68 protein-coding genes are annotated in these 51,051 nt (G+C 52.7%); 51 read left to right on the top strand and 17 right to left on the bottom strand.

Going from position 1 to position 51,051, the window contains the following annotated elements:
- Positions 1–33: 33 nt before the first annotated feature.
- The 4 genes from ABD892_RS22745 to ABD892_RS22760 all read right to left on the bottom strand — a co-directional run bounded on the left by ABD892_RS22745 (position 34) and on the right by ABD892_RS22760 (position 4,176).
- Positions 34–591, bottom strand: coding sequence for an ABC transporter substrate-binding protein (locus tag ABD892_RS22745; protein ID WP_345198510.1), 558 nt, complete (start codon positions 589–591; stop codon positions 34–36).
- Positions 592–673: 82 nt separating this feature from the next.
- The gene (locus tag ABD892_RS22750; RefSeq protein ID WP_345198511.1) at positions 674–2,638 is read right to left on the bottom strand and encodes a TonB-dependent receptor domain-containing protein; all 1,965 of its coding nucleotides are present in this window, start codon (positions 2,636–2,638) and stop codon (positions 674–676) included.
- A 386-nt stretch (positions 2,639–3,024) separates the two neighbouring features.
- Positions 3,025–3,606 carry a superoxide dismutase [Fe] gene (gene sodB, locus ABD892_RS22755; protein WP_345198512.1) on the bottom strand — a complete coding sequence of 194 codons (582 nt, stop codon included), beginning with the start codon at positions 3,604–3,606 and terminating at the stop codon, positions 3,025–3,027.
- Between the two features lie 231 nt (positions 3,607–3,837).
- Positions 3,838–4,176 (bottom strand): hypothetical protein, encoded by a 339-nt coding sequence (locus ABD892_RS22760; protein ID WP_345198513.1) that lies wholly within the window; start codon positions 4,174–4,176, stop codon positions 3,838–3,840.
- A gap of 237 nt (positions 4,177–4,413) precedes the next feature.
- Between ABD892_RS22760 and ABD892_RS22765 the strand changes: the two genes are divergently transcribed.
- The gene (locus tag ABD892_RS22765) at positions 4,414–5,265 is read left to right on the top strand and encodes a hypothetical protein (protein WP_345198514.1); all 852 of its coding nucleotides are present in this window, start codon (positions 4,414–4,416) and stop codon (positions 5,263–5,265) included.
- A gap of 54 nt (positions 5,266–5,319) precedes the next feature.
- On the opposite strand, the gene ABD892_RS22770 is transcribed toward ABD892_RS22765, so the two are convergent.
- Positions 5,320–5,595 carry a Lar family restriction alleviation protein gene (locus ABD892_RS22770; RefSeq protein WP_345198516.1) on the bottom strand — a complete coding sequence of 92 codons (276 nt, stop codon included), beginning with the start codon at positions 5,593–5,595 and terminating at the stop codon, positions 5,320–5,322.
- 286 nt (positions 5,596–5,881) lie between these two features.
- Between ABD892_RS22770 and ABD892_RS22775 the strand changes: the two genes are divergently transcribed.
- The 11 genes from ABD892_RS22775 (at position 5,882) to rpoS (ending at position 17,455) form a co-directional block, all read left to right on the top strand.
- Positions 5,882–6,805: a hypothetical protein gene (locus ABD892_RS22775; protein ID WP_345198517.1), complete on the top strand. Its 924-nt coding sequence runs from the start codon at positions 5,882–5,884 to the stop codon at positions 6,803–6,805.
- A gap of 138 nt (positions 6,806–6,943) precedes the next feature.
- Positions 6,944–7,894 (top strand): acetyl-CoA carboxylase carboxyltransferase subunit alpha, encoded by a 951-nt coding sequence (locus tag ABD892_RS22780; protein ID WP_345198588.1) that lies wholly within the window; start codon positions 6,944–6,946, stop codon positions 7,892–7,894.
- A 106-nt stretch (positions 7,895–8,000) separates the two neighbouring features.
- Positions 8,001–9,371, top strand: coding sequence for a tRNA lysidine(34) synthetase TilS (tilS, locus tag ABD892_RS22785; RefSeq protein WP_345198518.1), 1,371 nt, complete (start codon positions 8,001–8,003; stop codon positions 9,369–9,371).
- Positions 9,372–9,485: 114 nt separating this feature from the next.
- Positions 9,486–11,120, top strand: a complete 1,635-nt coding sequence (gene pyrG, locus ABD892_RS22790) for a CTP synthase (RefSeq protein WP_345198520.1) — start codon at positions 9,486–9,488, stop codon at positions 11,118–11,120.
- A gap of 15 nt (positions 11,121–11,135) precedes the next feature.
- Positions 11,136–11,987, top strand: coding sequence for a 3-deoxy-8-phosphooctulonate synthase (gene kdsA / locus ABD892_RS22795; RefSeq protein WP_345198522.1), 852 nt, complete (start codon positions 11,136–11,138; stop codon positions 11,985–11,987).
- A gap of 209 nt (positions 11,988–12,196) precedes the next feature.
- Positions 12,197–12,466, top strand: a complete 270-nt coding sequence (locus ABD892_RS22800; RefSeq protein WP_345198523.1) for a septum formation initiator family protein — start codon at positions 12,197–12,199, stop codon at positions 12,464–12,466.
- Positions 12,467–12,558: 92 nt separating this feature from the next.
- Complete coding sequence (truD, locus tag ABD892_RS22805; RefSeq protein WP_345198524.1) at positions 12,559–13,590, top strand: tRNA pseudouridine(13) synthase TruD; 1,032 nt, start codon at positions 12,559–12,561, stop codon at positions 13,588–13,590.
- Positions 13,591–13,677: 87 nt separating this feature from the next.
- Positions 13,678–14,334, top strand: coding sequence for a protein-L-isoaspartate(D-aspartate) O-methyltransferase (locus tag ABD892_RS22810; RefSeq protein WP_345198525.1), 657 nt, complete (start codon positions 13,678–13,680; stop codon positions 14,332–14,334).
- 48 nt (positions 14,335–14,382) lie between these two features.
- Positions 14,383–15,312, top strand: a complete 930-nt coding sequence (locus tag ABD892_RS22815; protein WP_345198527.1) for a DUF368 domain-containing protein — start codon at positions 14,383–14,385, stop codon at positions 15,310–15,312.
- Positions 15,313–15,530: 218 nt separating this feature from the next.
- On the top strand, positions 15,531–16,316 hold the full coding sequence (locus ABD892_RS22820) for a peptidoglycan DD-metalloendopeptidase family protein (protein ID WP_345198528.1): 786 nt from the start codon (positions 15,531–15,533) through the stop codon (positions 16,314–16,316).
- 119 nt (positions 16,317–16,435) lie between these two features.
- Positions 16,436–17,455 carry an RNA polymerase sigma factor RpoS gene (rpoS, locus tag ABD892_RS22825; RefSeq protein WP_345198529.1) on the top strand — a complete coding sequence of 340 codons (1,020 nt, stop codon included), beginning with the start codon at positions 16,436–16,438 and terminating at the stop codon, positions 17,453–17,455.
- A 63-nt stretch (positions 17,456–17,518) separates the two neighbouring features.
- On the opposite strand, the gene fdxA is transcribed toward rpoS, so the two are convergent.
- From fdxA to ABD892_RS22885, 12 genes are all read right to left on the bottom strand, one after another.
- The gene (fdxA, locus tag ABD892_RS22830; RefSeq protein ID WP_211829138.1) at positions 17,519–17,842 is read right to left on the bottom strand and encodes a ferredoxin FdxA; all 324 of its coding nucleotides are present in this window, start codon (positions 17,840–17,842) and stop codon (positions 17,519–17,521) included.
- Positions 17,843–18,055: 213 nt separating this feature from the next.
- Positions 18,056–20,653, bottom strand: a complete 2,598-nt coding sequence (gene mutS, locus ABD892_RS22835) for a DNA mismatch repair protein MutS (RefSeq protein WP_345198530.1) — start codon at positions 20,651–20,653, stop codon at positions 18,056–18,058.
- A gap of 6 nt (positions 20,654–20,659) precedes the next feature.
- Complete coding sequence (locus tag ABD892_RS22840) at positions 20,660–21,958, bottom strand: Arm DNA-binding domain-containing protein (RefSeq protein WP_345198531.1); 1,299 nt, start codon at positions 21,956–21,958, stop codon at positions 20,660–20,662.
- Positions 21,959–22,299: 341 nt separating this feature from the next.
- Positions 22,300–22,671 (bottom strand): Lar family restriction alleviation protein, encoded by a 372-nt coding sequence (locus ABD892_RS22845; protein WP_345198532.1) that lies wholly within the window; start codon positions 22,669–22,671, stop codon positions 22,300–22,302.
- A gap of 302 nt (positions 22,672–22,973) precedes the next feature.
- On the bottom strand, positions 22,974–23,285 hold the full coding sequence (locus ABD892_RS22850; RefSeq protein WP_345198534.1) for a hypothetical protein: 312 nt from the start codon (positions 23,283–23,285) through the stop codon (positions 22,974–22,976).
- Positions 23,285–24,409, bottom strand: a complete 1,125-nt coding sequence (locus tag ABD892_RS22855) for a hypothetical protein (protein WP_345198535.1) — start codon at positions 24,407–24,409, stop codon at positions 23,285–23,287. Before ABD892_RS22855 ends, ABD892_RS22850 begins: the two co-directional genes overlap by 1 nt.
- 23 nt (positions 24,410–24,432) lie before the next feature.
- Positions 24,433–25,116: an ERF family protein gene (locus ABD892_RS22860; protein ID WP_345198536.1), complete on the bottom strand. Its 684-nt coding sequence runs from the start codon at positions 25,114–25,116 to the stop codon at positions 24,433–24,435.
- Between the two features lie 160 nt (positions 25,117–25,276).
- A complete protein-coding gene (locus ABD892_RS22865) occupies positions 25,277–25,492 on the bottom strand; it encodes a hypothetical protein (RefSeq protein ID WP_345198537.1) in 216 nt (71 codons plus the stop codon).
- The gene (locus tag ABD892_RS22870) at positions 25,489–25,749 is read right to left on the bottom strand and encodes a hypothetical protein (protein WP_345198538.1); all 261 of its coding nucleotides are present in this window, start codon (positions 25,747–25,749) and stop codon (positions 25,489–25,491) included. The genes ABD892_RS22865 and ABD892_RS22870 overlap by 4 nt, the downstream gene beginning before the upstream one ends.
- A complete protein-coding gene (locus tag ABD892_RS22875; protein ID WP_345198540.1) occupies positions 25,746–25,973 on the bottom strand; it encodes a hypothetical protein in 228 nt (75 codons plus the stop codon). Before ABD892_RS22875 ends, ABD892_RS22870 begins: the two co-directional genes overlap by 4 nt.
- Positions 25,974–25,994: 21 nt before the next feature.
- A complete protein-coding gene (locus tag ABD892_RS22880; RefSeq protein WP_345198541.1) occupies positions 25,995–26,228 on the bottom strand; it encodes a hypothetical protein in 234 nt (77 codons plus the stop codon).
- Between the two features lie 619 nt (positions 26,229–26,847).
- Entirely contained in the window at positions 26,848–27,462 is a 615-nt protein-coding gene (locus ABD892_RS22885) for a helix-turn-helix domain-containing protein (RefSeq protein ID WP_345198542.1), read from the bottom strand.
- Positions 27,463–27,754: 292 nt separating this feature from the next.
- Between ABD892_RS22885 and ABD892_RS22890 the strand changes: the two genes are divergently transcribed.
- The 39 genes from ABD892_RS22890 to ABD892_RS23080 all read left to right on the top strand — a co-directional run.
- Positions 27,755–27,970, top strand: a complete 216-nt coding sequence (locus tag ABD892_RS22890) for a helix-turn-helix domain-containing protein (RefSeq protein ID WP_345198543.1) — start codon at positions 27,755–27,757, stop codon at positions 27,968–27,970.
- Between the two features lie 24 nt (positions 27,971–27,994).
- Positions 27,995–28,462: a hypothetical protein gene (locus tag ABD892_RS22895; RefSeq protein WP_345198545.1), complete on the top strand. Its 468-nt coding sequence runs from the start codon at positions 27,995–27,997 to the stop codon at positions 28,460–28,462.
- Positions 28,462–29,547, top strand: coding sequence for a DnaJ domain-containing protein (locus ABD892_RS22900; protein WP_345198546.1), 1,086 nt, complete (start codon positions 28,462–28,464; stop codon positions 29,545–29,547). The genes ABD892_RS22895 and ABD892_RS22900 overlap by 1 nt, the downstream gene beginning before the upstream one ends.
- A 130-nt stretch (positions 29,548–29,677) precedes the next feature.
- Positions 29,678–30,289: a helix-turn-helix domain-containing protein gene (locus tag ABD892_RS22905; protein ID WP_345198547.1), complete on the top strand. Its 612-nt coding sequence runs from the start codon at positions 29,678–29,680 to the stop codon at positions 30,287–30,289.
- A 28-nt stretch (positions 30,290–30,317) separates the two neighbouring features.
- On the top strand, positions 30,318–31,070 hold the full coding sequence (locus ABD892_RS22910) for a replication protein P (RefSeq protein WP_345198548.1): 753 nt from the start codon (positions 30,318–30,320) through the stop codon (positions 31,068–31,070).
- The gene (locus tag ABD892_RS22915; RefSeq protein ID WP_345198549.1) at positions 31,067–31,426 is read left to right on the top strand and encodes a hypothetical protein; all 360 of its coding nucleotides are present in this window, start codon (positions 31,067–31,069) and stop codon (positions 31,424–31,426) included. The genes ABD892_RS22910 and ABD892_RS22915 overlap by 4 nt, the downstream gene beginning before the upstream one ends.
- A 91-nt stretch (positions 31,427–31,517) precedes the next feature.
- A complete protein-coding gene (gene ssb / locus ABD892_RS22920; RefSeq protein WP_345198550.1) occupies positions 31,518–31,997 on the top strand; it encodes a single-stranded DNA-binding protein in 480 nt (159 codons plus the stop codon).
- Between the two features lie 200 nt (positions 31,998–32,197).
- Positions 32,198–32,359 (top strand): hypothetical protein, encoded by a 162-nt coding sequence (locus ABD892_RS22925; protein WP_345198552.1) that lies wholly within the window; start codon positions 32,198–32,200, stop codon positions 32,357–32,359.
- Between the two features lie 20 nt (positions 32,360–32,379).
- Positions 32,380–32,565 carry a hypothetical protein gene (locus tag ABD892_RS22930; RefSeq protein WP_345198553.1) on the top strand — a complete coding sequence of 62 codons (186 nt, stop codon included), beginning with the start codon at positions 32,380–32,382 and terminating at the stop codon, positions 32,563–32,565.
- Positions 32,555–32,983, top strand: a complete 429-nt coding sequence (locus tag ABD892_RS22935; protein WP_345198554.1) for a recombination protein NinB — start codon at positions 32,555–32,557, stop codon at positions 32,981–32,983. Before ABD892_RS22930 ends, ABD892_RS22935 begins: the two co-directional genes overlap by 11 nt.
- Positions 32,980–33,300 carry a Ref family recombination enhancement nuclease gene (locus tag ABD892_RS22940; RefSeq protein WP_345198555.1) on the top strand — a complete coding sequence of 107 codons (321 nt, stop codon included), beginning with the start codon at positions 32,980–32,982 and terminating at the stop codon, positions 33,298–33,300. The genes ABD892_RS22935 and ABD892_RS22940 overlap by 4 nt, the downstream gene beginning before the upstream one ends.
- A 94-nt stretch (positions 33,301–33,394) precedes the next feature.
- On the top strand, positions 33,395–33,592 hold the full coding sequence (locus ABD892_RS22945; RefSeq protein ID WP_345198557.1) for a hypothetical protein: 198 nt from the start codon (positions 33,395–33,397) through the stop codon (positions 33,590–33,592).
- Complete coding sequence (locus tag ABD892_RS22950; protein WP_345198558.1) at positions 33,585–33,974, top strand: RusA family crossover junction endodeoxyribonuclease; 390 nt, start codon at positions 33,585–33,587, stop codon at positions 33,972–33,974. Before ABD892_RS22945 ends, ABD892_RS22950 begins: the two co-directional genes overlap by 8 nt.
- A complete protein-coding gene (locus ABD892_RS22955) occupies positions 33,971–34,300 on the top strand; it encodes a DUF6378 domain-containing protein (protein ID WP_345198559.1) in 330 nt (109 codons plus the stop codon). The genes ABD892_RS22950 and ABD892_RS22955 overlap by 4 nt, the downstream gene beginning before the upstream one ends.
- A gap of 8 nt (positions 34,301–34,308) precedes the next feature.
- The gene (locus tag ABD892_RS22960) at positions 34,309–35,532 is read left to right on the top strand and encodes a hypothetical protein (RefSeq protein ID WP_345198560.1); all 1,224 of its coding nucleotides are present in this window, start codon (positions 34,309–34,311) and stop codon (positions 35,530–35,532) included.
- Positions 35,533–36,168: a bacteriophage antitermination protein Q gene (locus ABD892_RS22965; protein ID WP_345198561.1), complete on the top strand. Its 636-nt coding sequence runs from the start codon at positions 35,533–35,535 to the stop codon at positions 36,166–36,168.
- Between the two features lie 375 nt (positions 36,169–36,543).
- Positions 36,544–36,963 (top strand): glycoside hydrolase family protein, encoded by a 420-nt coding sequence (locus tag ABD892_RS22970; protein WP_345198562.1) that lies wholly within the window; start codon positions 36,544–36,546, stop codon positions 36,961–36,963.
- Positions 36,960–37,244: a hypothetical protein gene (locus ABD892_RS22975; protein WP_345198563.1), complete on the top strand. Its 285-nt coding sequence runs from the start codon at positions 36,960–36,962 to the stop codon at positions 37,242–37,244. Before ABD892_RS22970 ends, ABD892_RS22975 begins: the two co-directional genes overlap by 4 nt.
- A gap of 1 nt (position 37,245) precedes the next feature.
- The gene (locus ABD892_RS22980) at positions 37,246–37,449 is read left to right on the top strand and encodes a hypothetical protein (protein WP_345198564.1); all 204 of its coding nucleotides are present in this window, start codon (positions 37,246–37,248) and stop codon (positions 37,447–37,449) included.
- Positions 37,450–37,452: 3 nt separating this feature from the next.
- Positions 37,453–37,869, top strand: coding sequence for a terminase small subunit (locus ABD892_RS22985; protein ID WP_345198565.1), 417 nt, complete (start codon positions 37,453–37,455; stop codon positions 37,867–37,869).
- The gene (locus ABD892_RS22990; protein WP_345198566.1) at positions 37,841–39,109 is read left to right on the top strand and encodes a terminase large subunit domain-containing protein; all 1,269 of its coding nucleotides are present in this window, start codon (positions 37,841–37,843) and stop codon (positions 39,107–39,109) included. Before ABD892_RS22985 ends, ABD892_RS22990 begins: the two co-directional genes overlap by 29 nt.
- Positions 39,106–40,503, top strand: a complete 1,398-nt coding sequence (locus ABD892_RS22995) for a DUF4055 domain-containing protein (protein WP_345198567.1) — start codon at positions 39,106–39,108, stop codon at positions 40,501–40,503. The genes ABD892_RS22990 and ABD892_RS22995 overlap by 4 nt, the downstream gene beginning before the upstream one ends.
- Before the next feature lie 209 nt (positions 40,504–40,712).
- Positions 40,713–41,774, top strand: coding sequence for a phage head morphogenesis protein (locus tag ABD892_RS23000; RefSeq protein WP_345198568.1), 1,062 nt, complete (start codon positions 40,713–40,715; stop codon positions 41,772–41,774).
- An 84-nt stretch (positions 41,775–41,858) separates the two neighbouring features.
- Positions 41,859–42,128: a hypothetical protein gene (locus tag ABD892_RS23005; protein ID WP_345198569.1), complete on the top strand. Its 270-nt coding sequence runs from the start codon at positions 41,859–41,861 to the stop codon at positions 42,126–42,128.
- Between the two features lies 1 nt (position 42,129).
- The gene (locus tag ABD892_RS23010; protein ID WP_345198571.1) at positions 42,130–42,435 is read left to right on the top strand and encodes a Gp49 family protein; all 306 of its coding nucleotides are present in this window, start codon (positions 42,130–42,132) and stop codon (positions 42,433–42,435) included.
- An 88-nt stretch (positions 42,436–42,523) separates the two neighbouring features.
- On the top strand, positions 42,524–43,198 hold the full coding sequence (locus tag ABD892_RS23015) for a hypothetical protein (protein WP_345198572.1): 675 nt from the start codon (positions 42,524–42,526) through the stop codon (positions 43,196–43,198).
- Positions 43,199–43,204: 6 nt separating this feature from the next.
- Positions 43,205–44,164 carry a major capsid protein gene (locus ABD892_RS23020; protein ID WP_345198573.1) on the top strand — a complete coding sequence of 320 codons (960 nt, stop codon included), beginning with the start codon at positions 43,205–43,207 and terminating at the stop codon, positions 44,162–44,164.
- Positions 44,165–44,199: 35 nt separating this feature from the next.
- Entirely contained in the window at positions 44,200–44,652 is a 453-nt protein-coding gene (locus ABD892_RS23025) for a DnaT-like ssDNA-binding protein (RefSeq protein ID WP_345198574.1), read from the top strand.
- Positions 44,649–45,005, top strand: coding sequence for a hypothetical protein (locus tag ABD892_RS23030; protein ID WP_345198575.1), 357 nt, complete (start codon positions 44,649–44,651; stop codon positions 45,003–45,005). The genes ABD892_RS23025 and ABD892_RS23030 overlap by 4 nt, the downstream gene beginning before the upstream one ends.
- Positions 45,002–45,400, top strand: a complete 399-nt coding sequence (locus ABD892_RS23035; RefSeq protein ID WP_345198576.1) for a hypothetical protein — start codon at positions 45,002–45,004, stop codon at positions 45,398–45,400. The genes ABD892_RS23030 and ABD892_RS23035 overlap by 4 nt, the downstream gene beginning before the upstream one ends.
- Positions 45,400–45,882: a phage tail terminator-like protein gene (locus ABD892_RS23040; RefSeq protein ID WP_345198577.1), complete on the top strand. Its 483-nt coding sequence runs from the start codon at positions 45,400–45,402 to the stop codon at positions 45,880–45,882. The genes ABD892_RS23035 and ABD892_RS23040 overlap by 1 nt, the downstream gene beginning before the upstream one ends.
- Positions 45,883–45,897: 15 nt before the next feature.
- The gene (locus ABD892_RS23045; protein ID WP_345198578.1) at positions 45,898–46,806 is read left to right on the top strand and encodes a phage tail tube protein; all 909 of its coding nucleotides are present in this window, start codon (positions 45,898–45,900) and stop codon (positions 46,804–46,806) included.
- Positions 46,803–47,252 (top strand): hypothetical protein, encoded by a 450-nt coding sequence (locus ABD892_RS23050; RefSeq protein ID WP_345198580.1) that lies wholly within the window; start codon positions 46,803–46,805, stop codon positions 47,250–47,252. Before ABD892_RS23045 ends, ABD892_RS23050 begins: the two co-directional genes overlap by 4 nt.
- An 8-nt stretch (positions 47,253–47,260) precedes the next feature.
- Positions 47,261–47,563: a phage tail assembly chaperone gene (locus ABD892_RS23055; RefSeq protein ID WP_345198581.1), complete on the top strand. Its 303-nt coding sequence runs from the start codon at positions 47,261–47,263 to the stop codon at positions 47,561–47,563.
- Positions 47,564–47,578: 15 nt separating this feature from the next.
- Positions 47,579–47,893: a hypothetical protein gene (locus tag ABD892_RS23060; RefSeq protein ID WP_345198582.1), complete on the top strand. Its 315-nt coding sequence runs from the start codon at positions 47,579–47,581 to the stop codon at positions 47,891–47,893.
- Between the two features lie 56 nt (positions 47,894–47,949).
- The gene (locus ABD892_RS23065) at positions 47,950–49,944 is read left to right on the top strand and encodes a hypothetical protein (protein ID WP_345198583.1); all 1,995 of its coding nucleotides are present in this window, start codon (positions 47,950–47,952) and stop codon (positions 49,942–49,944) included.
- On the top strand, positions 49,944–50,294 hold the full coding sequence (locus tag ABD892_RS23070; RefSeq protein WP_345198584.1) for a hypothetical protein: 351 nt from the start codon (positions 49,944–49,946) through the stop codon (positions 50,292–50,294). The genes ABD892_RS23065 and ABD892_RS23070 overlap by 1 nt, the downstream gene beginning before the upstream one ends.
- On the top strand, positions 50,281–50,742 hold the full coding sequence (locus ABD892_RS23075) for a hypothetical protein (RefSeq protein ID WP_345198586.1): 462 nt from the start codon (positions 50,281–50,283) through the stop codon (positions 50,740–50,742). The genes ABD892_RS23070 and ABD892_RS23075 overlap by 14 nt, the downstream gene beginning before the upstream one ends.
- A gap of 4 nt (positions 50,743–50,746) precedes the next feature.
- Positions 50,747–51,051, top strand: a 305-nt coding sequence (locus tag ABD892_RS23080) for a hypothetical protein (RefSeq protein WP_345198587.1), incomplete at its 3' end; no start/stop codon positions are given.

Below are 51,051 nucleotides of genomic sequence, written 5' to 3' on the forward strand. Positions count from 1 at the left end.
ATTCCGAGACTGGCAAATATTATCGAATACGCCTCATGCTGGCTGCCATGTGGTCTGCACAGGAGTTTTTGAGTACTTACGTTGCTGACCCTCGCTCTTACGATTGACCGCATCACTCATCAGTACCAGGTTTTCACGCAGGGCGCCATTGAATTGATCGGCAAAAACCGTAGGTGCAATGGCGCTCAGCTGCGGATAAATTTGTTCCTGCCGTGACTTGAGGCCAAGAATCAGATCCGGTTTGAGGCCGGCTACGACTTCCAGGTTGACCTGTTTTTCTTCACCTACCACGGTAACGTCCGCCATGGCATCACGGATATGGGCAAACCAGGTATCGGAAGGTACAGCGGTGCTGGAGCGAACGGCGCCCACAGGTGTGATGCCGAGCGCCAGCAGCGTTTCCGTTGCTTCCGTCGAGAGTACGACGATCCGTTTCGGGGCATCCGGCACTTGTGTCTCGCCCATGGCGTGTTGGACAGTTCGGGTAATGTCCGCAGCCTGAGCCTGTTGCTGTTGGGCGGCATCATCAGAGCAGCCCGCCAGGGTAAGCCCCAAACCGATGATTGTCAGAAGACGTTTAATGGGTTGCATGACGCTCCTTACAATGCGTGCTTAGCATGATGTGGATCAAATGGATGACCCGCCCAGCCGGACAGCCGGGCGGGAGACGTGATCAGAAGGTGGTGGTAAAGCCGACGTACCAGGTTCTCGGGTCTTCGCTGTACCCCATGACGGTTGCCTCGTGGGGGAGGCTTTCATCCGTGACGTTCGTAACGCCTGCTCGCAGGCGGAGCGATTCTGTCATCTGGTAGTTCATACCGAGATCAACCAGTGAATAGCCGTCAAGGTCGACTTCATCGCTGAGTTTCTGGTCGCCGATGTAGCTGGCGCGTACAAAGGTGCTCAGCTTTTGTGAAGCCTGCCAGTTCAGTTTTGCCGACACATTCTGTCTTGAGCGGTCAGTCAGGATGTCACCGGTGGTTTCGTCACGGGCATCGGTATAAGTGTAATCGCCGTTCAGTGAGAGCGATTGGGTCAGTGCCATGCGTCCACCCAGTTCAATACCTTTGATCTTGGCTTTTTCGACATTCTTGTAGGTGTAAACTTCACGCCCGTCTTCGACGTCAAGTTGGTAGTCAAAGTCACGGGCAATCAGGTTTTCTACATCATTCTGGAAAACGGCCGCTTCAACTTCCCAGTTGTTCTGCTGATAGTTGGCTGCCATTTCATAACTGGTGCTGGTTTCGGGCTCCAGATCCGGATTGCCGATAATCCAGCAGCCACCCTTACAGCTGCTCAGGCGATAGTCCTTGTTCAGCTGTAGCAGGGAAGGGGCTTTGAACGCCTTACCGATGCCACCTTTCAGTGTCAGGTTGTCCGTGACACTGTGAACCAGGTACGCCCGGGGGGGGTATTCTGTGCCGAAGTTTTCATGATGGTCGATACGGGTGCCGTATGTGAGCGTCAAGTCATCGGCCAGCTGCCATTCATCCTGGGCAAACAGGGCTTTCTGGGTGACATCAGCTTTACCGGTGGTCTGGAGATCGCGAGTGTTATCCAGTTCGGTTTTGCGAACTTCGCCCCCCACGGTTAAACGATGACTGCCAAAGTCTGTAGATACCGATCCATCTACGACATCATTGGTTTCAGTCACGTAGTCCCGTCGATTCAGAGTAAAGTCCTGCTCACCGATTTCGACTTCCTCCCGGTAATAACGGGCCTGCGATTCACCCCAGCTCCAGTCGCCACCGTGCGTCAGTGCAATACTGTTGCGTTTGACCTTCTGGTTAGTCGGCGTCAGTCCTTTAGTGGATTCGATGATGCCATCACGCTTGTCATTACTGTGGGTGATATCAATATCCAGGGTTTGGTTGTCATTGATAAGCCAGTTCACGTTGCTGGCAAGGCTCAGTGTGTCACGTTCTTCCAGTGCGGTAACGGTACTGCGGGTGCCGCTGTAAGGTTTCCATTTGTCCCTGTCACTTTGGTTGACTGAGAGATTGAGATACAGTTTGTCATCAATCAGGGCTCCGCCGGTGTTAAGCCCCACGATTGTTTCGGTACCACCGTTACCGCCTTCAGGTTGGGCAATATCGCTGCTGATGGTGCTGCGCCATTCGTTGTCTGGCAGCTTGGTGATGATGTTGACGACGCCGCCCAACGCTTCAGAGCCATAAAGCGCAGACATGGGGCCTCGGATGATCTCGATCCGTTCAATGTTGTCCTGCGGAATGGCCGACAGATCGAAGTCATTACCACGGGCAATGGCATTCGAGGAACTCATTTTCCGGCCATTGACCATGATCAGTGTGTAGTCACTGTCCATGCCGCGAATGCTGATGGATTCCCGTCCGGCACGCCCACCTTCTTTTCTGCTCTCAACGCCGACAGCCTGTTTGACGATGTCGTTCAGCGCCATGGTGGGCTGAGACTTGATCTCATCGCTGGTGATTACGGACATTGATGCAGGCGCTGTGGCCAGGCTGTTTTCTGTCTTGGTGGCGGTCACGACGACCTGGTCAAAGACCAGTGGGCCACCGACCTGTTTCTTGTTGTCCGATTCTTCTTGAGCCGTTACGGGCATGGAAACAGCGACAGCCATAGCCAGAAGGCAATGCTTGCCTGGGAAGTGCGACATTAAGTGAGTTCCTGAATGTCTCTAAATGCAAATTATTCTCATATAGGTTATTCGGCAATAGGTGTTTGTACGTGGGTGCCGTTGTGGTTCGTTTTTTAGTATCAATAGCGCGACGTCTATGCAGGGCAGGAAGGCGTGCCAATAAAAGAGAAATAACAGCGCTTTGGACCGTAATGTCCAACAATGATGTGTGGGGGGGGGAGTGGGGCAGGTTGTTCGCTGATTTCTTGTGAGGTGCTCGAAAGACTTTTGGTTGTAATTTTTTTGAGTAGGAAACAATACTGCCTGACAGGTTTTCCTGTCAGGCAGTATCAGAAAGGATGCCGTCTGTAGGGATTAAGTAGAGTTCTATTCTGACTTAATACAACTGGCAGATAACAAACTTTTTATGCGGCGTAGTTGGCTGCAATGAATTCCCAGTTAACCAGCTTCCAGAAAGCAGCCAGATAATCAGGGCGAACATTACGGTAATCGATGTAGTAAGCGTGTTCCCAGACGTCGCAGGTCATCAGCGCTTTTTGGTCGGTGGTGAGCGGGGTAGCTGCATTGCTGGTGTTAACAATGGCAACCGTGCCGTCACTGTTCTTGACCAGCCAGGTCCAGCCGGAACCGAAGTTGTTAACCGCGCTTTCGGTGAACTTCTGCTGGAACGCGTCAAACGAACCGAATGCGGCGTTAATGGCGTCAGCCAGTTCGCCAGTCGGCTCACCACCACCGTTGGGGCTCAGGCAGTGCCAGTAGAACGTGTGGTTCCAGACCTGGGCTGCGTTGTTGAAAATGCCGCCTTCAGAGGTCTTGATGATGTCTTCCAGGCTCTTGTTTTCCAGCTCAGTGCCTTCAACCAGACCGTTCAGCTTGACCACATAGGTGTTGTGGTGCTTGCCGTAGTGGTAGTCCAGGGTTTCTTTGGAAATATGGGGTTCCAGGGCGTCGCGTTCGTAAGGCAGGGCGGGCAGTTCGAATGCCATGTTTGATATCTCCATTTCAGGGTTGGCTAAATACGGCCTGCACATCCAACCGATAACACGCCTCTTTCTGCGGAGAGTGAATGCTACGGGGCGATGTGAGCTTCTTAGCCTGCGGATAATAGCATTGGGCGACAGCCTTATCTACGGAGTCGGCACAGGGTTATTCGGTCAGGTTGGTGCTTGAGTTCGTCCGGGTGGGGGCGCTGTGTGGTTGCCCGCACCCGGTATGGATCATGCGACCACGCGCCCGCGATAGATGCGGGTCTTTGTGGAGATAGCATGGGGAGGGGGAGACGTCTCACTGTTGTTGAGTGGTGCAGAGCGGGACGGTGATGTTAAGGATTCCTGGCCTTTATCCAGATCAGTTTCCGTGATGTTAAGGCCAGCCAGCTGCAGGAATTGCAGTGCCTTGGTGCGAGTGGTGCTGTCACGGGTCTGTCGGACCAAACGTTGTATTTCATCAATCGTGTCTTCAGAACTGAAACGGATGTTAATATCAAACTCTGCCTTGATGCGACGCCTTAAGACCTGCAGCAGATCAATCATCTGCTTGGTGTATTGGACCGTCATACCGATATTCCCCTTTGTTTCAGTGTGCCCGGAAGTCTTTGCAATTTTGATTCCAGCTTGAAATGTCCGGTGGTAGAGGGGTGTTGATCAGATTGGCTGGCAGCATAAAGAGCGAAAATGACTGATGTTGCACCGTCTTGGTGCGATAAGGGTTGTGTTGGGTCTGTCACGGCTTTGCACTACAATGGCGGCCATTGTGGTATCAACATTCTTCCCCCAGCGATTTGTGAACACGGAATGACAATACATTCAGATGACCGGGATGATCTCGATAATTTGCCGAGTCTCTCACTGTCTCCCGATGAGGTGACGGAACGCTCGCCGGCATCCCGTGCCGGTAAGAAGAAAAAAGCAGTGCCTGCAGAGCCATCCACTGGCTCTGCAGGCACTGGATTATTTTTGATCCTGTTGGGATTACTGTTGGCCGTGGGGGGATTGGGTTATTTCCAGATTACGGCGCTGCAGAATGAACTGCAGGCGACCCGTAGTCTGGTGGCGGCAGCAGAAAAGCAGTTGACGGATGTGTCTGGTGTTGTCACAGAAACCGGGCAGACGATGAGTCAAAGCGATCAACAGGTTAAGTCAGAGTTGAAGGATATCAATTTTGAAATCCGTAAACTCTGGGATCTGGCGAACAAACGTAACCGCAAGGATATTGACGCGTTGGAAAAGCAGCTTGCTGATAATGCTGCGACGCTCAAAACATTGAAGTCGTCAGCTGATAGTGCGCTTAAGCAGGCTAAACAATATTCCGGTACCTTGGACAAGACGGTCTCCAGGCTGTCGTTGATTGAACGTCAGCTGACAGGTATCAGTGCTGACCTGGTGGCGAATACATCGTCCTCGCGGGAAGAGCTGGATATGCTCACGGCATCGGTTGAAGGTTTGCGTCAGGAAGCCAGTAAGGCACTGGCAGATGTGAAGGTATTGAAAGCTGATATGAAGCAGCAGGTGAGTCTGACAAAAGACGCCTCGCGATCCATGGACAGTTATCGCCAGCAAATCAACAAGCGCTTGTTGCAGCTTGAGAACGCGGTCAGGGAAGTGCAGCAGGGAAGTAATGAAGGTGGTCTGACGCCAACGTTGTAAATGTAACGCGTTGCATGATAAGCCATCCGGTTGTGATGGCTTATCATGCATTTATCAGGAGTGAGACGCTGTCTCGTGAACCCCGGCACTTGGCGGGGGTAGTGAACCAAAACTGTTCAGGTGTTCCAGTAGCTGCCGGCTTTCCAGCTCTTTCTCGAATCGCAGCTCCCTGGATTGATGATTCCAGCTTTCCTTTGCCAAGGCGTGTGTTTTGCGCTTTGGACCACACGCGCCACATTCCCTGCACTCGATTCGGTAGCTGAGCAGATAACCGGCTGAATCTATATGTATGCTGCCGCAAAACGGGCAGTTCTCCAGCTGGTATCTCATAGGCACCCCCTCTTCTATCCCTTGTGGTGGTTGTGCGTACTGCACACTACAACAAGTCACAGCGTTGGGTTTACTGCACGGCTTTGCTACTTCATTTTATTGAGCGTGTTTTGCAGTGGTTGGTTCAATATATTGGTGTTTCTAGCTTTATTTGCACAATATATTGTGTGCTTTGAACTAGTCTAGGTCGTTGCGAATAATTTGCAAGTTTTTGCTCTGCACAGTCATAGTGCAAGATTATTGTTGATTCCCTCCAATTGGATTGCATCACTGCTAGACAGAGTTTTTGTTTGCTTTGCTCACTGATGTGGAAATCACTTACCATATCGGCCTTCTTAAATTGGCAGATTCAATGATGTCTTCCTTCCCAGGCTTTTGTGCGTTGCGGACGTTGTGCATGCTGGTTGTAAGTCTTTTCCTGTTGAATGGTTGTTCCAGTACAGGAGACGGGGAGATGACTGGCAATTTAATAGAAGCAAATAAGTCTAAACCGCTAAAGGCTGGTGAATGGCAGGTAGAGAGTGACCCTAAAACGGTTTCACAGGTACTTAAACACGGTAAAGGATTATTGTTGCCGGTGCTGAAAGTCACAGACCAAAACCTGCTGATACCGGACTACCGCACGACGCTTACATTATATGAGCACCTTCAGAACAGAGCTGGGATGGATCTTGTGGGTGTCGGTAATACCATGAAGTTTTATTACCAGTTGGTTTCGGCGGTGGAGCATCGATGTCCGAAAGATGCAGTTGATCCCTTGCTCAGTTGCTCACTCACAGCTTGGTTACCCCAATGGTTCAATGGTTGGCTGAATGGCGAAGGTGTTTACGACAACACCATGATGCAGGCGTGGCTTGATGAATTGGATGATGTGAATTATCTGATTGTACCCGATCGGGCGCTCTTGTCCTCGCCGGCGCTGAAGCATCTTAAATATTCCCCGGATTCTGATCCTGTGGTTGATCAGGAGCCGACTGTAAGATGGCAGGAAATTGCCAGTTATCTGGAACCCGCTTCATTAAGTCTGGTGATTCGTTATCAGAGCAATTGTGAGGAAGGCTGGTGCTGGAATCATCAGGGGCTGGCTAACTGTATCATGCCAGTCAATGCCGCTCAGTCCAGAGAACAGGTTCTTGATGCGCGGGGGCAGGCTTGGGAATCATTGTTGTCAGGCTGTGCTTCCATAGCGCCTGTAACCGTTTTGCCGTAGAGCTCACACACTTTTCAGTCCACGTTACAACACATACTCACGGTTGTTTACGGATTTTAACTCGACTTCGTTGATGGTATTACTTATCTTGTACCGGATTTCATGATCTTGCCGAGAAATGCCTGTAAAGTGGTCTCTATGAACCCGAATTATCTGGACTTTGAACAGCCAATCGCTGAGCTGGAAGCAAAAATCGAAGAACTGCGGCTGGTAGGGTCGGACAATGAGCTGAATATCAGTGCAGAAATTGCCACGCTCGAAGAAAAGTGCCGAACCCTGACCTCAGGCATTTTCAAGGATCTTTCCTCTTGGCAGGTTGCCCAGTTGGCCCGCCATCCCCGTCGCCCCTACACGCTGGACTATATCAAGGCGGTTTTTGACGACTTTGATGAGTTGCACGGTGATCGTCGTTTTGCGGATGATAAATCCATTATCGGCGGTATGGCGGAACTGGATGGTAAGCCGGTCATGATTATCGGCCATCAGAAGGGGCGTGAAATCCCTGAAAAGGTACGCCGTAATTTTGGTATGCCCAAGCCTGAAGGCTATCGGAAGGCTTGTCGGCTGATGGAAATGGCTGAGCGTTTTAAGCTGCCAATTCTGACCTTTATTGATACACCTGGTGCTTACCCTGGCATTAACGCCGAAGAGCGTGGCCAGAGTGAGGCGATTGCCTGGAATCTGGCGGTAATGTCGCGCCTGAATACCCCAATCATTTCAACTGTGATTGGTGAAGGGGGATCCGGTGGGGCGCTGGCCATTGGTGTGTGTGACCGGTTGCTGATGCTCCAGTATTCAACTTATTCCGTGATTTCACCGGAAGGGTGCGCCTCTATTCTCTGGAAGAAAGCGGATCATGCGGCAGAAGCTGCGGAAGCAATGGGTATTACAGCAAAACGCCTGCAGGAGCTGGGCTTTGTTGACCGAATTATTGAAGAACCGCTAGGTGGTGCGCATCGGGATGTGGCCAAAGCGGCAGATTCGGTGAAACAGGCTTTGGTGCTAGAGCTGGAAGAGCTGTCTTCCATGTCTGTGGATGAGTTGGTGACTACTCGTTATGAACGTTTACAGCGTTACGGGGTCAAGTAAATAGCAGGATTTCAGTTTTACTGATCCGGTATTTGTCATTTGAGAAGCCGGCATGGCTACCACCATGCCGGTTTTTCGTTGTTGAGTCAGTGTTGTGGATACCAATATGCATCTGACAGATGACGCTTTCCTAGAAAGGTTGCCTGAAATATACAGGGATAGGCGGCTGGTGGTTGGACTCAGTGGCGGGCTGGATTCCACGGTTCTGCTGCATCTCTGTGTAGCCCTAAGGGGGCGGGGGATTATTCGCTCTCTTGAAGCGATTCATGTCAATCATGGGTTGAGCCCCAATGCTGCTGAGTGGCAGGCGTTCTGTGAGACGATGTGTGATCAGTGGTCTGTTTCATTAGTCTCTCGCCGGGTTGAGGTAAAGCGTGGTGCGGGGGGCGGTTTGGAAGCATCGGCCAGAGCGGCACGCTATCAGCAGTATGAAGAAGTGCTTCGCCAGGGTGACTGTCTCCTGCAGGGCCATCACTTGAATGATCAGGCTGAGACCCTGCTTTATCGGATCGTGAGGGGGTGTGGCGTGCACGGGCTTGCGGCAGTTCCCCGGGAGCGTGCGATGGGGGAGGCAATGATTCTGCGTCCTTTGCTGGATGTCTCCAGAGAAGCCATCCATGCCTATGCACAAGCGCATCAGCTGGAATGGGTTGATGATGAGTCGAATCTTGATGTCGCATATGACCGCAATTTTTTGCGACATGAAGTCCTGCCAAAGATACATCAGCGTTGGATTGGTGCACTGAATAATCTGGGGCGTCTGGCTGAGGATGCCGCAGATGCGACAGAATTGCTGGATCAGGTCGCAGAAAATGATCTGCAACAGGCTTTGTCAGTTGATGGTATTCCCTACCATACCGGCCTTCCGGTTATTGATATTTCTTGTCTAAAACAGCTGACTGACTATCGACAGCGTAATGTGCTTCGCTACTGGCTTCGATCCCAAGGTTATCCATTGCCCGGCCGGGCGGTGATTCAATGTATTTTGGATGAGCTGGTATCGGCAGCTCAGGATGCCTGTCCGGTTGTGAGCTGGGAAGGGTGTGAGGTCAGGCGACATGGTGGCGCAATAGTGGCCCTTAAGCCTTTGGATAATTTGCGGCCATTTTCCTGTCAGTTGGTACTTTCTGCAAATTGTGATCTCGAGCTACCTGGAAATGGTCGTATCTATGCTGAAAAGCCGGAGCAGCCATTGGTTTTAGTTAGGTCTGAGGTCTCTGATCTTTCGCTCGGCTATCGTTCCGATATCGTGTTTGCGCCATTCCGCCTGCCAGGCCGGGCGGGTCGTAAATCATTGAAAAAATGGCTTAATGAACTGAACGTGCCTGTCTGGGTACGTGATCGCCTACCGATTCTCCATCGATCCGGTGAGCTGGTAGCGATTCCTGGCCTGCTGGTCAATGCAGAGTATGCGGTCTCGGGGAACGAGCCGGGTATTTCATGCTGCTGGCAAACTCCTTTTGAACGGCAATGGTGAATTTCCGTCGTTGTGGGCGGGCGGGATGTTTGGTATCCTGCAGTCCCATCTTTTTTCGTTAATACTTCCCATCCAGAAGGCAGACAAACTGCCTGCAAATTCAACAGGTTTTAAATGACACGCTACATATTTGTCACCGGTGGTGTCGTATCGTCGTTGGGGAAAGGCATTGCCTCTGCATCGCTTGCGGCCATTCTTGAGGCGCGTGGACTGAAGGTCACCATGCTCAAGCTGGATCCCTATATCAACGTTGACCCCGGTACCATGAGTCCTTTCCAGCACGGTGAAGTATTCGTCACTGAAGATGGGGCGGAAACGGATCTGGATCTGGGGCATTACGAGCGTTTCGTCAGAACGACCATGAGACAGGGGAATAACTTTACCTCCGGTCGTATCTACGAACACGTACTCAAGAAAGAGCGTCGTGGTGATTACCTGGGCGGTACGGTTCAGGTGATTCCTCATATCACCGACGAAATCAAGCGTCGTATTATCGCCGGTGCCGGCGATGCGGATGTGGCGCTGGTTGAGATCGGCGGTACCGTGGGTGATATCGAATCCCAGCCATTCCTGGAAGCGGTTCGTCAGTTAAAGGTAGAGATGGGTTCCCGTCGCGCCATGCTGATGCACCTGACGCTGGTTCCTTATATCAAGACCGCTGGCGAACTCAAGACCAAGCCGACTCAGCACTCTGTCAAAGAGCTGCGCTCCATCGGTCTGCAGCCGGATATCCTGATCTGCCGTTCCGAGCATCATATTGATGTCTCTTCACGCCGTAAGATTGCACTTTTCACCAACGTTGAAGAACGCGCAGTTATTTCCCTGCAGGATGCGGATTCTATTTACCGTATTCCTCGCATGCTGCATGAGCAGGGTCTTGATCAGCTCATCGTCGATAACTTCTCATTGGAGTGTGGTGAAGCCGATCTGGGTGAGTGGGATGACGTGCTGGATCGTGAACTGAATCCCACTCGGGAAGTGACAGTGGCAATGGTTGGCAAGTACATGGAACTGCTGGACGCCTACAAGTCGCTGATTGAGGCGATGAAGCATGCCGGTCTGAAAACTCGTACCAAGGTCAACCTGCGTTATATCGATTCTGAAGAGATTGAGCGTCAGGGCGTCGATGTACTGGACGGTGTTGATGCCATCCTGGTGCCCGGTGGTTTTGGTAACCGTGGCGTGGAAGGCAAAATTGCGGCTATTCGTCACGCCCGTGAAAACAAGATTCCGTACCTGGGTATCTGCCTGGGTATGCAGCTGGCTGTGGTTGAATTTGTCCGTAACGTTGTCGGTATTGACAACGCGGACAGCACCGAATTTGATGCTAACTGCGAGAACCCCGTCATTGGTCTGATCACTGAGTGGATGGACAGCGATGGTCAGGTTGAGCAGCGCAGTGAAGCGTCTGACCTGGGTGGCACTATGCGTCTCGGCGCACAGCAGTGCCGTCTGGCGGAAGGTACTCGCGCTTTCCAGGCCTATGGCAAGGACGTGATCAATGAGCGCCACCGCCACCGTTATGAGGTGAACGACCATTACGTGGATCGCATTGAAGCGGCTGGCATGAAGATCTCCGGGCGTTCCGTGGATCAGGCGCTGGTGGAAATGGTGGAAATTCAGGATCACCCCTGGTTTGTGGCTTGCCAATTCCACCCGGAGTTCACCTCTACGCCGCGTGATGGCCACGGTTTGTTCACGGCATTTGTTGAAGCGGCGCTGGCACACGGTGCTGGCCAGAAAGCCTGATTGGGGAACTGTCTCATGGATCAGAAAACGCTACGGGTTGCAGGCATCGATGTCGCCAATGACCGGCCCTTTGTGCTCTTTGGTGGCATGAATGTGCTGGAGTCCCGCGAGTTAGCGCTGGAAGTGGCTGGCCACTATGTGGATGTGACGCGTAAGCTGGGCATTCCCTATGTGTTCAAGGCGTCCTTTGACAAGGCAAACCGTTCTTCCATTGCCTCCTATCGTGGCCCGGGCATGGAGAAAGGGCTGGAGATTCTGCAGGAAATCAAGGACACCTACGGTGTGCCCGTGATTACCGATGTGCACGAGGTTCACCAGTGTGAGCCGGTGGCCAGGGTGGCAGATGTGATCCAGCTGCCGGCTTTTCTGGCACGTCAGACCGATCTTGTTGCGGCTATGGCGGCGACGGGTGCGGTAGTGAATGTCAAGAAGCCCCAGTTTCTGAGCCCTTCACAGATGCGTAATATCGTGGACAAATTCCGCGAAGGTGGCTGTGAAGACGTCATGCTGTGCGAGCGTGGCAGCTGCTTTGGCTATGACAACCTGGTGGTCGATATGCTGGGTTTCCGTACCATGAAAGAAGTCAGTGGCGGCATGCCGGTGATTTTTGATGTCACTCATTCGCTGCAGTGCCGTGATCCGCTGGGTGAAGCGTCCGGTGGGCGACGTCACCAGGTGGCTGAGCTGGCCTGTGCCGGTATGGCGCTGGGCTTGGCGGGGCTTTTCCTGGAAGCCCATCCTGATCCTGACAACGCCCGTTGCGACGGTCCCAGTGCGTTGCGACTGGATAAGCTGGAGCCTTTCCTTGGACGCATTAAGGCGGTTGATGACCTTGTCAAAGGTTTCGCACCGCTGGATCTGAGTTAATCCATGATGTAGCTCTTGAGTAAGTATTGTTAAAATACGCCTGAGCGGAATATGGATAATGACAGGGTCGCAGAAGCGACCCTGTTTTTTTTATGGCAGGAAAGAGACGATAGCTTAAGTACCCTGAAAGGGAGTCCGCTCTGTTAGCTGTATTCAGCACTGTTGACTGTTATGCTTTCCTAAGTCACCCGTTTTTTAGTTTTTTGCGTATGCGAATAGTAATGATCATGCTGGCTTTTCTCCTTGCACTCCTGCAATACCGATTGTGGGTGGGTGAAGGCAGTATTGCCCAGTTAATGGCTGTTAAAGAACAGGTCGCCCTTCAAAAGCTTGAAAACCAGCGACTTGCCGAGCGTAATCGCCTGCTGGCTGTCGATGTCGTTGCGTTGCAGACAGGCCTGGAAGCCGTTGAAGAATACGCACGTACGGAGCTGGGCATGATCAGGCATGATGAAGAGTTTTTTCTCATGGCGGATTGAATCTTAGAGAGTTCCTGTTTTTCTTACCTTGTTTCTGGATTGTCTTATGTGCGGCTTCCAGCGCGCGTTCTGATATTTTTGTGAAGGTTGTCATGACTGATTGGGATATGAATCTGCCCAGGGCCAGCGGTGAATCCTGTGGTAGTGCGGCATTTAAAGTGCAGCCGGAAGATTTCCGTGTGGAAGAGGTGCTGCCGTTTGAACCTTGTGGTGAAGGTGAACACCTGTTTCTCTGGATTGAGAAAACGGGACAAAACACGCAGTGGGTTTCCCGGATTCTGGCGCGTATCGCCGGTATTCCGGCTTCGTCTGTTGGCTATGCGGGGCTGAAGGATCGCCAAGGCGTCACCCGGCAGTGGTTCAGTCTGCAGTTGCCTGGTAAGGGGCGTGCGGATGACCTGAATTGGGCTTCCTGTGGTGAGGGTATATCGGTTCTGAAAATAGAATGGCATAACCGCAAACTGCGTCAGGGAGCACTGTCTGGTAACCATTTTGCTATACGGTTACGGGATGTTCAGGGCGAGTTGGATGATATCGATAACCGCCTGCGCTCGATGAGTGACGGCGGTGTGCCCAATTATTTTGGTATGCAGCGATTTGGCTTTGATGGCGGTAACCTGAACAAGGCGCTTGCGTTTTTCGATAGAAAATTGCGGCTGAAGCGTGACCAGAAAAGCATCGTGTTGTCAGCAGCACGTTCATGGTTATTCAATCAATTGCTGGCGCAGCGTGTACGTGAGCAGACATGGTCACGTTTGCTGGAAGGTGATGTGTTAACGTTTCGTGACAGCCACTCCCTGATTTTGCCAGAGCGCAGAGATGAAACCGTTACAGAGCGTTTTGCGTCAGGCGAGTTGCATAATACCGGTCCTCTCTGGGGGCGTGGCTCCCTGCTTTCCGAGGGCGAGGTGAATGCCTGGGAGATGTCGCTGGCTGAGCGCTGGCCTGAACTTTGTCAGGGCCTTGAAAAAGCTGGCATGAATCAGGAACGACGCGCCTTGCGGGTGACGCCAGAGAAAATGGAATGGCGCTGGGAGGAGGGTGATTTGCTGCTGTCTTTCTTTCTTCCCAAGGGCACGTATGCAACGGCTGTTCTTAATGAGCTGTTTGAAAATATTAGCTAAACGTCGTTTATGAGGAAGAACGTATTGTAAACTGGCGTACTCTAGTGACACTATTGCCTGCTAGGTGAAAGTAGGTCTGGGGGCTGAATGAATCTGGCTGGTATTGGTATGACATCGCAGCGAACCCGTGATCGCCTGATTCAGCGTCTGGTTGAGCAGGGGGTGGGGGATCTGCGTGTCCTTGACGTAATGCGTAAAACACCCAGACACCTGTTTGTTGATGAAGCGTTATCCCACAGGGCTTATGAAGATACGGCGCTGCCTATCGGTCGTAACCAGACCCTGTCCCAGCCCTATATTGTTGCCCGTATGACAGAGGCTTTGCTTCAGGCGGGAACTGTCAACAAGGTGCTGGAGGTTGGCACAGGGTCAGGCTATCAGACGGCAGTGCTGGCACAGTTGGCAGGCCGGGTCTATACGCTAGAACGTATACGCTCCTTGCAGGATCGAGCGCGTCAGCGGCTGCGTCAACTGAAGCTCTATAACGTCATGATGCGTCATGCGGACGGTTTTTCCGGCTGGCCTGAAGAGGGCGAGTATGATGGCATACTGGTGACTGCGGCACCGGCGGAAATACCGCAGGGGCTGCTCCGTCAGTTGGCTGTTGGAGGGCGGATGATCATACCTGTTGGGCCTGATGGTCACCAGCTGCTGGTCTGTGTGACACGGAAAGAAGCGGGTTACAACGAGCAAGTGCTGGAGCCGGTACGGTTTGTACCGTTGCTATCAGGCATTATTGAATAACGATGGATATGTTTGTTTTAGGATTGGTTGTTTGACGTGATGTTGCCGTTGGAAGTCTTGATCTTATTCCTGAAAGGTGCGCTGATGGGCGCTGCGGATGTTGTGCCGGGCGTTTCCGGTGGCACGATTGCGTTCATTACCGGCATCTATGAGCGTCTGCTGAACAGCCTCAAAAAACTGGGGCCTGCCTCGCTCAAAATACTCTTCCGCGAAGGTGTGGCAGCCTGCTGGCGACATATCGATGGAACGTTTCTGGTGGCCGTCTTTGGTGGTGTACTGTTTAGCGTCTTTACCATGGCGCGGGTGATTACCTATAGCCTGTCAGCCTGGCCCATTCAGGTCTGGTCTTTCTTCTTCGGTTTGGTGGTAATCTCTGCGGTGTTGATATTACGTAAGGTCAGCCACTGGTCTCTCTCGCGCATCGCCGCTTTGGTAGCAGGTGTCGGAATGGCGGTTCTCATAGGGCATGCGACACCAGGCATGCATGCGCAGCCAGAATGGTATTCCTTTCTCTGGGCTGGTGCCTTGGCTATTTGTGCGATGATTTTGCCGGGTATCTCTGGCAGTTTTATCTTGCTGTTGCTTGGTTTCTATGCACCGGTATTACAGGCGGTTACACGCTTTGATTTCGGCATACTGTTTGTATTTGCCTCTGGCTGTGTGTTGGGATTGCTGCTTTTTTCACATGTCCTTTCATGGTTGCTCAGCTATTACCATCAGACAACGTTAGCTTTTCTTGTTGGTTTGATGCTTGGTGCCATAGAAAAAATTTGGCCCTGGAAACAGACGTTGGCGTGGAAGCTGGCAGATAACGGTGTTCAAATCCCTGTTCAGCAAGTGAATGTCATGCCGTGGCAGTATGAATCACTCACAGGGCAGCCCCCTGAATTTGTGGTGGCGATTGCACTCATGATGGTTGCGATTATTGCTGTTTCGGTATTTGAGTGGTGCGGTCGATCAAAAATACAGACTGATTGAAGTGATTGGTTTGTATTTTTTGACGATAAGTATTGTGTTTGTTGCGTTATGTTGTTTTGTTTCGATTAGTAAACACTTTACTAACAATGAATTAAAATACTGGACGCTGTATTTTTAGATGGATTAGTAATAATAATCCTTTTTTAAGATAAAAGGATAATAAAACGACAGTTTGGAATAGGATCAACGGTTTTGGCAAGCGTATTCAGAAAGACGAGATGAGACGAACAAAATACTTAAACGTTTGCTCAAAAAATATCATGCTGATGATGTTGCTCTTCCTGATTGCAGCCTGTTCGCATCAGCAACTTGATATACCGGTCAGTAACCGTACACGGCCAGAAACTGTTCTGCGTGGTGTGCATGTCGTACAGCCAGGAGAAACCCTTTTTACCATTGCGTGGCGTTATGGGCAGGACTATAGGAGGTTGGCGTCCACTAACGGGGTTCGGTCTCCCTATGTCATATATCCGGGGCAGAGATTAAGTTTGTCGGGGCGTGCTCCATCGACATCTTCCCAGTCTAATACCGTCGCAAAAGCATCCGTTTCAGCACAGAGTCAGGCGGCGAAAAAGAAAGTGTATAAAAAAGAGCCAGCTCCAGCGGTGAAGAAAAAAACGGATAATCATCCCATTTCAAGTTGGCGTTGGCCTGCCAAGGGTAATGTCGTTTCGCGTTTTTCATCTCGTGGCAGTGTGAACAAAGGTATTGATATCGCTGGCAAGATCGGGGAACCTGTATTTGCGACTGCTGCAGGTGAAGTGGTTTATGCCGGTAGTGGTCTGACGGGTTACGGCAACCTGATCATTGTTAAGCATAATGGTAGCTATCTCAGTGCTTACGCTCATAACAAGGTATTACTTGTCAGGGAAGGAAGCACGGTTAAAGCGGGTCAGAAGATAGCCGAAATAGGTTCTACAGGGACGAGTGAGCCTAAACTGCACTTTGAAATTCGGCGTAATGGTAAACCTGTAGATCCTCTTCTTTATCTGTCAAAACGCTGATGTACAGAAGTTGTGGTTTGGCAACAAAATAGACGGACCTGATAGTTTAAGGGTCGTCGATGCAGCCCTCTGGCTGTTCGGCTGTGAGTGGGACCATTTCATTAACAGGATTGGCGCTTATGGCACTAAAAAGGGAAGAGGTAGAATTGGATGATGTGAGCGAAAGTGTAGTCCATGGAGAGGAGTTTGATTCAGATTCGCTCGAAAGTGATGTTGATTCCAGTTCGGAGTTACCGAATGAAGGAGCAGTGCAACGTACCACATCGGTAAGTGGTCACCGGCAACGCGACGATGATGCATTTTACAAGTCGTTGGATGCTACACAGTTGTACCTCAATGAAATCGGCTTTTCGCCTTTGCTGACCCCGGAAGAAGAAGTGCACTTTGCCCGGCTGGCCAGGAAGGGAGTGGAAGCGGGTCGTCGACGGATGATTGAAAGTAATCTCCGGCTTGTCGTTAAAATCTCTCGTCGTTATGTGAATCGAGGCCTGTCGCTGCTCGACCTGATTGAGGAGGGTAATCTTGGTCTCATCAGGGCTGTAGAGAAGTTTGATCCTGAGCGTGGCTTCCGGTTTTCCACCTACGCAACATGGTGGATACGCCAGACCATCGAACGGGCTATCATGAACCAGACGCGGACTATCCGGCTTCCGATTCATGTGGTCAAGGAGCTGAATGTCTACCTGCGGGCTGCCCGTGAGCTTACGCAGAAGCTTGATCATGACCCAACCCCTGAAGAAATCGCCAACCTGCTCGATAAGCCGGTTGATGATGTTAAGCGGATGCTGGGTCTGAATGAAAGGGTGACTTCCGTAGATACCCCCTTGGGACATGATTCTGATAAGTCTGTACTGGATACCATTTCCGATATCCGTGAAAACGATCCGGCAGTTTTACTGCAGGATAGTGATCTCAACGACAGTATTGATAAATGGTTGAGTGAACTTTCCGAAAAGCAGCGTGAAGTGGTTGCCAGACGGTTCGGATTGCGGGGCTATGAAACCAGTACTTTGGAAGAAGTCGGTAAGGAAATTGGCCTGACCCGTGAAAGGGTGCGGCAGATACAGGTTGAAGCACTTAAACGTCTTCGTTGTATTCTGGAAAAACAGGGGTTATCGAGTGAGTCGCTTTTTAGTTAGCGTTCTCTGATGTGAATGAAAAAAGCCATGGTTTTGCCATGGCTTTTTTGTTGATTGTCTTGTTTAGCGCTCCAGGTGTTCAAGCTTGCCTTTTACGCCGTCCCAGTCCTCGGCATCCGGCAGCGAATCTTTCTTTTCAGTGATGTTGGGCCAGATTTCAGCCAGATCCGCATTCAGCTCTATAAACTCCTGCTGATCTTCAGGGACTTCATCTTCAGAGAAAATGGCGTTCGCTGGGCACTCCGGTTCACACAGTGCGCAATCAATGCATTCGTCCGGGTGGATGACCAGGAAGTTCGGGCCTTCATAAAAGCAATCTACAGGGCAGACTTCCACGCAGTCTGTGTACTTGCACTTTATGCAGTTCTCACCAACTACAAAAGCCATTGCGGTTACTCCATCTTCATAGGCTGGTTTGATTGTTATTCTAGCGCCGACCAGTTATCAACCCTGTCTGTTGGTTATCACGGTATCGGGGCGATCCAGTCAATGATTCATTCGGACGCTAGTCTAACAGTAAACGCTGGCCGGTTACAGGTAACCGGCACTTGTCGTATCTTGGGATTAAGATGATTTTTTACTAACGATAGAACTGTCAGTTTACTTTAGTGTTTTCTTCAGGCGATACAGTAAATCCAGTGCTTCACGGGGTGAAACGCCATCGACATCCAGCTCTTCAATGATTTCTACTGCCGGATGGGGTGCCTGCATGGCAAACATGTCGGCCTGGGGTGAAGGTGTCTGTACTTTTCGTGAAGGCTTTTGGATGGTGGCTGTAGCACTCTCGTCTTCAGTCGCACTTTGTTCCAGGTGATGTAACTTTTCCTTGGCCTGGAGAATCACGTTACGCGGAACCCCCGCCAGCTGTGCGACCTGGAGGCCATAACTCTGACTGGCTGGTCCTTCCTGAACCGCATGGAGGAAGACGATACGATCGTCATGCTCGGTTGCGTTCAGGTGGACGTTGGCGACCCGCGCGCAGGTTTCAGGTAACTGTGTGATTTCGAAGTAATGGGTTGCAAACAGTGTGTAGGCCTGAATCTGGTCGGCCAGGTGGTGCGCACAGGCCCAGGCGAGTGACAGCCCGTCAAATGTGCTGGTCCCACGACCGATCTCATCCATGAGAACCAGACTGCGTTCTGTCGCATTATTCAGGATGCTGGCGGTCTCTGTCATTTCGACCATGAAGGTAGAGCGTCCGCCGGCCAGATCATCAGAGGAACCGATCCGGGTGAAGATCCGGTCAACAATGCTGATTTTGGCATGGGCAGCGGGTACGAAGCTGCCAATATGGGCAAGCAGGACGATCAGTGCCGTCTGGCGCATATAGGTCGATTTACCGCCCATGTTGGGGCCGGTGATGATCAGCATCCTGCGATCACTATGGAGGTCAAGGCTGTTGGCAACAAACGGATCGGTCAATACCTGCTCGACCACCGGGTGCCGGCCTTCTTCTATAGTTATGCCTTCGCCTTGCGTCAGTTCGGGGCAGGCGAGGTTCAGGGTTTCGGCCCGTTCTGCGAAACAGCTCAGGGCGTCCAGTTCTGCTATAGCCTGTGCACTCTCCTGTAGTGGTGTCAGGTGCTCTGCCAGTATTTCAATCAGCGCTTCATAAAGCGCTTTTTCCCGGGCCAGTGCACGGCTTTTGCTGGATAGGGCCTTATCTTCAAACGTCTTCAGTTCCGGCGTGATAAAGCGTTCGGTATTTTTCAGGGTTTGGCGCCGGATATAATTCACGGGCGCATCTTCCGACTCACGTCGGCTCAATTCGATGAAGTAACCGTGCACCCGGTTGTAACCGACTTTCAATGATGAAAGCCCGGTTTGTTCCTTTTCCCGCTTTTCCAGTTGCAGCAGGTAGTCGCCGGCATTTTCACTGATGGCGCGCAGTTCATCGAGTTCATCGTCATAGCCCTCGGCAATCACACCGCCATCGCGGATGACAACGGGTGGGTTTTCAATTACCGCTTTTTGCAAAACGGCAACCAGCTCCGGATAGTCGCTGATTTGTGTGGCAAGCTGGTTTAGCCGCGCGTTATCAATGGCGGTCAATTGTGTCTGAAGATCGGGCAGGCGTGAGAGGGCATCACGTAACCGGGCAAGGTCACGAGGGCGAGCAGAGCGCAGCGCAACACGGGCAAGAATACGTTCAATGTCACCGATGCCTTTGAGCGTGGCATGAATAGGTTCATACCGATAATCCGACAGCAAGGCGAGGATGACAGACTGTCGTTCACGCAACAGTTCAATATTCTGAAGGGGCTGGTTAATCCAGCGGCAGAGCAGGCGGCTGCCCATGGCTGTGGCGGTCTTGTCCATTACCGATAGGAGGGTGTTGTCACGACCACCGTTAAGGTTGGTATCCAGTTCGAGGTTGCGACGGCTAGCAGCATCCAGCACCACGCAGTCTTCACGGCGTTCAACCCGCAGGGTACGTACGTGGGGCAGGTCGGTGCGCTGGGTGTCTTTTGCGTATTGCAGCAGACAGCCAGCAGCGGCGATCGCGACTGTCATATGGCTGCAGTCAAAGCCGGACAAATCTTTGGTTTTGAACTGGCGGGTCAGCAGATCGTGCGCCGTTTCCAGATCGAAATCCCACGGGGGGCGGCGTCGAAAACCATTGCGTTGAGTTATCAGACTGTCGAAAACCTGGTCTTCGCTGGTCAGAAGTTCCGCCGGGCTAAGGCGCTGGAGTTCACCAAGAATAGCTTCCAGTCCTTTGACTTCCAGTACGTGAAACCGACCGCTGGTGATATCCATGATGGCCAGCCCATAAAGGTCATCCTGCACATGCAGGGCAGCCAGCCAGTTATCGCTCCGTTCTTCTAATAACGCTTCATCGCTGACAGTGCCCGGTGTGATGATCCGGACAACTTTACGTTCAACCGGCCCCTTGCTGGTCGCGGGGTCACCAATCTGTTCGCAGATGGCAACCGATTCGCCCAGTTTAACGAGTCGGGCGAGATAGCCTTCTGCCGCGTGAAACGGGATGCCAGCCATCGGAATGGGCTGTCCGTTGGAGTGGCCCCGCGCCGTCAAAGTGATGTCGAGCAGTGAGGCGGCCTTCTTTGCGTCATCATGGAACAACTCATAGAAGTCGCCCATGCGGTAAAAAACCAGCTGATCCCGGTGTTGCTGCTTGATGCGCATATATTGCTGCATCATGGGGGTTTGCACTTGTATTGCCGCTTTTGCCATTATAAATCAGTCACTTAGAGCTTTCTGTGTTAATTGGTGGGGCGTATTTGGGGCAAAATGACCTTTTGTTTGCAGCTCAAGCCAAACCTTTTCAGCCTCAGCGTCGCTGGCGTCATCCATCCATCTCCCATAGGTTTTGACAAGCATACTATAATCAGCATGCCCCATCTGCTTAGCGATAAACGCAATGTTTCCATGGGCGGTAAGGTTCCAAGTTGCAAACGTGTGGCGCGTTTGGTATTGGCTTCTATGGCGAACACCTGCCCGCTTCAGTATTGTTGTCCATGCAGTATTAAGGCTAGTTGGTACATACCAGGCGTTTTCTTTTGATTTGTGGCCGATGTATGGCGCAGTCGTCTCAGGCCGAAATACTGGCCGCACATCTTCCTGTATCACCTTTTTACTATCAAGATGCGTGCTTATCTTTTCTGGCGGCATAAGTAGCGTGTATTGCTGCTGGCTTTTGAGTGCGGCAACTGCTGGCGGCATTAGCGAAATAGTGCGCTCTCTGTCGTTTTTTGGAAGCTTGAAAACACGCTGTGCCGTTATGTTTCTCCTGACGGTTATGGTTCCGCGATTTAGGTCTACATCCTCCCATGCAAGGGAGCATATTTCACCGGTACGCATTCCGGTATATACCGCCAAGGTGATTAAGTTCGATTGCGCAGGGTGGCGACACCCTTTTTTCACTATCGTCTGATAATCGTCGTGCGTTAAAGGATCGGGATCGTTGCGACCAACTTTAAACTTTGAGCACGATGCGGACAGATGTTTATCTGTATAGCCATTGTTTTCGCAGTATTCCATATACCCGCGAAAAGCGGACAAATAATGGTTACAGGTTGCCGCAGCTCTGCTGGCAATCAGATCAGCCCGCAATGAGTCAATATCCTCCGGCATGATGGCTGACACAAGCCTGTCGTCACCAAGAATGCTGCAGCACATATACAAGCCGTTTTTGTAGACTCGTTCCGACTGCGGTCCGAGGTCAACCTTTTTTATCTGGTAAAACTTTTCGGCCAGGGCGCGAATAGATATGGATCGCCTCGTGCGGTCGCCGCCAAACTTGTAGGCAGATTTGCTTTCGGGAAATCTTGCCAGATAGTCAAACGTTCCTATCTTTATTTCGTGCACGACTGTTGCGCGCAATCCTGCAGCATGCTTTACGTTCGCCTTTGTTGGCGCAATGCCGAGAGATTCTCGGCAGCGTACTCCGCGATAGGTGAACACTATACGGAGCGAGCTACCATGAATCTCTACGCCCTTAACCCCCTTGACTAAATCACCGGCTGAGACTCTGCCCATCTGTCGTACTCTTTTTTGTTTATGACGCGCCGACCATCAGGCGCTTTTTTCCAGATTCTACCTTGAGGCCAGACGCCTTGCTCCATTTTGTTTTCTATAGATTTTACGGTGTAGCCTGTAAGCTCTGACAACTTGTTTGGCAATACCCATGTCACACTCATATTTCACCCACAAAAAAACCGGCCTGAGCCGGTATCGTTACTGATGTGCTGGTAACCCGTTGCCGCGCACTCAATCTATATCAAGCCACTTGCAGATAAAGAATGCCGCAATGCATAAGGCCGGATTGCCTATCAGGATCATAAAGACGAAAAGCTTATGTATTGGCTCTACCTGCTCGATCATTGGGGAAGCTCTGGAAGCGGTGCCCAATGGGTTACGCCATCCCATATGTCAGCGTCTTTGTAGTCGTTATGGGTAAGCCAAAACTGACCCATGTAATCGCTCTCAAGGAATGCCATGGTCGCACACCGCTTCCCGTCAATTGTGGCGACAATTGAGTACCAGCCGTCCGTATTGGGCATACGGTCATCCACGCTTACCCATGGAGAATTGCGGTTGTTCCATATTTCTTTAACCTCGTCTTCCTCATATTCCCCATCAAGCATTAGTGAACATTCAGGGCAGCTAATAGAAAACAGGTCTGCGTGAAAGTCATCCTGCATCAAATCTGCTGAGCCGCCACAAAAAGGGCAGGGCTTTAATGTTTCCATGTCACACCTTTAGCAATTCTTCAAATTGTGACTTGTCACGCATCATCAACCGATGCGCTCCATGTATCAGGCTGGTTATTTATTCGTCTGAGAGTGTGAGGTACATGGTTTAATTGCTCGCTCGATATTCTCGTAATTAAAACTTTCAAGCTCCGAAACAAGCTCGGCCGATTCTTGCTCTGTTAACCTGAACTTAACGACCCTGGCAAATACCGGATGATCAGCCGAAACGCTCCAGACTCTTGCTTTGCAGTCGTGCGCATCGTCAATATCCCATTCGCCGCAGTGATTGCATTTCCCATTCATGCCGCCACCTTCACCTTAAACCGGTCATAAGTCCCAGCTTCCGCCAGCCCTGAAAGCTCCAGGTTGCGGAGCATCATATTGGCGCTAATGCGCTGCTCCATGATTAGCTGCTTCTCCAGATCGGCCAACCGTTGTTTTGCGCTGACAAGCTCGTTTTCACGCATAACCATGCGCATAGCCATGCGCTCAATAGTGCGCTTGAGGTCTTTATTGCTCTTACCTTTAAGCAAGGCTTTGGTTTGTTCGTACATATCATCTGCCCAATCAAAAAAGCCGAGGTATTCCGCCTCGGCCTTTACTGTTGCCATTATGCTGCCCGCCGTAATTGCTCAAGCAGCCTGTCTACCTCTGCAGCCGAATAATATTGGCCGTCTGGCAGGTCTTGGCCGATCTCTCTGTTGCGCCGCCAGACCGTCAGCCCATTGCGAAGCGGGGCGGGGCTATCGTCAAAATCTGGAGCATCGTTGAACGATGGGGCGATAGCGGGGGAGTCATCAAAAAAGCCGTTGTATTCCTCAATCTGCACGGCTTGTGGTAGGTGCTGTGTTTTCGCGGCTAGAGCGCGCATTTCTTCCTGTCTTCGGGCTTCTTCACTGGCCTTTATTCGCTCATCATTGGCGAGCCTGGCGGCATTCGCCCATTCCTCAGCCTTCCGGCGTTCTTCCTCCCGAATCCGCGCCGCCTCAGCCTCGGCTTTGCGCTTTTCTTCTTCGCGTATCCGCTCCCGCTCAGCTTCCAGTCGTTCGGCTTCCGCTTTCTTGTGAGCTGCTATGCGCTCGCTGATCAGCTCGGACAGCTCACCGGGACGCATGGCGGTCAGCATTTGCAGGTCAGGGAATAGGGCGGCGAACTCTGGCGGCTGAGACGTGATCAGCTTCAGGTTGTCAGCAATATGCGCTCGCAGGCTTTCGACTTCAGATACTGCCCGATTCAGCTCTGTATCAATCGCCAACTCCAGAGACTTAACTGTTCTCTTGCCTTTGACCACTCCAGCAAAGTCAGCCGCAACCGCAGGCAGTTGTACGCCGTAAACCGAAAACTCGGCATTCGCCCGAATTGTTGCGGTATGCAGGGCGTTGGTTGCCGTATTTATCAGCTCAGCCCGGATAGCGTCTTTCCGAGCTTTAACCAGCCTGTTCAGCTCCAGGCGCTTGGCTCTCATTTCATCCCGCAAGGTATCTACAGTGGCGAATAATGCGGAAATGTCAGCAGTCCGCTCCATGGCTGCAGTCTTTGCCTTGTCCAACTCCTTCTCGGCCTTGTCGCAGAATTTGACCATCTGCTCAGCCCGGGCAAAATCATCATCCGTCTGCAGATCGGTGTTAATGGAGCGGATAAACTCAAGCGCCGTTGATTCGTAAACGGCAAGGTTAGAGCTTTTGACTTGGCCGACGATTTCGACGCACAGCTCTGGCAATTTGATATCTGTCATGATTTACCCCAAAAAAAAGCCGCTTATGCGGCCTGATGTGCTTGATTATCTCGGGCTTGCTTGTTGAGCCAGTCCATAACCTTTGGCAGCAGTGTGAGCGGCATTTGCTCCAGGCTCTGAATGTGCGCCCGCTTGCAAATATCTGCATCGCTCACGTTTGCCAGAAATGCCGCGTTGCGCAGTGTTTGCGCCTGCTGTTGCGTGATTGTTTCGGCCTGCTGTGCCTGTGCTTGCTCTTGCTGTGGAGCCTGCTGGTGCGGCTGGTTTTGCGGCTGGCGGCGCGGTTGCTGGCTGTTCTCGTATGACTTGCCGACCGTTGCGGCATCGTCGTCAGCCTGAGCCATGCCGAGCAGTGCGGCATACGCATACCGGCGCATGTACGTGATGGAAGACCCCATGCACTGAGCCGGATTTTTGCCAGCAGCACCCTGCAAAACAGATTTTTCCATGACGAATTCGGAGTACATCCATTGCCCCGATTCGTGAACCAGCATCGTGCAAAGTGTTGTGCCTTGCTCACACTGGCCGATCATCTGGGATACAGCCAGTCCGTTAGACTCCAGAACAGGCTTGGCGGTGTCGATACACTCGCTCAGCTCTGCATACTTGTAGCCGTGGCCTTGCTTGCTCTTGCTGGCATTGCCGAGCGCGGCCTGCATCTTCACAAAGGCCGGAAAAATCTTGTCGGTTTCGTTGGACATTTTCATTTTTGATTCACTCCTGTCTGGCGAATATCAACCAGACGCATTCTGTAGATTTGTTCGCGCCGCGCTGGGTCGTCGGTGGTTTTTAGTTCGTTGATCAAGCGGCAAATGGTTATCAGGTATGGGTCAGGGTGGGGCGCTACTGTGCGCCCGTGTCGCCAGATCATAGGCTTGCCCGGATCAAGTTAACTTCACGGTGCGCCGCTTCCATCCATGCGCGGTGTCTGCGGCTGCACTTTGCGATATAGCGCTCCAGAGGCTCAGGATACCCGTTGCGCTTGCTGTGCCGGTTGCACTTGTCAATGATGCGCTCCAGAGCCTCACAACGGTTGTGAATGCGAGTCAGCCGGTTATCGCGGCTTGGCTTGGTGGTGATCATGCTGCCTCCTCCGTGCGAAGCTGGCGGAGATCGCTGAGCAGTCCAGCTATCCTGTAATCTGAGCCAATCTTGTCGGCAACGATCTTTCGCTCAAAGAACAGGTTTCCGGTCAGCTTCGAAAAAACCTGCACCGATAAAGTTCCAGTTTCGCTGCAGTAGCCCCACTCAATGCGGCTCCTGCACTCATCGGAGCCGTTGATGCTCGCCGCCATGTCTGCAATTTCGACAGCTCGGGAGTAGAAAACGCTTAAGTTCATGCTGACAGGCTCCACTCTGAATAACCGGCCTCAATGCGTTTAACCTGGGCTTTGTTGCTCAGGTCGAGCTTTTCGCCGTCAAGGAAATCGGCAACGTCTGGAAAGTCGCTAAAGGCTCCAAATAAGCCCGTCACACCCTCAAGCGTTGCCAGTGATTCAACCATACCGGAGAATCCCGAAATAGGCTCAGGGACGCTAAAAAGCGCCTTCTGCTGTGCGCTCATGGCGATTACCTCAGATTGTTATCAGTCGAGATTGTTGCGAGGGCCGCGAACATCGGCGGCAAGGTCAAATTCTTTCTTTCGAAGTTGATCAGGTGAGGCGGTGGCAGCTTTGTTCATGCTGGCGCGCAGGTTTTGCATTTCGCATCGAAACAGAATTGCCTTTACGCCATCAAGATTGCCAAACCGTTGCTCAAACTCTTCGGCAGTCATGCCGGGAGCCAGTCTTATTCCTGGCGCATACTCAATTCGGCTCATGATGTCAGCCCTACAAAAAACCATGCGCTAATTGCTGCCCAGCCAACGTAAGCGGCTGCGGCTATCAGGTAGCGCTGTTTGACTGTGGTCATGTCTACTCTCCGTTGGTGGCTTTGCAGAGTGCCGAGGTCTGCATGATCGCTGCCTGACGGTTTGGCTTGATCGCTCGACACTCTGCAAAAACACCGCTAAGTGCGCCCCACTCCTATCCCCTCAATGGAGATTCAGAACCAGATACCGGCTGGGTCTTTGCCGGGTGGCTGGTGTCACTGTTGCCAGATGACAGGCATAGATTAACCAACTGGTAATTAGTTGGCAATACCATCTGGTAATTCTTTTTGGAGTTTTGTGTCGACATTGATTTATGTCACTTTTCGTTAATCAGGGGGTGAACTGGCAAATGACCGGTGGGTTATATTTATAACGTATCTATGGTGTATCTATGATGTATATATATAGAGAAGGGGATAGGAATTTAATTCCTATTGAATAGGAATAATATTCCTATTGGATAGGAACCAAATTCCTATTGGTGTGAGTCTATAGGAATAATATTCCGGTCATATTCGGACACAAAAAACCCGGCACTTGGCCGGGCTGGTCGTAACCGTTCAGCTTGTCAGGGCAGTTGCAGTATCCCGACAACCTGGCCAACAAATATGGCGTTACCGGTCATCTGAATGGCTTGATACTTGCCGTTGGTAGGTGTCATGAACCACTCTCCGGCGATCTGGTGCGCTTCTCTTACGACAGCCTGACCGTTTACAAGGAATAAGCCAGTAACGCCGCGATCTAAATTTGTATCCGGGTCGATGTATACAATTGCTCCAGGTGCGATAGACATGCTTCCGGCTGGGGCGTGCATGTCGTCGGTTGATACCCTGTAGGCAAATGTGCGCATGCCTGCCTTGCTTGATGGGCAGGCAATCCACTGGCTGACCGCTTCTTTGATGCTGTCCGGAGCGAGCTGCCATTTATTGATCTGTTCATCGGCCAGCATTGGAACCATAGAAACTTGCGCAGAGCTTTCTGGCCGGTCAATGCCGTGCATAAGATACTCGACAGTTGTCCCCAGTGCTGACGCGATAGCGGACAGGGATTCGTGGCTCGGCCCACGCTTTCCGTTCAGCAGCCTGTTAAGCCCTGGCGCTGAGTAGCCGCTTTTCTCGGCCAGCTTGAGCTGAGTCATTTCTCGACGGCGCATCAGGTCGCGCACTCGGTCTGTCCAATCCATCTCATATAAACCAGTAAACATTGTTGTTTCTCATTCTATACCGGATTAACCATAAGGTAATAATACCAAATGGTTAATAAGTGCGGTATATACTTAACTGTAAATACTTGTTAAATTGCCAGCCGGTTAATACAATGATGCTCAAGTGGAAACGCTAACCGCTTTGACCCGGCAAAGACCTAGCCGGATAGCTGGTGCCGAACCTCGCGCAAGAGGTAGGAGTGAGGCAAGCCTAACGGCTTTTTCCAGTCATTACGCGTCGTGATGACCGGAAAGAGATAAAGGGCTTTATATGAAAAGACAAACAGTTGCGGCGCGCCGAATTCGCAAATTGATGAATGAGTTTGAGATGAGCGGGGTTGAGTTCGCCGATTCAGTTGGGGTTTCTCCGGTAACTGTTAGCCGGTGGGTGAATGGGAGGCGAAACGTTCAGGCAGGCGCGGTTTTGAAAATCGCATCCGTTTACGGGTTGGACTGGAAAGAGTGGTGGCCAGAGCTGGTCGCTTAATTTTTTGGAAAGAGGTAATCGCAAATGAAAGCAAGCAATTTTCAGCAGCATCTTGCTATCCCCGGAAGCATGGAAGTAGGTGTGTCAGCGCAAGGCGGCGACAGTCGCGGGGGAGAGCTGGCACTTTTTAAGGCGGCAATATCCGAGATTCAGTCCTCAGCCTTGGCCGAAATCAAAAAGGCCGGTGCCGAGGTTAGCAGGGTTAATCTGGTATCCAAGGAAAAGTCGCTAGAAACATTTACACCGAAAGAGATTGCAGAGCGTATTAAGTTCCCTCCCAGCTTCAAGGGAAACAAGGCGCAGGCGGTAAATAAGCGGCTTGTTGCTAAAGGGTTGCAAACCTGCCGCAGGAACGAGAAGGGCGTACTGTGCTACACCCTGACAGAAAAAGGGGTCGAGTACGGGGTGCAGGTTGCTGGTAAGTCAACCACAAAGCGGTGTGTTTGGCGGCTTGATGTTATTGATGTGATTCTCGGCAGAGTGGTTGCCTGATGGATACGGAGATCGAGATTGCATCCATCATTGTTGAGGGTCGATTCCGTAAGGAAATGGGAGACCTTCAGGCGCTGGCGGACAGCATCAAAAAGAACGGACTACTCCAATCTGTAGGAATCACCAAAGACAACAGGCTTGTTTTTGGGGGGCGACGACTGGAGGCGTGCAAGCTGTTAGGTATGACGCACATTCCTTACAGGGAGATAGATTGTGATGCGCTGATTGCGGAGCATGACGAGAACGAGGTCCGCAAGGATTTTACCGTCAGCGAACGAGTAGAGATTGCAAGAGAAATTGAAAAACGACTATCAAAACGACACGGAAGTAATCAGCACCTAAAGAAAGAGGAGTGCGATAACAATCGCACTCCTGTAACTGGACGTTCTGACGTAGAAGCAGCAAAACAAGCCGGACTTGGTAGCGACTTCACACTCCGGCAAGCCAAAAAGGTCATAGACCAGGGCGCACCGGCACTGGTCGAGGCGATGGACAGCGGCGAGGTATCCATATCGGCGGCGGCAGACGTGGCCGGACTGGACGAGGCAGAACAGATCAGGATTGTTAAGGCTGGAGAGGTAAGCAAGAAAGCCAAAGAGATTAGAGGGGAGGGGAAAAAGGCCAGAAAGAAAAAAAATGAAGCGGTAACAGAATCAGGTCATGTTGTGCCGACGTTTTCTGACGTCATGAAGTTAATACAGCGGCTACCGGAGAGCGAAAAGCTGTCTGTTTTTCGCAGGCTTTCCGGAGAGCTAAAGGCGATCGGTGACAAAACAAAAGGCTCAGAGCTTGAGAAAACAGTCCGAAGGCAGGCGTCAGAGATAGAAACTTTACGCAAGATGCTGGACGCGCAAGACGAGAAGGCAAGGCGGTTACAGGCTGCGCTAGACGAGCTGGCCAACACCGAGATCAAGGGCGGGTTTTCGCATGCGTACAGTGTGCTGGGTGTTGAGGTTGATGCGACACCAGCGGAGATAAAGAAGGCTTACCGGCGAAAGTGCAGCGAGTGCCACCCCGATAATGGTGGTGATGCGGCAGCGTTCGACGAGGTTCAGAAGGCTTACGAAATACTGAAAGCCGCATAAAGAAAAACCCCGACCATATGAGCCGGGGTTTCTAGCATTTGGGTCTGAGGTGATCGCAACAAAACAGCAGACTCAAAACACGTAGAGGTAATTATCAATGAGTGTATCGCTCATGTCAAAGGTGTGGCGCATGACCATACCATCGACAGAGAAAATAGTTTTGCTTGCCCTGGCTGATTGGGCGAGTGATGACGGCGTTGCATACCCAAAGCAATGCACGCTGGCGTCAAAATGCAGCCTAACTGATCGAACAATACGCAAGACGCTGAAATCGCTGCGTGAGTCGTATCGGTTGATCGAGTGGGAGCCGCGAAGCGAAGAAACGCAAGGCCGCTCCAACACGTATTTCTTGACGTTTGTTAAGACTGCTGACGAGCCAATCATTATTGAAAAAGTGGAGACCCCAAAGGCTGAGCCGAAACCGAAGCCGCCAGCAAAAACCAAACCCGCCAATAGAGCCACGCAGATACCTGATGACTTCGTTGTTGACGATGAACTGAAGGGGTGGGCATGCGAAAACCGAATCGAAGTAGACCTGAGAGCCGAAACAGAGCAGTGGACTGATTACCACAAAGCAAAAGGCTCACTGCAAAAAGATTGGCGCGCAAGCTGGCGCACTTGGATGAGAAATGCAAAAAAGTGGGGGCGGAACAATGCAAACAGCTACAACGGCAATGCAAACGGCTCTAGCAGGCTTGAGGACGAACTCAACGACACAAGCTGGGCAGACGGGCTGTGCTGAACGTCGCCATGATCCAGCGCTGGTAAATATGGTGTTTGGCGCAATGAAAATTGCATGGCCGGGTCAGTATGACAAGCATTTCGGCAGAGAGGGTAAGGAAAAGGAAAGGGAAGCCGCCAAACGCATGTGGATGCAGGACGAAGCATTCTCAAGACTGACTGAGCAACAGATCGCAATCGGCATTAAGAAAATGATTTCCGGTAGCGAGTATATGCCGAGCCTTGCCAGCTTCGTTAACTTTTGCAAAGCAAAGCCGGAAGACCTTGGCATTCCGTCGGTAGCTGAGGCGTGGCGGGAAGCTTGCAACAACTCCCACGAGGTTCTGAGTCACAAGTGGAGCCATCAGGCCGTATATCTGGCCGGTAAACAGACTGACTGGCACCAGATACGCGGAGCCTCTGGAGAAAAAGAGGTTTCCAGGCTGCGAAATCAATTCGGATATTGCTATCAGGCGCTTGTAAATCGGCTTATGGCGGGCGAAGACATCAGCGGAGAGATACCGCTAGCCATTACCGATCAGAGCCGGAAAACGGTTGAGCAGATGCAGGAGCGGCGAGGGCGTGAGCAGGTTGCTAAAGCGATGGAGGAGTACGGCATTCCTGAACGGTTGAGCGCATCGTCGGCCATGGATCGCATGCGCGCAAGCTTGAGTGCACCCTGCCAGCGTAAGAAGACAAGGAGGGAGGCTCAGGTTCTGGCGATTACAGATTACAGCAAAGAGCGACTAGCCAATGTGGTGGCCATGCGTAGACGGGATTTAGGTGTTGGTGGTGCAGCATGAAAGATAAGCCGGTAATCAGCACAAAAGAGGCCGCAGAGCTGATCAGGTCTGGATTGAGCAATAAGGAGATACAGCGCAAGTGTGCGATATCTCCGGCAAGGATTCGCAAGGCTCTGGATACGGTTACACGCGAAATGCTGGCATTCAGGAGAACGGGTGTTAGCTGGAAAGAGGTTGCCAAAAAGTTTAACTGCAACGAGATAACCGCAAAGGTTCGGTGTTCAGAATACTGTTACTTGGAAGGGGTCGAGATGCCGAGGGTTGGCAAGGTTGGGCGGCACTTTAAGCGAGATGTCGACCTTTATGAAAACCTGAAGCTACCCGTAAACCAGCTACTCATGAGGGCTTGGGTATGAGCCCAATCAAGGTTAAAGATTTTCTAATAAGCGTCGCATCTCTAGCGGCGTTTTTTGTGGGCGCAACTTATATGGCAATGGGGGCAATCTAATGGCTCGCGGAGTAAACAAGGTCATCATTATCGGCAACCTGGGTAACGATCCAGAGGTGCGATACACGCCGAGCGGTACGGCAATCTGCAATATCAGTGTTGCAACGTCTGAGAGCTGGAAAAACAAGCAGACCGGCCAGCAGGAAGACCGCACGGAATGGCACCGAATCGTCATTTTCGGAAAGCTGGCGGAGATTGCTGGCCAGCACCTCAGCAAAGGCTCAAAGGTCTACATCGAGGGCAAGCTGCAGACCCGCAAATGGCAAGACCAGCAAGGTCAGGACCGATACACGACAGAGATTGTCGTCGATATTAACGGGCAAATGCAGATGCTTGATTCCGTCCAGGGCGGGCAGCAACAACAGCAAGGGCAACAGCAGCCGCAGCAACGCCAGCCGCAACAGAATCAGCAGCGACAGCAGCCGCAGCAAGCGCCACAAGGCGGCTTTGATGATTTTGACGACGATATTCCTTTCTGAGGTTCGCAGGAGATAAGGATCATGACTGAATATCATAACCCATATTCGTGCTATTCCTGCGGCGGCAAATGCACGGTTGAGGTAACAGATTCGCTAGATGGTCATATGCTCGAATGCGATTCTACCTGCTCCGTGTGCGGCAAGATTCATCCATGGGCGACCGGCTTTTATCTCATGGATGAGGATAGCCAGCCGCCAAAATGCGAAACGTACACAAATGGCGCATTTTTGGGGTGATTCACAAACATAACCCATCTATCCGGCTGGCAGCTCTAATGCTGCTGGCTGATGGCTATTCACCATCAGAGATAGCGGCAGAGCTGGAGATTGATTGTGACCATGTGCGGCGATTGCTGGCTTGATACCGGAGACCCCTGGGCGAATGAAGTGGAGCAAAAACAAGGGCTGGTATATCGAGACGGACGGCTATCGGATAAGCAAGGCTATATCACAGGGTGCTGCCATTTACACGGCATGGAAGAAGACGGCGAAAGGGTATCAGGCAATCAAATACGGCAGCCTGCCGGAGTGCAAGAAAGCCTGTTCTGAGGATTCAAATGGCAGATAACCGGATAGTTATCGCATCCGAGGCTCAGCGGCAGCAGTTAATACGATTCCTATCCAATCAACCGCTTGATAAGCCGCTAGAAATCATCTGGCGGCCTTTCAAGTCAAAGCGAAGTTTGCCTGCTAACGCCTTGTTTCATAAGTGGGTTTCGGTATTGGCTCGCCACTTCACAAAAAAAGGTCATCAGGTAAGCGACGATTACATGAAGCTGCTGCTTAAGCATCAGTTTCTTGGATATGAATCAATCACGGTTGGCCGGACTGAAATAAAAGACCAGCTCCGGCATACCAGCAAGCTGAACAGCGCTGAGTTTTGCGAGTTCATGACGAAGGTTGACGCATGGGCTGCCGATCATGGCTGTTTCCTGCCGAGGCCGGAAGACAGCGAGTATGAGCGCTACCTAAGCGCAAGAGTATGACGAAAGACGAGCGACGTTATCAAAACGCGCTCCGCAATACCGGCTGTATTGTCTGCATCAACCAGGGCATAGAGCCAGCAATTCCCGCCAGTATCCATCATATCCGCACCGGCACAGGTGCAGGCCAAAAGGCATCAGAAACCGACGTTATACCGCTCTGCCCGGCGCATCATCAGCAGGGCGGCTACGGCGTTGCTTTTCATGCTGGTCCGGCTATCTGGCAGGAATTGTATGGCTCTGAATTGGAATTGGTAGAGCAGGTCAGAGAGCTGGCGGCGGAGTATGAATGTGCATTTGTTGGGAGTGTACGACGATGATCTGGATTGTATTGGGTGTGCTGGTTGTTGCTGTGGTTGCCGGTATCGCTGATGCCTGCTCAAGCCTGCCAAAGAAGCCGGAGGACTGGTTTTAATGAATATTGACGATCTCTATCACAAGCCGGTAATGCGCCACACGGTTGCATCAAAAAAGGCTGAGCGTGACCGCCTGAACGCTGACACTGAGGCATTTATCAAGACTGGCGGCAAGGTGCACGAGATTCCAACCGGGCGAGAGTCGCGGGTTTCGGCTTTCTGGACTGGCTGCATGAGGAATCAGCCGAATGGGTGAAGCAGTTATAACGCTGCCACTGCCGCCAACTGTTAACCATGTATGGAAGCACACCGTCAGGGGGCGGCGTGCTTGCGTGTACATGAGCGCAGAAGGCAAGGCTTACCGGCAGCATGTGGGGCTTGAGTGTAACCGGCAACAGGTGTCTGGACTGAAGCTGTCAGGGCGGCTTGTGGTGCGCGTAGGGCTGGCTTTTCCTGACAGGCGCAGGTGCGACATAGACAACCGGTTAAAGGCACTCTTTGACGGGTTAACGGCGGCAGGCGTCTGGTTAGACGACAGCCAGATAGACGAGCTGTTTGTTGCGAGACTGCCCGTGAGTAGCGAGTCGAAAGCGAAAGGCGGTTATGCGGTGATTGATATCAAGGAGCTGGCAGCGTGACTGCATCAGACGAAATCACATCAGACAAGATTCTGGTTAAGGCGGCTGAGCATATTCGCCAGCGTGCCGCGCAGAGAGACTGTGAAGCGACCGGCGAGCGCTCAATGGCCAAAACTGTGCAGGCATTTAACGCCATATTTGGCCACCAAGTCACAGAAGAACAGGGCTGGCAGTTTATGACCCTACTCAAGATCGCCCGTTCATCGGCGGGCGGATATAACCCGGACGACTACGAAGACGGTGCGGCATATTTCGCCCTGGCTGGCGAAACGGCGGACCGGGTTCACAAGTTCAAGCAGAAGCATATCGTTATCGAGGACGAGTAATGGGCATTTTGGCGCGCAGCAGATGGCCGGAGCTGGAAAAGCTGGCAAGCGAAGGGAAAAGCATTAAAGAGATAGCGGAGGCGGCAGGTATCCATTACGGCACAGCTAAGCAAACGCTGTCAGCTATCCGTAAGGCTGGCGGCGCGTCAAAGCCCAAGGCAGAGAAGCTGACACCGGTTCAGGAGCACCAGCTAAAGCGGCAAAACAAACACCTTGCCGGACAACTGGAAGAATTGGCGGAGCGGTACGAGCGCGATAACCGGCTGGCTGGTCTTCTGGCAGAAATGCGGCAGCAGGAGCTAAAGCCGCCAGCGTGGGCGATGCCTGGTACGTCGCAGAGCGGTCACCAGATCGCCTGTACCGTGCTTTCTGACTGCCACTATGACGAGGTTGTTAACCCTGAAGAGGTGGCGTTTACCAACGCTTACAACCGCCAGATAGCCGAATTACGGACGCGGACGTACTTTGACAACGTTTGTCGCCTGCATGATGACGTAGGCGTGCCTCTGGATGGTCTTGTGTTGTGCCTGGCCGGCGACATGGTGAGCGGAAACATTCATGAAGAATTGGCGCAGAGCAATGATGCGCACATCATGAACACAGTGGTCCACTGGTCAGAGCAGTTGTCTGCCGGTGTGGCGCTCCTGGCTGACACTTTCGGCAAGGTTCATGTTCCATGCGTTACCGGTAATCATGGCCGGAATACGCGCAAGCCGCGCAATAAGGGACGGGCAGAGGATAACTTCGACTGGTTGATATACAAGCTGATTGAGCGAGAGTTTCGCAACGACCCGCGTGTCACTTTTCAGATTCCGAATAACTCAGACTGCCGGTTTAACATCTTCAGCACTCGATACCAGCTCAGCCACGGCGACCAATTCCGGGGCGGAAACGGTATTGCCGGTATCTTCTCGCCAATCATGCGAGGCGACCACCAGAAGCGGAAGCGCGAAACCAGCATAAACACGCCATACGACGTATTAATCATGGGGCATTGGCACCAGTTGCTAGACATGCGCCGGGTTGTCGTTAATGGCAGCTTGAAGGGCTACGACGAGTACGCCTACGCGAACAATTTTGACTTCCAGCCGCCAGAGCAAGCCTTCTGGCTGACCCATCCCAAATACGGAAAGACCATTACCGCGCCTGTCCGGGTTATTTCTGACCGGGAGCGGGCATTGTGGCCACAATCTAACGATGTTAGTGCAAACTGGATGAATGGAGCGGCATAAATGCTTGATCTGAGACGCCTTAATGTAAGGGACGCCATCTGTGCAGCATACGGCGTCCAGATGAAAAGCAAGCCATTAGACTTGCAGGAATCAACCTATCAGAGCACCAAAGGAACGAAGCCGATCAGCAATAGCCTGATAGCTGACGGGATAGAGGCTGGCAAAGTGATTGCCGCAGTCGAGAGCCTGCCAAAGCATTTAAGAGCCTGGGCGGTGTGGGCGTATGCGCCAAGGGTTCCGGAGTGGGAGCTGCCGGCGCAAGGTGTATTCTTTCAGTGGTTTGCTGACGATGTAGCTATCAGGCTGCTGGAGATGGAAAAGGTGCCAAGGGCGGGCACTGCTGACCGCATCAGGAGCGTTTCGGCATGGGCTGCGCTTAATTGGCGTGATGAAAAGGTTAGCGGGAAAAGGCCGTATTCTGAGGCCGTGATTCAGAAAGCGTGCGGAATTCAGCGCCAAAACTGGAAGCGCGACTATCTGTGTTGGTACGAGTGGGCGTGCGGCCTGTGCAGAGGGCTGGATTCTGAAGCGCTCGCGCCGGTATCTGCCGTGCTTACCGCCGAGAAGGCAAAAGCAAGGGCTGAATATTTAGCAGGCCGTGCCGGTGAGTACAATTACTGTGCTATTGCCGTTTGATTACAAAAAAGGTACCATATTTCCATTGTTGATTATTGCGCCCGGAGATTAATTTCTGCCGGGCGTTTTTGTTTCTGGCCTTCTGGTATCGCCATGTAACGCAATCGACTGGCTCCGCAGCCGTAAGCGCGGTGTGGTTTACTCTGCCCCATATCAGCCAATTGCAGAGCATGTGACAGCGACGCACGCGCATGTAGCCCTAGCGGCAGCATCAGTTCGGAGTGGCGACCCGTTAACGCAATCAGTCAGCCTCGGATATCACTACGTTTTTTCCTGTCTTTGAAGCCCTGACAGCTAACCCCCTGCTGTCGGGGCTTTTCTTTTTGTGCCCATCGGGAACGTGTCGCCAATGGGCATACCTTTGGAGCTGTGAAGATGGACGCAACAGACCTCATTAAGCTGCACGAAGGTTGCAGGCTGAAGCCTTACCGCTGCACGGCTAACAAGCTAACAATCGGATGGGGCAGAAATCTGGATGATAACGGCATCGACCAGGAGGAGGCAGATTTCATGCTTGATTCCGACGTTATCGCCGTTGAGAAGGAGCTAGGCAGCAATCTGTCGTGGTTCTGTTCGCTAGACGAGGTGCGTCAAGCTGTCCTGACGGATATGTGCTTCAACCTCGGCTGGCCTCGCCTGTCTGCGTTCAAAAAGACCCTGCAGCACATTGAGGGCGGTCACTATGAGCTGGCCGCAATCGAGATGCTCAATAGCAAGTGGGCGCGACAGGTCAAAAACCGAGCTGCCCGCCTGTCTGAAATGATGCAATCAGGAAAATGGCCGGAGGTGACATGATCGCAAAGTTACTTGGTCTGCTTGGTGGGCCTGCCGGTATGGCGCTTGCTGTACTGAAAGATATTGTCCTGTCATTCATATCTAGCCGAATCATTGCCCGGATATTCTGGCTGGTGATTGATCAGGCTGGCGAGCGAATGGCCGAACTATGGGCAAAGAGCAAAAACAACCAGCTCAAAGCAGAGCGGGCGGCAGAGCTTCGCAGAATCATTGCGGAGGCGAAAGCTGATTACTACAACGAGCCGGTAGAGCGCCGGAAGCAAACACACGACGAGCTGTAGCATGATGATTCCTGAGTGGGTTGTATGGATATTCCCCGTTGTTGTCGCGCCGTCAGTTGTCGGCCTGTTCAATCTGCGTACTCGGGTATCAGTCATTGAGGCGCAGATCGCAAACAACCAGGACATGAAAAACCTGATTGAGCATATGGACAGGCGGCTGGTTGCGCTGGAAACGATATTGGCCGAGATGCGCCGAAGGGGTTGATGTATGGCAAAGCTCACCCAGAAACAGGAGGCGTTTTGTCGTGAGTACATAGCCAATGGTGGAAACGCCACCAAAGCTGCTCTGGCGGCGGGGTACAGCAAAAAGACGGCTCGGTCTGTCGGAGCTGAAAACCTGACAAAACCAGACATTAAAGCCCGCCTGATTGTGCAGCGCGAAAAGGCGCAGGAAGCCTTCACGGTAACGGTAGAGCAAAGGCTTAACCTGTTATGGGCTGCAGCAAACAAAGGGCTTGATGAGTACACCGACCAGCTAGGCAACAGAAGGCCGCACAGCCTGCCCGCCTCAGTCTCAGCAGTAAGCGAAATAAACAAGATGCTTGGTACCGGCTCTGACGACGAAGAAACAGCCAAGCCGCTACAGGTCATATTCAATGTCAGAGAGCAAGTTAAGCCTGAGTGATGCTCAATACAGGTTCCTGTCGCTAGATAAGAAGTTTCGCGCCTATGTTGGCGGCTTTGGTAGTGGCAAGACGTTTGCGGGCTGCCTTGACCTTGTAACCTTTGCCATGTGCAACCCTAGACTGGCTCAAGGTTACTTTGCTCCGACTTACCCATTGATACGGGACATCTTCTATCCGACTGTATCGGAAGCTGCCGAGCTGGTTGGCATGCGCGTGAAGGTGCGCGAGAGCAATAAAGAGGTTGATCTATACCGGGGTCGAATCTATTACGGCACGATCATATGCCGGACGATGGATAACCCGGCCAATATTGTCGGATTTAAGATAGCCCGCGCATTGTGTGACGAGCTTGACGTTATGGCCGCTCACAAGGCTGAGCAGGCTTGGAACAAGATCATTGCCCGTTTGCGACTGGTTGCCCCCGGCATCGTAAACGGCATTGGTGTGACGACAACCCCGGAAGGGTTCAAGTTCACCTATCAGCGATTTAAGAAATCACCTGGCGCATCGTACGGGTTGGTTCAGGCCAGCACCTACGAGAATGCAGCATACCTGCCGCCTGATTACATAAGCTCGCTTCGTGAGTCTTACCCCGGACAACTGATTGACGCCTACCTAATGGGCGAGTTCGTCAACCTGAACTCTGGAACGGTTTACAACCAGTTTGACCGCAAGCTGAACCACTGCAACGACGTTGAAGACGGTCACGAGCCGTTATTTATCGGGATGGATTTCAACGTTGGAAAGATGGCCGCCGTTGTCCATGTGAAGCGAGAAGGGCAGCCTAGAGCGGTTGACGAGATTATTAACGGTTATGACACGCCCGACATGGTGCGCATCATAACCGAGCGATACGGCACTGACCGCTCAATCATGATTTACCCGGATGCGAGCGGAAATAGCCGGAAAAGCGTCAACGCCAGCAAGACGGATATCGGCACACTTGAACAGGCCGGTTTTACTGTCTGCGTCGATCTGTCAAACCCGCCAGTTAAAGATCGTATAAACGCAATGAATGCCATGTTCTGCAATGCTGGCGGAGAGCGGCGCTATCTGGTCAACACTGACCGCTGCCCGACGTATACCGAATGCCTAGAGCAACAGGTATGGGCAGCTAATGGCGAGCCTGACAAGAGCGCAGACAACGATCACCCGAACGACGCAGGCGGCTACTTCATCGCGCACGATTACCCGGTTATTAAACCTGTAACCCGTTTTGAAATTGGTTTCGCACTATGACGCAAGACATTGATTTTTGCCGGATTCCTGGCGACCGCCTGAAGCTCTGGCGCATGATTGATGATGCGTGCGAGGGCGAGCAGGCCATTAAGAAGGGCGATGAACGATACCTGCCAAAGCCCAACCCGCAGGACGTGTCGCCAGAGAACGACGAGCGCTACAAGCAGTACAAGGCGAGGGCGGTATTTTACAACGCTACTGGCCGCACGCTTTCCGGTCTGGTTGGCGTGGCGTTCAGTAAAGACGCTGCCACCGAGCTATCAACCAGGCTTGAGTATCTGCGAGCAAATGCCGATGGCGCTGGCAACGGCCTGGAACAACTGGCACAAAAGGCGCTTAACCATACCGCTGGCAAAGGTCGAGCCGGTATTCTGGTTGATTACCCGGCCACTGACGGCAATCTGAGCCGGTCAGAGGCTGCCGGTATTGGCGCTTCCATGCTGCTGTATCGACCGCAACAGATTATCAACTGGGATACAGAGACAGTTAACGGACAAAAACGCCTGAATCTGGTTGTCCTGAAAGAGTCAGGCACGCAGCGCGAGAAAGGCGGGTTTAAGCATGTCGAGTATATTCGTTGGCGAGTCCTGGCGCTTGAGGATGGCGTTTACATTGTCCGCATCTTTGAGAAGACACAGCACGGCATTCAGGAGACAGCCAACTTTATGCCGTCTGACGCTGCTGGCAATGTCTGGCACGAGATACCGTTTACCTTCACTGGCTCAAACGATAACGACCCCGACATTGACCAGGCGCCACTTGCTGATCTGGCGAGCCTGAACGTTGCCCACTATCGCAACTCTGCTGATGTTGAGGAAAGTTCGTACATCGCAGGGCAGCCGACACTCGTCCTGCCCGGCCTCAAACAGCAGTGGTATGACCACAACCTGAAAGGCAAGGTTTATATCGGCTGTCGCGGCGGGCTGCCCCTCAACGAAGGTGCAGACGCAAAGCTGCTGCAGGCAAGCCCAAACCAGTTGCCCTTTGAGCTGATGAAGCATAAAGAGGAGCAGATGATTCGGATAGGCGCCAGATTGCTGGAGCCGTCGCGCAATATCACTGCAACCGGCACCAAGAGCAACGACAAGTCAGCCTATTCGGTTCTGTCTCTCTGTGTCGCCAACGTCTCATCAGCCATTACAAAGGCTCTGCAGTGGTGCGCCGCATACATGGGCGACACTGGCGAGTCATGGTACGAGATTAGCCGTGATTTCGTGATAGCAGAGCTGACGGCTCAAGACCTGTTGGCACTGGTTCAGCTCTGGCAGTCAGGCACAACGCCAAGGTCCGCCATCTGGGCGCTTCTCCGCCGGTATGAGATCATCGACCCCGAGCTCACCGACGAAGAAATAGAAGCCGAGCTAGCTAACGAGCCTGTTCCCTTGATGGCGTAACTACGTATAATCCCGCTTATGGGTAAAGTAGTTACGCTGCGACCAAAGCAGACAGCAAAGCAAGAGCCTAGAGGGCAGTGGGTTCCGTACGCTGGGCGAGAGTTCAGGGTGTGGCAGTGCGCTTGCGGCTCAACCCTTCAGCAAGTTGTTGAGGGGATAGGCGCTGTCTGCATCATTTGCAGCGAACCTGCATTACTCATCGACGAGCCATGCCAGCCAATCCGTTAGATTCATCCATACGCCTGCAAGTTCTACTGGAACAGCTCAAAGCTTCCGAGATAGGCGAGCAAAACAAGCTGTTTCAGGCGCTACAGAAAGAGCTACGGGCGGAAATCTCCGCCGCTGAAGATATCACCACAAAGACACGACTGACCGCTCTGACGCAGGAAATCACACGTCTGATGTCTGAAATGTTGGGCGAGTACGTGACAGCTTTCGATTCCAGGCTGCAGGAGCTTGCGCCGGAAGTTGGTGCGATGGAAACAGCAAACCTGCAGACCATGGCGCCTAAAGGTGTCAGCTTTGCCACTGTCGATGCCGCAGCGCTCTGGAGTAAAACTCGCAACCGGGCGCTGATGGTTAAAGGTTATACCGGCGAATTGCTGCTTGAGTCCTTCATTAAGGACTGGGTAAAGCCTGAGATTCAGCGTATCAATAACGTGGTCACGCAGTCGTTTCTTGAGGGGCGAACCAATCAGGAGATGGTTAGAGCTGTTCTCGGTACTCGTTCAATGCAGTACCAGGACGGCATGCTGGTTACTTGCCGCCGTGATGCTGAATCCATCGCCCGGACCGCGATACAGCACGTTGCCAGCACGACACGGCAAGCCACTTGGGAAGCTAACCGCGACCTGATCGACCGTTACCAGTTTAATGCGACATTGGATAGCCGAACCTCACCAACCTGCCGGTCACTGGATGGGCAGGTATTTGAGTTTGGCAAAGGTCCAACTCCGCCACTGCATATCCGCTGCCGTTCCACTACGCTGCCTGTCCTGTCTGAAAAATACGACTGGCTCACAGAAGGCGCTACGAGGGCGAGCAAGGACGGTTATGCCGACGCTAAGGAAACGTACTACTCATGGCTGAAACGCCAGCCTGTCAGCTTTCAGGATGACGTATTAGGCGAGGATCGCGGAACGCTGTTCAGAAAAGGCGGGCTTTCATCTGATGAGTTCGCAAAACTCCAGCTAGACAAGAATTTTCGACCGCTGACTCTCGACCAGATGCGAGAGATTGCGCCGAAAGTGTTTGAGCGGGCAGGAGTGTGACATTCCAGCCGTAAAAACATGAAATTGTGACAAGTCACGCTAACGAGCCTCGCATTTGCGGGGCTTTTTGGTTTTGGGGGATTCGTGATCAAAAAGACAGAGCTTGGCTGGCGACTCCTTCGCCTGGGTGCAAAGTTAGCCCTCAGTGATGACAAAGAGCTTGAGAAGCTAAAGCACAGGATTAACCAATCAACCATGGAAGGGTCATTCATTGATAGCGGCGGATATCTTCATACTGAAATAGCCCCTATCAGCGATTACGAGGCAATCAGCGTCCGGATAGCCTTGTTGAGAATGGCAGAGGTTGAGCCGGTCACAGAAAAGCAAACCTATTACAAAGAGCAGTGGAAATAACATGGCTAAAGATTGCGGCAAAGTAGAAGAAATGATGCGGGAAAAAGGCTGTACCGGTAAGCGGGTGACAAAAGAGCTTATCGAATCGCGCATTGTTGAGGTTGATTATCAGACGGTTGTTATCGCCGGTCAGAAGATGATGTATTGCGGCATTCGCATGGATAACGGCTTTGTTGCTGTCGGCAAGCCTGCAACCTGCATTGACCCTGCAAACTGGCGTGATGAGATCGGCCAGAAGGTCAGTTACGACAACAGTTTTGAAGAGCTTTGGAAGCTGGAAGCTTATCGGATGATGAGCGGCCAGTAAGCCCCAGTTCAAATAATTACAGCCTCGGTTATCCGGGGCTTTTTTGTATCTGCCGTTAGGCGGCAAACATCAGTACCAAGGGTAAATGATGCTCAAGTTCAAAGTTGACACTCTGGAAGGCATGGACGAAGCAACCGCAGCCATGTACCAGAAAACTGATAACGGCTATCAACTGGCTATCGAAGGACTGCCAGAGCCTGAAAACGTTGACGGCCTGAAGGCTAAAAATGCAGAGCTTCTGACCAAGCTGAAAGAGCAGAAAGAGGCAAAGGAAGCATCCGACAAGGCAGCTCGCGAAGCCGCAGACGAAGCAGCCCGCAAAGCTGGCGATGTTTCACACCTCGAAAAGAGTTGGTCAGACAAGCTGGCAGCCCGCGAAGCTGAGCTGCTTGCTCAGATCGAAGCCCGCGACGGCAGTCTGAAAACCATGCTGGTTGATAACGTGGCTCAGGCGATGGCGGCAGAAATCAGTGTCAGCCCTGGCATTATGATGCCCCACATCAAAAGCCGCCTTTCTGTAGAAGTGCAGGACGGCCGACACATTACCCGCGTTCTGGATGCCGAGGGCAAGCCCAGCGCGGCCACAATCGACGACCTCAAAAAAGAGTTTGTCAGTAATCAGGCATTTGCGCCGGTCATCATCGGCAGCAAGGCAAGCGGGAGTCAGGCTCCCAACTCCGGCGCTCAGGGTGGCGGAAACAGTCAAGGCGGCAGTCTGGCAGACCGCGCCGCAACTCACATTAAATCAAAAAGTTGGGATTGATAGACAATGGCAACCCTGCACACATTCAACGCGCAAGTGCGCGAAACTGCCACCGAACTGGTGGATCAGGAAGTTCAGAAGTTCAACGAGGCGTCTGGCGGCGCTCTGGTGATGGGTAACGCTTCCGTCATTGGTGACTACATCGAGCAGGCATCCTGGGGAGCAATTGCCGGTTTGGTGCAGCGCCGTAACGCTTACGCCGACAAGTCTGTGACCCCTGTAGAGCTGAGCCAATTGCTGAGCCGAGCCATTAAGGTTGATGGCCGCATTGGCCCGGTCAAGATGACGGACACGCTCTATCGTCGTATCGGTGCCAGTGTTGAAGAAGTGGCGGCCATTGTTTCCGCGCAGGCCGCTGAAGGCATGATTCAGGACTACCTGAATACTGTGGCTGTCGCACTGAAGACGGCAATCGGCACCGTTGCCGACCTGAAGCATGACGCATCCACCACGGGCGGCGTTCCGCTGACTCTTGCCGAACTGAATCGCGGTAACGCAAAGATGGGCGACCGCTCCAGCCTGATTGCCGCCTACCTGATGCACTCCGTTGCTTGGCATGAGCTGGTTGGCGAGGCCATCGGAAACGCTAACCGCCTGTACTCCATTGGCGATATCGGCGTGTTCGATAACGGTCTTGGTCGCCGGTATGTGGTGTCTGACGTTCCGACACTGATTGAGGCTGACCTGGTTCATACGCTGGGACTGGTTCAGGGTGCTGCCGCAGTGCAGGTAACAGGGCTGACCAGCTTCGTTACAACTGAAACCACAGGCCGCGAAAACATCCAGCGCATGATGCAGGGTGAATATGAGTTTTTGGCAGGTGTTAAAGGTTTCCGCTGGGACAAGACCGACGTTAACAGCCCTACCGACGCAATCATTGCCACACCGGCCAACTGGAAGAAGACCGCAACCAGTCACAAAGACTGTGCAGGCGTCCTGATCACCACCGGCAAGAAAGCAGCCTAACCGGGACGGGGGCGGGCAACCGCTCCCGCTACAGCATGACATACGCAACCGTTGAACAGCTCCGGGGGTACGCCGGGGCGCGTGGCTATGCTCTGCCGGATGCTGATGCGGAATGCGCGCGACTGCTGACGCTCGGCCATGACTGGCTAGAGCTGCAGGAGTGGGCAGGCAGCCGCACTGATGCCGACCAGGTTAACGAGTGGCCGCGCACTGGCGCCTATGTCGACGGGCGTTATCTGCCGTCTGATTCCGTACCGAAGCGCGTGATTGATGCCGAGTGCCAGCTTGCCGTTGACAGTATGAGTTTCGACCTGTTGCCGACTGGTGAGGGGCGCGAAGTTGTCAAGGAGCGTGTCGAGGGCATCATTGATCTTGAATACGCGACAAACGGAAGCGGGGCGGTAGTTCCGGAGCCGACAAAGGCAAAAGCGCTTATACGGCCTCTGCTGGCGTCTGGCGGTATGACGTTGCGAGTGTGCAGAGCATGACCGGATTTTATGAGAGTAAAGCTCGGCTTGTTGTTGAGATGCTGAAGAAGTACGGGCGGCCTGTCGTTCTGGTGCGCGATACCGGCAAGGTTTGCGACCCGGTAACAGGTGTCTGTACTCCTGGCGAACCTGAACAGCTCCAGTTTAATGGCGTGCTGAAGTCGTACAAGCAAGGACAGATTGACGGCACCACCATTATGCAGGGCGACAAGCTGCTGATACTGGATGCCAGTCATGAGCCGCAACCGGGCGACCTGGCGCACACCGCTGATGGTGATTGGCAGATTGTCGGCATTGAGTCGCTAAACCCTGCAGGCGTTCCGCTGGCTTACCGAGTACAGGTGCGGCGATGAGCAAATTTTCCAGCGTCGTGAGCAGCTTTCGCTCTGACTCTATCCGCAAGGCTGGTGAAGTCCGGAAGGCTGCAACCATTGAGCTATTTCGGGGCGTCATCATGGATACGCCTGTTGATGAGGGGCGGGCGCGTGGCAACTGGCAGGCGACAACGGAAAACCCGGCAACTGGGCAGCTCGACATTTACGACGAAGACGGGCGCGGCACTGTAGCGGTAGCAACCAGCGTTGTTACCGGTTCTGGTGACGATCAAACCTTGTGGCTGTCCAATAACCTGCCGTACATCTTGGGCTTGGAATACGGGCGCTCCGATCAGGCTCCGCAGGGTATGGTGCGCCGCAATATGGCCAGAGTCGCCAACAATCTCCGCAAACACGCAAATCAGGTTAAATAATGCTTTCACCAGTATTCTCGGCGCTGAATCAGCACTTGATTAGCGCGGGGCTTGGTCTGCCTGTCGTTCACGAGAACAGCGACCCGCCAAAAAAGCCGCGCGCATGGTTGTCGGCCTTCTTTCTGCCTGCTGACACGTCGGGCGCATCATTGGGTGATACCGGGCTTGATCAAACCGTCGGCTTTTATCAGGTCGATATCAGCACGCCCACCGGAAACGGCTGGGCAGGGCTGCACGGATACGCCGACCGACTGCAACGGCATTTCAGGCTCGGCACTCTGCTGACGTTTGAAGGGCAGAGCATGCAGGTAACAGGCTCCAGCCGATCGCCCGGCAGGGTAGAAGGCGGCTGGTATCGGTTATCCCTGTCTATCCAGTGGCTGGCCTACACTCGCCGCGACGGTCTTCCCGGCGATTTCTGCCACCCGTCAACCTCGCTCGATGAGACGGTCAACAACCTTCTTCCCAACGCATTCGATTAACCAGGATAAACACCGATGACCATTGCATCAGGCGCGCGTCACTCCATGGCGTATGTGGCCGAGTCCGCCTATGGGCAGACACCAGCTACCCCGGCATTTAAGCCAGTCCGCCACACGTCAACATCCCTCGCGCTCTCCAAAGAAACTATCCAGTCTGAGGAATTGCGCAGTGATCGCCAGATTGCCGCGTTCAAGCACGGTAACAAGCAGGTTGGCGGAGACATTGGCTTTGAGTTCAGTTACGCCAGCTTTGATGATTTCCTTGAGGCCGCATTGTGCGGTACCTGGGCAACTGACACGCTCAAGGCTGGCACGACTCGCCGCAGCTTCACTGTAGAACGCCACTTTGCCGATATTGGCCAGTATCACCGCTTCTCCGGCGTGGAACTGAATGGCTTTAGCCTGTCTATGGCGCCGAACTCCATGGTTACAGGTTCGTTCACCACTGTCGGCAAGGGGATGGCGACCGCCACGGCAGCGATTACCGGCGCAATCTACGCAGACCCGACAGCCGGCGTTCCGTTCGATTCGTTCTCTGGTGCGCTGAAGGTAGACAATGCCGCGTCTGCTGTCGTGACCTCTATCGAGCTGAGCCTAGAAAACGGCTTGGAAGCCCTGTTTGTGATTGGCTCCGCTGAGACTCTGCAGCCATCTATCGGGCGATGCAACGTAACCGGTTCAATGTCTGTCTACTTCGAAGACAGCTCCATGATTGACCGGTTTATCAACGAGACAGAGACCGCTCTCGAATTCACTCTGGCAGGCGATGGCGGCAGCTATACGTTCACCCTGCCGCGCATCAAGTTCGGATCAGGTGCGCCAGAGGTTAGCGGCACCGGTCCGGTAGTGCTGAATATGGAGTTTCAGGCGCTGTACGACGCGGCTGACGCGACCAATATCAAGATCGTGCGGGCAGCAGCATGAAGCCAGAAGATTTCTATACGAAACCGGCCCACAACGAGGGGCGGCGTCTGCCGCTCTTTCTGCCTGATGGTACCGATAGTGGCGAATGGCTGGAGGTTGTCGGCATTGATTCCGATGCTTTTCAGGCAGCAATGACCGAAACTCGCCGCCAGCTTCTTGCATCCGACATAGCAATCAGTACCGCGAAAGCCAAGGCGCTAGAGTCTGGCAACGAGCCAGCAGACCTTGACCGCATTACTGCTGACATCAGGCGATTATCAGAAGATCGTCAGGCAGTAATGACTGAGCGCGAGGCGGCAACAAAGGCGGCATACATTAAAGACTGGTCATTTGATAAGCCCTGCACACAAGAAAACGCGCTTGAGTTCATCATTAACGCGCCGCCCGTCGCTGACCAGATCGACCAATACTGCTCCAACCGCATGAACTTCCTTAAAAAAAAATAGACAGGCTGTTGAGGTGGGCGGAATGCGAGGCGGAACTGATAAAGCCGCCAAAGGGCGATAAGACGCCGTTAAAGCATCATTTGCTCAAGGTATACGAAGCCACAGGGAAAAAGCCGAAACAGCTCGCAGAGCAGCCAGAGAAGCCGCAGGAGCTGGATTACCTTCTCGGCTGGTTCTATGACCTGCATAACGCCACGCGCGGCCAGATCACGTTTACAGAAATACGTAACTGGTCAGAGTTGATGCATGTCAGTGTGAGAGCTTGGGAAGTGGAAGTTATCAGGCGTCTGGCAGTAATATTCGCCCATTAGTAACGAGGCGAAACAATGAACAGACTGATTGCTGTCTTGCTTGTGGCTCTGCTTGCCGGCTGCTCTGCTGGCTCTGTAAATACGGCGCTCACAAACTCTGGCGGAGTTGCCGTGACTAAGGTTTATGGCGTTGATCATGATTATGACGTTTATGTCATTCTCGGCACATTTGATGCGCCAAAGACAGAGCAGGGGCAAATCGAGCTTGCCCGGTATGCTCTTGGTGATTCCTGCCCCGGCTTTGCTGTGACAGGCGCTGAGACGATAAACCGGCCTGAGTACGCCGGACGCAAAATGGGCACACGTATATTTCAGGTGAGATGCAAGTAGCCCTGACAGGAAAACCACAAACCCGCTCCGGCGGGTTTTTTATTGCCCGGTGAAACATGGTTGATGTAGCAGAGTTACGGATCGCAGTTAAGGCTGATGGCGCAAGGCGAGCTGATGACGCCTTAAAAAGACTGGTTGGAACCAGTAAGACTGCAGAGGTAGCCACCGGAGCAGTGGGGCGCGCATTTAAATCTGCAGGCATGGCTATCGGCGCAGTCTCTTTGACTATTGGCGCAGCAGTGGCGGCGTACGCGAAACTGGCCACGGCCATTGGCGCGGCTGGCCAGAAAGTGCGCGACCTTGAAAACCTTGCAGATATGGCGGGAGTTTCCGCAGAGCGGTTCCAGGCTCTTGCTTACGCGACTGAAAAAGTCGGCATCAGCGGTGAGAAGTTTGCCGATGTCAGCAAGGATATTACTGACAAGCTGGGAGACTTCATAGCGACAGGTGGTGGCGAGTTCAAAGACTTTTTTGAGCAGGTAGCGCCGCAGGTTGGCTTGACCGCTGAAGCCTTGCAGGGCTTGGCTGGTCCTGAAGTGTTGCAAGCCGTCAAGAACGCCATGGATGCTGCCAACATATCCGCCGAAGAACAGGTGTTTTATCTGGAAGCCATTGCCAACGATGCAAGTCGCCTTGCGCCTTTGCTGGCTAACAACGGCAAGGAAATGGAGCGCCTGACTAATCACTTTGCTGACGCCGGTCTTGTCATGTCGGACATGGAGCGCCAGCACTTGCGCGACTTCAATACCGCATGGGGCGACCTGACAAAGACGTTCGATATTGTAAAAGATAAGGTTCTGGCCTCAATCGCTGACCCGTTCAGGGATGCAACGCTTGCGATACAGGAGTTTTTTGGCGCCATCTGGGGCGGCAACATGGAAAGCCTCAAAGCTGACCTTGCTGGCGTCAACCGCGAGCTAGAGCGTCAGCAGTCCAATCTTGAAAAGCTTTCAGGCAATAACAGCCGGGGCGGCATGGTGCGCCGGGCGGCACTGGAAGAAGAAATAACAGCCAATAAGCAGAAACAGGCAGAGCTGCAGGCCAAAATCAACGATCTGGAGCAGGCAAAGGAAAGGCAGGCTCTACCCGATGGTGGTAACGGGAATCAGCCGCCTACCGTGGTTACTGGCCGCGACATCAGTATTGATGAGCATCTAAGCGAGCTGAGACAGCGCAATCTGTCTGAACTGGCCCTGCTTACCGAGAAGCAGCAGGCCGAGCGCGACCAGATGGATGCTTGGTATCAAGACGATCTAATCAGTAAGCAAGAGCACACAAGTGCAATGCTTGAGATAGACCGCCATTACAGCGACGAGCGAAAGCGCCTTACGGATGACCGCTTACAGGCTGAAAAGCAGGCTCAGGAACAGGCGGCAAGGGAGCAGGAGCGAATCGGTGCGGCTCGGGTTCAATATGAGCAGCAGGTGCAACAGATGCAAATGCAGCTCATGGCTAATGGTATTGGGGCTGTCAGGAGTTCGCTAGAGGAAGGCTCCGATGCCTGGGTGGCTGCAACACTGGCACAAAAAGGCATCATGGTTGCTCAGGCAATGATGCAGACGCAACTTGCAGCAATACAGGCGTACAGCGCGATGCTGATACCCGGCAACCCTGCCAGCGTTGCTGCAGCAACCGCAATGTCATCAAAGATCACTGCTTTGGGTTACGCAAACGCCGCCATGATCGGTGCTACGGCAGTAGGCGAGATTGCTGGCGCACGATCACACGGCGGCCAAGCTCTAGCCGGAAATATGTACAGGGGCGGAGAGTTTGGCGGGGAAATGTTTGTGGGTCGGTCCGGCTCCCAATACTTCATCCCCCCCGAAGACGGCAACGTTGTACCTAATCACAAGCTGGGGTCTGGCGGCGGCAATACCTCAGTAACTGTAATCAACAACACTGGCCAGCAGGCAGAAACACGGCAAAGCACTGACGCAGACGGTAATAAGTTGATTGAGGTCATTGTCGGCAAGCTGTCTGACCAGATTCGGCGCGGCGTCGGTTTCGGTCAAACCATGCAATCAGCATACGGATTAAACAGGCTGCTCTAATGGCTGAAAACCTCAACTACTGGCCGCCAGCCTTGCCCAATCCCGAAATCAGCTACAGCCAAGAAACGGCAATCGGGCGCGTTGAGTCTGACGGCGACATTGCGCCAACCGAGAAGATTATCAGCCAGAGCTACCGCCATACGGCATCCTTGTCATGGCGGTTTACTGAGCGGCAATACCACGTCTTCCGGGCTTGGTATCACCACCGGCTGCATGATGGCGCTGACTGGTTTGATATTGATTGGCTACAGCATGGGCGCTGCCAGTTTACCGGCAACTACTCGACGACGATCAACCAGGGCAAATATGCAGTGTCAGCCAGTGCGGAGATAGATTATGCAGTTTCCTGACTCTCTGCCCGCTCCGGCTGTCGGCCTGTCCATTGATCAGCGAGGCGAACACCGCTCACTACAGTTTGACGGCGGGCGGCGCATTGTCAGGCAGGTGCGAGGCCGTCCGAACATGCTGGCGGCTAAGTGGCAGGTAACTGACGCACAACGGCAGACGCTTGATGCGTTCCACCGCTCCGCAGGTGTGGCTTATTTCCTGATCAGCTTACCGGCTCCGGGCGGCTGGACAGAGCAGCAGGCACGATTCACCGGCCAGCTCTCCATGAATTACCGGGGCGTTGATTGGTGGGAATGCTCAGCAATGCTGCTACTGATGCGGCCAACCCACCTAACCCCTGCACAGCTTGAGCATGAATTGCTGTACATGCTTGGCGATTGGCAAGACCTCACTTTCGGCGACGATCTCGACACGCTGACCAACACAACGCTCCCGACCATTTACGGATAACACAATGCTCATCGACCAGAAACTGAACGATGCTGCCAACCTTGCCGCAGCCGCCGCTCCCCTGCTTGATCAATTCGCCAATGGTGACGAAAACACCGTGATTCAGGGGCGGCATGGCCCATATCCCAGCCAAGCGAAAGCGGCCAAAGACGCGATCACTAAGATTGTCGAAAACTTCCAGCCAGAAGTCGCCAGCATTAACGAGCATGCCGCTCACGTCACTGCGGAGGCCGACCGCTCCACCGCCGAGGCGAGCAAGGCGGCACAGAATAACCAGTCATCTGCCAATCATGCCGACCGGTCCGAAGC

The organism is Kistimonas scapharcae (assembly GCF_039540975.1).
GTDB classification, from domain to species: domain Bacteria; phylum Pseudomonadota; class Gammaproteobacteria; order Pseudomonadales; family Endozoicomonadaceae; genus Kistimonas; species Kistimonas scapharcae.

Coding starts and splice junctions, on each gene's coding strand:
- ABD892_RS22745 (WP_345198510.1), bottom strand. CDS start 591: ATGCAACCCATTAAACGTCTTCTGACAATCATCGGTTTGGGGCTTACC.
- ABD892_RS22750 (WP_345198511.1), bottom strand. CDS start 2,638: ATGTCGCACTTCCCAGGCAAGCATTGCCTTCTGGCTATGGCTGTCGCT.
- sodB (WP_345198512.1), bottom strand. CDS start 3,606: ATGGCATTCGAACTGCCCGCCCTGCCTTACGAACGCGACGCCCTGGAA.
- ABD892_RS22760 (WP_345198513.1), bottom strand. CDS start 4,176: ATGACGGTCCAATACACCAAGCAGATGATTGATCTGCTGCAGGTCTTA.
- ABD892_RS22765 (WP_345198514.1), top strand. CDS start 4,414: ATGACAATACATTCAGATGACCGGGATGATCTCGATAATTTGCCGAGT.
- ABD892_RS22770 (WP_345198516.1), bottom strand. CDS start 5,595: ATGAGATACCAGCTGGAGAACTGCCCGTTTTGCGGCAGCATACATATA.
- ABD892_RS22780 (WP_345198588.1), top strand. CDS start 6,944: ATGAACCCGAATTATCTGGACTTTGAACAGCCAATCGCTGAGCTGGAA.
- tilS (WP_345198518.1), top strand. CDS start 8,001: ATGCATCTGACAGATGACGCTTTCCTAGAAAGGTTGCCTGAAATATAC.
- pyrG (WP_345198520.1), top strand. CDS start 9,486: ATGACACGCTACATATTTGTCACCGGTGGTGTCGTATCGTCGTTGGGG.
- kdsA (WP_345198522.1), top strand. CDS start 11,136: ATGGATCAGAAAACGCTACGGGTTGCAGGCATCGATGTCGCCAATGAC.
- ABD892_RS22800 (WP_345198523.1), top strand. CDS start 12,197: ATGCGAATAGTAATGATCATGCTGGCTTTTCTCCTTGCACTCCTGCAA.
- truD (WP_345198524.1), top strand. CDS start 12,559: ATGACTGATTGGGATATGAATCTGCCCAGGGCCAGCGGTGAATCCTGT.
- ABD892_RS22810 (WP_345198525.1), top strand. CDS start 13,678: ATGAATCTGGCTGGTATTGGTATGACATCGCAGCGAACCCGTGATCGC.
- ABD892_RS22820 (WP_345198528.1), top strand. CDS start 15,531: ATGAGACGAACAAAATACTTAAACGTTTGCTCAAAAAATATCATGCTG.
- rpoS (WP_345198529.1), top strand. CDS start 16,436: ATGGCACTAAAAAGGGAAGAGGTAGAATTGGATGATGTGAGCGAAAGT.
- fdxA (WP_211829138.1), bottom strand. CDS start 17,842: ATGGCTTTTGTAGTTGGTGAGAACTGCATAAAGTGCAAGTACACAGAC.
- mutS (WP_345198530.1), bottom strand. CDS start 20,653: ATGGCAAAAGCGGCAATACAAGTGCAAACCCCCATGATGCAGCAATAT.
- ABD892_RS22840 (WP_345198531.1), bottom strand. CDS start 21,958: ATGGGCAGAGTCTCAGCCGGTGATTTAGTCAAGGGGGTTAAGGGCGTA.
- ABD892_RS22845 (WP_345198532.1), bottom strand. CDS start 22,671: ATGGAAACATTAAAGCCCTGCCCTTTTTGTGGCGGCTCAGCAGATTTG.
- ABD892_RS22850 (WP_345198534.1), bottom strand. CDS start 23,285: ATGGCAACAGTAAAGGCCGAGGCGGAATACCTCGGCTTTTTTGATTGG.
- ABD892_RS22855 (WP_345198535.1), bottom strand. CDS start 24,409: ATGACAGATATCAAATTGCCAGAGCTGTGCGTCGAAATCGTCGGCCAA.
- ABD892_RS22860 (WP_345198536.1), bottom strand. CDS start 25,116: ATGAAAATGTCCAACGAAACCGACAAGATTTTTCCGGCCTTTGTGAAG.
- ABD892_RS22865 (WP_345198537.1), bottom strand. CDS start 25,492: ATGATCACCACCAAGCCAAGCCGCGATAACCGGCTGACTCGCATTCAC.
- ABD892_RS22870 (WP_345198538.1), bottom strand. CDS start 25,749: ATGAACTTAAGCGTTTTCTACTCCCGAGCTGTCGAAATTGCAGACATG.
- ABD892_RS22875 (WP_345198540.1), bottom strand. CDS start 25,973: ATGAGCGCACAGCAGAAGGCGCTTTTTAGCGTCCCTGAGCCTATTTCG.
- ABD892_RS22880 (WP_345198541.1), bottom strand. CDS start 26,228: ATGAGCCGAATTGAGTATGCGCCAGGAATAAGACTGGCTCCCGGCATG.
- ABD892_RS22885 (WP_345198542.1), bottom strand. CDS start 27,462: ATGGATTGGACAGACCGAGTGCGCGACCTGATGCGCCGTCGAGAAATG.
- ABD892_RS22890 (WP_345198543.1), top strand. CDS start 27,755: ATGAAAAGACAAACAGTTGCGGCGCGCCGAATTCGCAAATTGATGAAT.
- ABD892_RS22895 (WP_345198545.1), top strand. CDS start 27,995: ATGAAAGCAAGCAATTTTCAGCAGCATCTTGCTATCCCCGGAAGCATG.
- ABD892_RS22900 (WP_345198546.1), top strand. CDS start 28,462: ATGGATACGGAGATCGAGATTGCATCCATCATTGTTGAGGGTCGATTC.
- ABD892_RS22905 (WP_345198547.1), top strand. CDS start 29,678: ATGACCATACCATCGACAGAGAAAATAGTTTTGCTTGCCCTGGCTGAT.
- ABD892_RS22910 (WP_345198548.1), top strand. CDS start 30,318: ATGGTGTTTGGCGCAATGAAAATTGCATGGCCGGGTCAGTATGACAAG.
- ABD892_RS22915 (WP_345198549.1), top strand. CDS start 31,067: ATGAAAGATAAGCCGGTAATCAGCACAAAAGAGGCCGCAGAGCTGATC.
- ssb (WP_345198550.1), top strand. CDS start 31,518: ATGGCTCGCGGAGTAAACAAGGTCATCATTATCGGCAACCTGGGTAAC.
- ABD892_RS22925 (WP_345198552.1), top strand. CDS start 32,198: ATGCGAAACGTACACAAATGGCGCATTTTTGGGGTGATTCACAAACAT.
- ABD892_RS22930 (WP_345198553.1), top strand. CDS start 32,380: ATGAAGTGGAGCAAAAACAAGGGCTGGTATATCGAGACGGACGGCTAT.
- ABD892_RS22935 (WP_345198554.1), top strand. CDS start 32,555: ATGGCAGATAACCGGATAGTTATCGCATCCGAGGCTCAGCGGCAGCAG.
- ABD892_RS22940 (WP_345198555.1), top strand. CDS start 32,980: ATGACGAAAGACGAGCGACGTTATCAAAACGCGCTCCGCAATACCGGC.
- ABD892_RS22945 (WP_345198557.1), top strand. CDS start 33,395: ATGAATATTGACGATCTCTATCACAAGCCGGTAATGCGCCACACGGTT.
- ABD892_RS22950 (WP_345198558.1), top strand. CDS start 33,585: ATGGGTGAAGCAGTTATAACGCTGCCACTGCCGCCAACTGTTAACCAT.
- ABD892_RS22965 (WP_345198561.1), top strand. CDS start 35,533: ATGCTTGATCTGAGACGCCTTAATGTAAGGGACGCCATCTGTGCAGCA.
- ABD892_RS22970 (WP_345198562.1), top strand. CDS start 36,544: ATGGACGCAACAGACCTCATTAAGCTGCACGAAGGTTGCAGGCTGAAG.
- ABD892_RS22975 (WP_345198563.1), top strand. CDS start 36,960: ATGATCGCAAAGTTACTTGGTCTGCTTGGTGGGCCTGCCGGTATGGCG.
- ABD892_RS22980 (WP_345198564.1), top strand. CDS start 37,246: ATGATGATTCCTGAGTGGGTTGTATGGATATTCCCCGTTGTTGTCGCG.
- ABD892_RS22985 (WP_345198565.1), top strand. CDS start 37,453: ATGGCAAAGCTCACCCAGAAACAGGAGGCGTTTTGTCGTGAGTACATA.
- ABD892_RS22990 (WP_345198566.1), top strand. CDS start 37,841: ATGTCAGAGAGCAAGTTAAGCCTGAGTGATGCTCAATACAGGTTCCTG.
- ABD892_RS22995 (WP_345198567.1), top strand. CDS start 39,106: ATGACGCAAGACATTGATTTTTGCCGGATTCCTGGCGACCGCCTGAAG.
- ABD892_RS23000 (WP_345198568.1), top strand. CDS start 40,713: ATGCCAGCCAATCCGTTAGATTCATCCATACGCCTGCAAGTTCTACTG.
- ABD892_RS23010 (WP_345198571.1), top strand. CDS start 42,130: ATGGCTAAAGATTGCGGCAAAGTAGAAGAAATGATGCGGGAAAAAGGC.
- ABD892_RS23015 (WP_345198572.1), top strand. CDS start 42,524: ATGCTCAAGTTCAAAGTTGACACTCTGGAAGGCATGGACGAAGCAACC.
- ABD892_RS23020 (WP_345198573.1), top strand. CDS start 43,205: ATGGCAACCCTGCACACATTCAACGCGCAAGTGCGCGAAACTGCCACC.
- ABD892_RS23025 (WP_345198574.1), top strand. CDS start 44,200: ATGACATACGCAACCGTTGAACAGCTCCGGGGGTACGCCGGGGCGCGT.
- ABD892_RS23030 (WP_345198575.1), top strand. CDS start 44,649: ATGACCGGATTTTATGAGAGTAAAGCTCGGCTTGTTGTTGAGATGCTG.
- ABD892_RS23035 (WP_345198576.1), top strand. CDS start 45,002: ATGAGCAAATTTTCCAGCGTCGTGAGCAGCTTTCGCTCTGACTCTATC.
- ABD892_RS23040 (WP_345198577.1), top strand. CDS start 45,400: ATGCTTTCACCAGTATTCTCGGCGCTGAATCAGCACTTGATTAGCGCG.
- ABD892_RS23045 (WP_345198578.1), top strand. CDS start 45,898: ATGACCATTGCATCAGGCGCGCGTCACTCCATGGCGTATGTGGCCGAG.
- ABD892_RS23050 (WP_345198580.1), top strand. CDS start 46,803: ATGAAGCCAGAAGATTTCTATACGAAACCGGCCCACAACGAGGGGCGG.
- ABD892_RS23060 (WP_345198582.1), top strand. CDS start 47,579: ATGAACAGACTGATTGCTGTCTTGCTTGTGGCTCTGCTTGCCGGCTGC.
- ABD892_RS23065 (WP_345198583.1), top strand. CDS start 47,950: ATGGTTGATGTAGCAGAGTTACGGATCGCAGTTAAGGCTGATGGCGCA.
- ABD892_RS23070 (WP_345198584.1), top strand. CDS start 49,944: ATGGCTGAAAACCTCAACTACTGGCCGCCAGCCTTGCCCAATCCCGAA.
- ABD892_RS23075 (WP_345198586.1), top strand. CDS start 50,281: ATGCAGTTTCCTGACTCTCTGCCCGCTCCGGCTGTCGGCCTGTCCATT.